Origin of the sequence: Alicyclobacillus suci (assembly GCF_017329615.1) — a bacterium.
In the GTDB taxonomy this organism is placed as follows: domain Bacteria; phylum Bacillota; class Bacilli; order Alicyclobacillales; family Alicyclobacillaceae; genus Alicyclobacillus; species Alicyclobacillus suci.
In genome coordinates, this window is the sequence record NZ_JAFMTW010000020.1 from 1 (window position 1) to 57,671 (window position 57,671).

The 57,671-nt window shown below is 48.4% G+C and carries 48 protein-coding genes, 1 pseudogene, 1 CRISPR repeat array and 2 riboswitches (1 of these 52 running past the window's edge); of the genes and pseudogenes, 12 read left to right on the forward strand and 37 right to left on the reverse strand.

The features are described from left to right. The first annotated feature begins 97 nt into the window (after positions 1-97). From tnpB to tnpC, 3 genes and pseudogenes are all read left to right on the forward strand, one after another. Entirely contained in the window at positions 98-277 is a 180-nt protein-coding gene (gene tnpB / locus J3482_RS21830; RefSeq protein WP_206922417.1) for an IS66 family insertion sequence element accessory protein TnpB, read from the forward strand. 147 nt (positions 278-424) lie between these two features. Then, positions 425-580, forward strand: a complete 156-nt coding sequence (locus tag J3482_RS22135; RefSeq protein WP_438938616.1) for a hypothetical protein — start codon at positions 425-427, stop codon at positions 578-580. A 111-nt stretch (positions 581-691) separates the two neighbouring features. Then, positions 692-1,568, forward strand: a pseudogene (gene tnpC, locus J3482_RS11240) (IS66 family transposase); the annotation flags it as partial. 243 nt (positions 1,569-1,811) lie between these two features. Here tnpC and J3482_RS11245 read toward each other — a convergent pair. Together J3482_RS11245 and J3482_RS11250 are read right to left on the reverse strand one after the other, a co-directional pair. After that, complete coding sequence (locus J3482_RS11245; protein WP_146822186.1) at positions 1,812-2,804, reverse strand: 2-keto-3-deoxygluconate permease; 993 nt, start codon at positions 2,802-2,804, stop codon at positions 1,812-1,814. Between the two features lie 117 nt (positions 2,805-2,921). Continuing rightward, positions 2,922-4,088: a mandelate racemase/muconate lactonizing enzyme family protein gene (locus J3482_RS11250; protein WP_236018159.1), complete on the reverse strand. Its 1,167-nt coding sequence runs from the start codon at positions 4,086-4,088 to the stop codon at positions 2,922-2,924. A gap of 194 nt (positions 4,089-4,282) precedes the next feature. On the opposite strand from J3482_RS11250, the gene J3482_RS11255 reads away from it, so the two are divergent. Further along, positions 4,283-5,161, forward strand: a complete 879-nt coding sequence (locus J3482_RS11255; RefSeq protein ID WP_146822188.1) for a LysR family transcriptional regulator — start codon at positions 4,283-4,285, stop codon at positions 5,159-5,161. Positions 5,162-5,327: 166 nt separating this feature from the next. Here the strand turns inward: J3482_RS11255 and J3482_RS11260 are convergent, their stop codons facing one another. From J3482_RS11260 to J3482_RS11300, 9 genes are all read right to left on the reverse strand, one after another. Beyond that, positions 5,328-6,194 (reverse strand): SDR family oxidoreductase, encoded by an 867-nt coding sequence (locus J3482_RS11260; protein ID WP_146822189.1) that lies wholly within the window; start codon positions 6,192-6,194, stop codon positions 5,328-5,330. Positions 6,195-6,262: 68 nt separating this feature from the next. Beyond that, entirely contained in the window at positions 6,263-6,694 is a 432-nt protein-coding gene (locus tag J3482_RS11265) for an RrF2 family transcriptional regulator (RefSeq protein ID WP_206916718.1), read from the reverse strand. A 207-nt stretch (positions 6,695-6,901) separates the two neighbouring features. Beyond that, positions 6,902-7,495: an XRE family transcriptional regulator gene (locus tag J3482_RS11270; RefSeq protein ID WP_206922438.1), complete on the reverse strand. Its 594-nt coding sequence runs from the start codon at positions 7,493-7,495 to the stop codon at positions 6,902-6,904. Between the two features lie 91 nt (positions 7,496-7,586). Beyond that, entirely contained in the window at positions 7,587-8,816 is a 1,230-nt protein-coding gene (locus tag J3482_RS11275; RefSeq protein WP_223204065.1) for an MFS transporter, read from the reverse strand. Positions 8,817-9,067: 251 nt separating this feature from the next. Next, entirely contained in the window at positions 9,068-10,060 is a 993-nt protein-coding gene (locus tag J3482_RS11280; RefSeq protein WP_146822192.1) for a PhnD/SsuA/transferrin family substrate-binding protein, read from the reverse strand. 46 nt (positions 10,061-10,106) lie between these two features. Next, the gene (locus tag J3482_RS11285) at positions 10,107-11,285 is read right to left on the reverse strand and encodes a Gfo/Idh/MocA family protein (RefSeq protein ID WP_206922418.1); all 1,179 of its coding nucleotides are present in this window, start codon (positions 11,283-11,285) and stop codon (positions 10,107-10,109) included. 241 nt (positions 11,286-11,526) lie between these two features. After that, positions 11,527-12,777 carry a Rieske 2Fe-2S domain-containing protein gene (locus J3482_RS11290; RefSeq protein ID WP_206922419.1) on the reverse strand — a complete coding sequence of 417 codons (1,251 nt, stop codon included), beginning with the start codon at positions 12,775-12,777 and terminating at the stop codon, positions 11,527-11,529. Beyond that, positions 12,778-13,512 carry a class II aldolase/adducin family protein gene (locus tag J3482_RS11295; RefSeq protein ID WP_188332171.1) on the reverse strand — a complete coding sequence of 245 codons (735 nt, stop codon included), beginning with the start codon at positions 13,510-13,512 and terminating at the stop codon, positions 12,778-12,780. A gap of 251 nt (positions 13,513-13,763) precedes the next feature. After that, positions 13,764-15,050 (reverse strand): MFS transporter, encoded by a 1,287-nt coding sequence (locus tag J3482_RS11300; protein WP_206922420.1) that lies wholly within the window; start codon positions 15,048-15,050, stop codon positions 13,764-13,766. A 383-nt stretch (positions 15,051-15,433) separates the two neighbouring features. Here J3482_RS11300 and J3482_RS11305 point away from each other — a divergent pair, with 383 nt between their 5' ends. Continuing rightward, a complete protein-coding gene (locus J3482_RS11305) occupies positions 15,434-16,357 on the forward strand; it encodes a LysR substrate-binding domain-containing protein (protein WP_206922421.1) in 924 nt (307 codons plus the stop codon). Positions 16,358-16,474: 117 nt separating this feature from the next. On the opposite strand, the gene J3482_RS11310 is transcribed toward J3482_RS11305, so the two are convergent. The 6 genes from J3482_RS11310 to J3482_RS11335 form a co-directional block, all read right to left on the reverse strand. Beyond that, the gene (locus J3482_RS11310; protein WP_146822198.1) at positions 16,475-17,317 is read right to left on the reverse strand and encodes an aldo/keto reductase; all 843 of its coding nucleotides are present in this window, start codon (positions 17,315-17,317) and stop codon (positions 16,475-16,477) included. 133 nt (positions 17,318-17,450) lie between these two features. Continuing rightward, a complete protein-coding gene (locus J3482_RS11315; RefSeq protein WP_146822199.1) occupies positions 17,451-18,542 on the reverse strand; it encodes an NAD(P)-dependent alcohol dehydrogenase in 1,092 nt (363 codons plus the stop codon). A 308-nt stretch (positions 18,543-18,850) separates the two neighbouring features. Further along, positions 18,851-19,288 (reverse strand): MFS transporter, encoded by a 438-nt coding sequence (locus tag J3482_RS11320; protein ID WP_328702694.1) that lies wholly within the window; start codon positions 19,286-19,288, stop codon positions 18,851-18,853. Further along, entirely contained in the window at positions 19,260-20,456 is a 1,197-nt protein-coding gene (locus J3482_RS20920) for a fumarylacetoacetate hydrolase family protein (RefSeq protein WP_236018160.1), read from the reverse strand. Before J3482_RS20920 ends, J3482_RS11320 begins: the two co-directional genes overlap by 29 nt. Positions 20,457-20,707: 251 nt before the next feature. After that, a complete protein-coding gene (locus tag J3482_RS11330; RefSeq protein ID WP_206922422.1) occupies positions 20,708-21,817 on the reverse strand; it encodes a cupin domain-containing protein in 1,110 nt (369 codons plus the stop codon). A 25-nt stretch (positions 21,818-21,842) separates the two neighbouring features. Beyond that, positions 21,843-23,036 carry an FAD-dependent monooxygenase gene (locus tag J3482_RS11335; protein WP_206922423.1) on the reverse strand — a complete coding sequence of 398 codons (1,194 nt, stop codon included), beginning with the start codon at positions 23,034-23,036 and terminating at the stop codon, positions 21,843-21,845. A gap of 384 nt (positions 23,037-23,420) precedes the next feature. On the opposite strand from J3482_RS11335, the gene J3482_RS11340 reads away from it, so the two are divergent. Further along, a complete protein-coding gene (locus J3482_RS11340) occupies positions 23,421-24,176 on the forward strand; it encodes an IclR family transcriptional regulator (RefSeq protein WP_146822204.1) in 756 nt (251 codons plus the stop codon). A 352-nt stretch (positions 24,177-24,528) separates the two neighbouring features. Here J3482_RS11340 and J3482_RS11345 read toward each other — a convergent pair whose 3' ends face one another. The 8 genes from J3482_RS11345 to J3482_RS11380 all read right to left on the reverse strand — a co-directional run bounded on the left by J3482_RS11345 (position 24,529) and on the right by J3482_RS11380 (position 32,132). After that, positions 24,529-26,319 carry a PAS domain-containing sensor histidine kinase gene (locus tag J3482_RS11345; protein ID WP_206922424.1) on the reverse strand — a complete coding sequence of 597 codons (1,791 nt, stop codon included), beginning with the start codon at positions 26,317-26,319 and terminating at the stop codon, positions 24,529-24,531. 482 nt (positions 26,320-26,801) lie between these two features. Next, positions 26,802-27,122 carry a YbjQ family protein gene (locus tag J3482_RS11350; RefSeq protein WP_146824730.1) on the reverse strand — a complete coding sequence of 107 codons (321 nt, stop codon included), beginning with the start codon at positions 27,120-27,122 and terminating at the stop codon, positions 26,802-26,804. A gap of 83 nt (positions 27,123-27,205) precedes the next feature. After that, positions 27,206-27,832: an SdpI family protein gene (locus J3482_RS11355; protein WP_146824729.1), complete on the reverse strand. Its 627-nt coding sequence runs from the start codon at positions 27,830-27,832 to the stop codon at positions 27,206-27,208. Then, positions 27,819-28,100: an autorepressor SdpR family transcription factor gene (locus J3482_RS11360; protein WP_146824728.1), complete on the reverse strand. Its 282-nt coding sequence runs from the start codon at positions 28,098-28,100 to the stop codon at positions 27,819-27,821. Before J3482_RS11360 ends, J3482_RS11355 begins: the two co-directional genes overlap by 14 nt. A gap of 160 nt (positions 28,101-28,260) precedes the next feature. Beyond that, a complete protein-coding gene (opp4C, locus tag J3482_RS11365; RefSeq protein WP_206922425.1) occupies positions 28,261-29,172 on the reverse strand; it encodes an oligopeptide ABC transporter permease in 912 nt (303 codons plus the stop codon). A gap of 15 nt (positions 29,173-29,187) precedes the next feature. Further along, positions 29,188-30,147 (reverse strand): ABC transporter permease, encoded by a 960-nt coding sequence (locus tag J3482_RS11370; RefSeq protein ID WP_206922426.1) that lies wholly within the window; start codon positions 30,145-30,147, stop codon positions 29,188-29,190. Between the two features lie 19 nt (positions 30,148-30,166). Then, positions 30,167-31,135, reverse strand: coding sequence for an ABC transporter ATP-binding protein (locus J3482_RS11375; protein ID WP_206922427.1), 969 nt, complete (start codon positions 31,133-31,135; stop codon positions 30,167-30,169). A gap of 10 nt (positions 31,136-31,145) precedes the next feature. Beyond that, complete coding sequence (locus tag J3482_RS11380) at positions 31,146-32,132, reverse strand: ABC transporter ATP-binding protein (RefSeq protein ID WP_146824724.1); 987 nt, start codon at positions 32,130-32,132, stop codon at positions 31,146-31,148. Between the two features lie 393 nt (positions 32,133-32,525). Here J3482_RS11380 and J3482_RS11385 point away from each other — a divergent pair, with 393 nt between their 5' ends. The 5 genes from J3482_RS11385 (at position 32,526) to J3482_RS11405 (ending at position 37,861) form a co-directional block, all read left to right on the forward strand. Then, positions 32,526-34,250, forward strand: a complete 1,725-nt coding sequence (locus J3482_RS11385) for an ABC transporter substrate-binding protein (protein WP_206922428.1) — start codon at positions 32,526-32,528, stop codon at positions 34,248-34,250. Between the two features lie 749 nt (positions 34,251-34,999). Beyond that, positions 35,000-35,539, forward strand: a complete 540-nt coding sequence (locus J3482_RS11390) for a GNAT family N-acetyltransferase (RefSeq protein ID WP_146824722.1) — start codon at positions 35,000-35,002, stop codon at positions 35,537-35,539. Positions 35,540-35,669: 130 nt separating this feature from the next. Beyond that, positions 35,670-36,071 carry a GNAT family N-acetyltransferase gene (locus J3482_RS11395; RefSeq protein ID WP_146824733.1) on the forward strand — a complete coding sequence of 134 codons (402 nt, stop codon included), beginning with the start codon at positions 35,670-35,672 and terminating at the stop codon, positions 36,069-36,071. A gap of 184 nt (positions 36,072-36,255) precedes the next feature. After that, entirely contained in the window at positions 36,256-37,230 is a 975-nt protein-coding gene (locus J3482_RS11400) for an ornithine cyclodeaminase family protein (protein WP_236018161.1), read from the forward strand. 154 nt (positions 37,231-37,384) lie between these two features. After that, positions 37,385-37,861: an HIT family protein gene (locus J3482_RS11405; protein WP_146824721.1), complete on the forward strand. Its 477-nt coding sequence runs from the start codon at positions 37,385-37,387 to the stop codon at positions 37,859-37,861. Positions 37,862-38,749: 888 nt separating this feature from the next. Here J3482_RS11405 and J3482_RS11410 read toward each other — a convergent pair. From J3482_RS11410 to J3482_RS22140, 5 genes are all read right to left on the reverse strand, one after another. Further along, a complete protein-coding gene (locus J3482_RS11410; protein WP_206922430.1) occupies positions 38,750-38,971 on the reverse strand; it encodes a hypothetical protein in 222 nt (73 codons plus the stop codon). A gap of 23 nt (positions 38,972-38,994) precedes the next feature. After that, the gene (locus J3482_RS11415; protein WP_146824720.1) at positions 38,995-39,429 is read right to left on the reverse strand and encodes a universal stress protein; all 435 of its coding nucleotides are present in this window, start codon (positions 39,427-39,429) and stop codon (positions 38,995-38,997) included. 102 nt (positions 39,430-39,531) lie between these two features. Further along, positions 39,532-39,661, reverse strand: a riboswitch (cyclic di-AMP (ydaO/yuaA leader). Between the two features lie 29 nt (positions 39,662-39,690). After that, entirely contained in the window at positions 39,691-39,876 is a 186-nt protein-coding gene (locus tag J3482_RS11420; RefSeq protein ID WP_146824719.1) for a hypothetical protein, read from the reverse strand. Positions 39,877-39,883: 7 nt separating this feature from the next. Continuing rightward, a riboswitch (cyclic di-AMP (ydaO/yuaA leader) is annotated at positions 39,884-40,014 on the reverse strand. A gap of 155 nt (positions 40,015-40,169) precedes the next feature. Beyond that, positions 40,170-40,757 carry a YdeI/OmpD-associated family protein gene (locus tag J3482_RS11425; protein ID WP_146824718.1) on the reverse strand — a complete coding sequence of 196 codons (588 nt, stop codon included), beginning with the start codon at positions 40,755-40,757 and terminating at the stop codon, positions 40,170-40,172. 263 nt (positions 40,758-41,020) lie between these two features. Next, on the reverse strand, positions 41,021-41,263 hold the full coding sequence (locus tag J3482_RS22140) for a TOTE conflict system archaeo-eukaryotic primase domain-containing protein (protein WP_438938617.1): 243 nt from the start codon (positions 41,261-41,263) through the stop codon (positions 41,021-41,023). Positions 41,264-41,558: 295 nt separating this feature from the next. Here J3482_RS22140 and proA point away from each other — a divergent pair, with 295 nt between their 5' ends. Continuing rightward, on the forward strand, positions 41,559-47,432 hold the full coding sequence (proA, locus tag J3482_RS11430) for an anti-phage protein ProA (protein WP_206922431.1): 5,874 nt from the start codon (positions 41,559-41,561) through the stop codon (positions 47,430-47,432). Positions 47,433-48,270: 838 nt separating this feature from the next. Here the strand turns inward: proA and J3482_RS11435 are convergent. The 7 genes from J3482_RS11435 to csb2 (J3482_RS11460) all read right to left on the reverse strand — a co-directional run. Then, on the reverse strand, positions 48,271-48,378 hold the full coding sequence (locus J3482_RS11435) for an ADP-ribosylglycohydrolase family protein (protein ID WP_146824810.1): 108 nt from the start codon (positions 48,376-48,378) through the stop codon (positions 48,271-48,273). 88 nt (positions 48,379-48,466) lie between these two features. After that, on the reverse strand, positions 48,467-49,207 hold the full coding sequence (locus J3482_RS11440; RefSeq protein ID WP_146824809.1) for an SDR family NAD(P)-dependent oxidoreductase: 741 nt from the start codon (positions 49,205-49,207) through the stop codon (positions 48,467-48,469). After that, positions 49,204-49,458, reverse strand: coding sequence for a zinc ribbon domain-containing protein (locus tag J3482_RS22145; RefSeq protein ID WP_438938618.1), 255 nt, complete (start codon positions 49,456-49,458; stop codon positions 49,204-49,206). The genes J3482_RS11440 and J3482_RS22145 overlap by 4 nt, the downstream gene beginning before the upstream one ends. Before the next feature lie 1,476 nt (positions 49,459-50,934). Next, positions 50,935-51,708: a CRISPR direct-repeat array (repeat unit 37 nt; unit sequence GCTTCAATGATGCCGCAGGCGATCCCTGCGGAGTAAC). A gap of 291 nt (positions 51,709-51,999) precedes the next feature. Further along, complete coding sequence (gene csb2, locus J3482_RS11445) at positions 52,000-52,860, reverse strand: type I-G CRISPR-associated protein Csb2 (RefSeq protein ID WP_206922432.1); 861 nt, start codon at positions 52,858-52,860, stop codon at positions 52,000-52,002. Continuing rightward, the gene (locus J3482_RS11450) at positions 52,861-53,886 is read right to left on the reverse strand and encodes a type I-G CRISPR-associated protein, Cas3-extension family (protein ID WP_206922433.1); all 1,026 of its coding nucleotides are present in this window, start codon (positions 53,884-53,886) and stop codon (positions 52,861-52,863) included. Beyond that, on the reverse strand, positions 53,883-56,972 hold the full coding sequence (gene cas3g, locus J3482_RS11455; RefSeq protein WP_206922434.1) for a type I-G CRISPR-associated helicase/endonuclease Cas3g: 3,090 nt from the start codon (positions 56,970-56,972) through the stop codon (positions 53,883-53,885). Before cas3g ends, J3482_RS11450 begins: the two co-directional genes overlap by 4 nt. Next, positions 56,969-57,671, reverse strand: the final stretch of a protein-coding gene (gene csb2 / locus J3482_RS11460) for a type I-G CRISPR-associated protein Csb2 (RefSeq protein WP_206922435.1). 824 nt of this gene lie beyond the right edge of the window; 703 of the gene's 1,527 nt are visible here — the last part of the coding sequence; its start codon lies beyond the right edge, outside the window; it ends in the stop codon at positions 56,969-56,971. Before csb2 (J3482_RS11460) ends, cas3g begins: the two co-directional genes overlap by 4 nt.

Below are 57,671 nucleotides of genomic sequence, written 5' to 3' on the forward strand. Positions count from 1 at the left end.
GAACCAATGGTCCCAAGGAGGTGATCGTAGTACCCCGACCGCTACGAGAATTTTATCTCAAAACTCTTTGGAGTACGTAACATCAATATACTAGGAGGTGTTCGCCCTGGATCCGTTCTCGCCATGCCTCTTCGTCTTTTGCAATCGTCAGCGGGACAAGCTCAAAGTCTTGCAGTGGGACCACTCTGGGTTCTGGCTCCACTATAAACGTTTGGAACGCGGGCGGTTTCAGTGGCCAGACGCGGCTCACGCGGGGCCAATTTGTGTGAGTGATTGAGAACTCGCTAGTTGCTGGACGGATTGTCCATCACGCAGCGTCAAGCACATCCAAAAGTGACCGCAAGGACGGTGGTTTAAGTACAAAAAAACGCCGAAAACTCAATAACGACAAGGGATTATGGCGCTCTTTGTCGAACATGTAAGCATGACAAAATCATCGACTTTGACGACCGAACAGGTCGAATCCATACAACAGGAAAATCGGGTACTCAAACAGGAAATCGCGGACTTGAAGCGGTTGTTCAACGAGGTGGAGGTAGAGTCTGAACCGAAAGTGGAGGAACTCGAAACCATCACGTAGCAGCGCAAGAAGCAGTCCGGTCACTGGGAAGAGTTGCTCAAGAACCTGCCTGTTGAACGCATTGAATATTGTCTTCCAGAAGAAGAACAGGACTGTCCTTGTTGCGGGGAGCGCATGCATGAAGAACTTCTGAAGTAAGTATCTGCATGCAGATGAAACGTCGGTGCAGGTTCTGCACGAGGCCGGAAGGCCAGCGGAAACGAGCTCGTACATGTGGCTATTCCGCAGTGGCCGAGACGGTCCGCCGGTCGTCATGTACGAGTATCAGCAGACGCGAAGCCAGGAACACCCTGTCAAGTTTCTGAAGGGATTCAATGGATACCTCCACGTGGATGGCTACGCCGGGTATAACCAAATCCCGAATGTAACCACGGTTTCTTGCTGGAGTCACGCGCGTCGGGGCTTCGATGAGGCGCTGAAATCACTGCCCAAGGAGAAGAAACATGCGCCAGTTGCAGCGCGTGAAGCGCTCAACTATTGCAACCAGTTATTCAAAATCGAACAAGGTTTAAAGGATGCGTCCCCGGAGGAGCGCTACGAGCAGCGACTGAAGCGAAGTCGCCCTGTTCTGGACGCTTTTTCGACGTGGCTTGGTGTGCACAAAGATCAAGTGCTGCCGAAGAGCCAGTTGGGCAAAGCCATTGCGTACTACCTGAATCGATGGTCAAAGCTAGCCACCTTCCTGGAAGATGGGTGTCTTGAGATCGACAACAATCGCGCCGAGCGATCCATCAAGCCATTCGTGATGGGACGCAAGGCGTGGTTATTCAGCAATACCCCTGGTGGCGCAACGGCGAGTGCGATCATCTACAGCATCGTCGAAACAGCCAAAGAAAACGACTTGAATCCACTGCACTATCTGACCTACCTCTTCGAGGAAATGCCAAACATGGACATCGGCGACCCCGACGTTCTGTCCACACTACTCCCCTGGTCCGAAACCATACCGGACAAAGTTCGTGCTCCTAAGCTAAATCGGAAATCTTAACCAAACGCCTCAGCCCCACCAATGTCACCGGTGAGGTAACTTTATATCAACTGACTATGGTGAGTACAGGTGCGGAGTATTTGACGCTCACCTTGATTCTACGGTATCCATATCGTGGGAACCTCTCGCATAGATGGCGAATCCGCTGTTTCAATAGGGCGTCTTTCTCGATAACCGCTTTTTTCGCCTTCTTCAGGCTCCTTTAACAAGCTAAGGCAGATCTTGCGTAACTATCTTGTCGAGCTATCTTGAGACTTCTGCGTCTTCTGCAACCGTGGGCAAATGCTCCCCATCATTTCGCCCACTTCCAAATTTGCGGGCGACAAAAGCTGTGATAAATGGGACAAATATGGCCGTCAGTACGACTGCCGAAGCGATTTCGGCCGTTGCAGTCTGAACAAACGGTTTATAGGTCGCATCAATACTTGCAATCACGGCGGGGTTGGCAATCGAGTTCCCAGACGAACTGGCCAACGCCGCCCCTGCGTATCCTGGACGTCGAAGAAGATACTTATCCGCCAGAAAAGTGAAGCCACCGCCGATCACCACGACAAACAACGCTAAGATAATGCCATTGAAGCCGGCAGTAAAAATACTGCCAAGGTCAATGCCAGCACCAATGGTAAATCCGATAAACGGAATCACAATGGGGAGTCCAGGACTAAATAGCTTTGCGAAATCCGCATCTAAATTCCCAAGGATAGCACCAACGGCGAGTGGAATGATGGCGGCGAGCAAGTTCGTGAACGGAATATGCGCAAGCCCCGTTACCCCCAAAGTCAGCATCGTGAGAAACGGGCCGTCGTGAATATTGAGAAGCGACATCGCCGCCGCGTCCTCCGTTCCTCCGTATTCGCCTACGAGCGATAGATAGAGCCCACCGTTTGCGCCAGTCACTGTTGAGAAGATAGCGAGTACAGGAATGCCGAGAATACCTGAAAGGCCGAAAAACCGTGCAATGAGAAGTCCGAAAATTGCACCTGCAGCGTATTTCGCGAGTAACAAAACAATGCCGCGCTTCAAGGCCTCTGGCGCCTGTCGCAACTTTAAGCGCGTACCGACAAAAAACAATTGAAGCCCAATCATCGCGTCCAAACCGGTACTTGAAAAAATCGCTGACGTAAACGAACCAATTTCAAGTGCCTTTGGCGCAAACGTATGAATTATCGCTGCTAACAACAATGGCACAATCATCATGCCGCCAGGAATACGTTGGATACCCTTGAGTATTCTCACACGAAATCCTCCCACAAGGAATGTTTTGTCGCTGGGGCCGTGGTATTTTCGAGAAAGCGCTTTCTAAACGAACGGAGAATCTTGCTTTTCTTGTAAGAGGGACAATATACATGTCCCTCACTCAGCGATGGTTCGAAGTAACGCGATAAGATTTGCTTTTTCCTCGAACCCGATACCAGGCGTATCCGGTAACGTCACATAACCGTCAACGACTTTGTGATGATCCGCAAATCCACCAAAAGGCTGAAAGACACCAGGATAAGATTCATTTCCACCTAATCCAAGCCCTGCTGCGATATTGAGCGACATTTGATGCCCGCCATGTGGGATACAACGCCGTGACGACCATCCATAATCCTTCAACATGTCCAGCGTTCGCATATACTCGACCAATCCATAGCTCAAGGCACAATCAAATTGTAAGTAGTCTGTCTCTGGATTCATGCCACCATAGCGAACTAAATTGCGTACATCTTGCATCGAAAACAGGTTTTCTCCAGTCGCCATCGGCTTGTGATAATGTTTGCTCAACGTTGCTTGCAATTCATAATCAAGCGGATCCCCCGCCTCTTCATACCAAAACAAGTCGTACGGCTCAAGCGCTTCTGCGTACGCCAGTGCTGTCTCTAAGTCAAACCGCCCGTTGGCATCGACAGCGAGTGAACGCCCGCTGGGAACCACCTTCAGTACAGCTTCGATGCGACGTAAATCCTCCGCAAGCGTATCCCCGCCGATTTTCATCTTCACCACGGAATAGCCGAGATCCAAATAACCCTTCATTTCGTCCTGCAGCGCCCTGAGGTCCTTGCCTGGCTGGTAGTACCCGCCGGCGGCATAGATGAAAACTTTATCGTCCGCTTGCCCGTCGCGATACCGATCTGCTAACAGTTGGTATAGAGGCTTGCCTTCGATTTTTGCAACGGCATCCCATATCGCCATATCTAACACACCGACGGCAACAGAGCGTTCGCCATGTCCACCCGGTTTCTCGCCAGTCATCAGGACATCCCATATCCGAAACGGATCAAAATTACTTCCATCCTCTGTGAGAATGCTTTGCGGATCAGCCTCCAATAAGCGAGGAATAAATCGTTCATGAAGGAGCCCACTCGGGGCATAACGGCCATTGGAATTGAATCCATACCCAACAACACGTCGGCCATCCCGAATGACATCGGTTACAATTGCAACCGCCGAAGCAGTCATCTTGCTAAAGTCGATATAGGCATTTCGAATACTCGAACGAATCGGAACGGCACGCTCCACAATGTCAAGAATCTTCAATGATTTCCACCCCTATCGTCGCCATTGGTTTCCATTTGAGTACGGCATCAAGCCGCGAACTAAACACGTCTCGATGAACTTGCATTCAGTGTAGACGAAACCAAAATTCATGTATAGTGAATATATATGAACAATTCAATCGGGGTTTTCGATTATTTTAGCGGATAACACCACGCAGGGGGAGACGAAATCAGATGGAGCTCAACTGGCTGAATACGTTTATTACGGCAGCAGAAGAAGGAAATTTTCGCCGTGCCGCCGAGCGACTACACATTGCGCAATCCACCGTGACACTTCACATTCAAAATATAGAAACATATCTGGAGACCCAACTGTTTGATCGCGTTGGCCGCACCGTCCAACTAAATAGCACTGGTTTAGGTTTTTTGCACTATGCCAGAGAAATCATGAATCACTACAACGAAAGCATTGAGTATGTGGCCAGGCGCTTGCAGGGTTATCAGGAGACGATACACATATCGGTTTCCACACTTGTCGCAACGACCCGTCTGCCGGCGTGGATTCGGAAATTTCAAGCACTCAGTCCTGAAACAGAATTCTCTATTGAAGTAACGGGTTCCAAAGAAGTCCTGGAAAGTGTGATGAATCTGTCGTGCGATATCGGCATTAGCCGCATTCCAAGCGAACATGAGCAAATCCAATGTCGCAAACTATATGACGACCCAATCGTACTTGTAGGCCCACGGGGAATCCGTCAAACGAATACGGTAGATACAACAATTTCATACATTTTTAAGAAATACCTATTGTTCACATACAACCATCCTCTATATTGGGACAACCTTTTATTTCAGTTACGACAATTCATATCCAATGTCCGGACGTTGCGCGTGAATAAAGTCCACGTATCTATCGAATGGATAAAAGAAGGGATGGGCGTATCCTTTCTGCCGCTCAGTACCGTTGAAAGCGCCATTGACCAAGGAGAAATCGATTTGCTCCCATTCCCATACTTCCCACTTCCCTGTGCGCATACTTATCTACTCACACAAAAAAATACAACCCGGGCAGTCGATGACTTGATTCATCTCGTCACCGAACACGAAAAATAAGCTGACAAGTTACGCCGACCAAACAAAGAAACGAGCATCTGATCTACCCTATGCTCGTTTCTCCATCAAGCTGAAAGCTACCGTTCAGTTGGCATCCACACCTAGATGAATCGGTGCTGCTCACATCAAAGGAAGGGTGTATTACCAACGCTTTCACTTCAACTGTTTATTTGGTCGTGTCATCTATCATTTGGCGAATGACTTGACGAATCGGCGTCGTTTCACGTCCAAGCAGCTTTTCAAAATCGTTACTTTCGACTTCCAACGCGCCTTCTCGAATTCCCTGCTGAATACTGACAAGCATAGGAATGACAAAATCCGGCACGCCAGCTTGCTTCATGATATTCGCATACGTCGCGTCATCGACTTGCTCTACAGACACTTCTTTGCCAAGTACCTCACCGACCACAGTTGCCAGTTCCTCCTGCGTGAGCAACTGACCAGAAAGTTCGTAAATCGTATTTTCATGCCCAGTCCCAGACAATACAGATGCTGCCGCTTCCGCATAGTCTCGTCTTGCGGCCCACCCTACTTTGCCAGAACCCGCAGCAGTCACCCACGGCGCACCGGCCAAGACACCTTGAATACTTGAAAGTTCATTTTCTAGATACCAGTTGTTTCTTAGAAAAGAATACGGGATACCTGTCTTCAAGATGGCCTCTTCTGTCGCGCGGTGCGGCGGAGAAAGGAACATTTTGCTCTCCTGAGCATTCACCAAACTGGTATAAGCGATGAATCCCACTTTCGCCTCCGCCGCCGCAGCGACCGCATCCGTGTGCTGGCGAATTCGGGTCTCGTTATCCCCATCAGCAGAGATGATTAATAACCTATCCACACCGGCAAAAGCAGAAATGAGGGTTTCGGGGTGATCGAAATCCCCATGCCGAACCTCCACACCCCGGGCTCGCAAATTTTCCGCCCTCGTTACATCCCGGACACTGACGGCCAATTCCGTCGCAGGTACAGTCATAAGCAACGTCTCGACAACCATGCTGCCCAGTTTGCCCGTAGCGCCTGTCACCAACATCTTCATCATCGAATCCTCCAATGTTCTCGCTTTTTAATGAAATCAACTCAGTTACAGTTTAGAACAAAAAAATGTTACTTGGAAAGAATGCCTGCAGACACAGCACCCTCTGCAACATCCGCAACCGTATAGCGGCGCAATGTTTCAAGAATGGCCTGCTCGACTTCTAGCGCAATCGCATCAAAAACGGTTGGCATCCCCGAACCCACAGGACACATGGGATTAGGTGCTGCCGGACTAGGTGCCAACGCCCTATCCATTTCTAAAGCTTTGTAAACTTCCGACAATCGAATGTCTTCAGACGGTTTTGTCAGCCGATATCCCCCATCACGCCCCTCCCGAGTTTCAATGAAACCTACTTCTACAAGGCGTTTCAAAACGCGTCGGAGGAAAACAGCATGGGTATTCACACTGGATGCAATAAAACTGCTCGAATAACCATCCCGATTTTGAGCAAGCAAGGCCAATGCATGAACCGACATGGAAAACCAACCACTCGCCGCCACTTCACTTCGCCTCCCGACACCCATACTGTAATCAATTCAGTTTCAGTTTGTCAACACACTACGGGAAATCCTTATGAAGGTATGTAGCACACTCGCACAATTTTTAGCATGTCCTAAAGGTCATGTAGCTGATGTACGTGCGTTATGCTGTGCCGATACTCGCCATGTACTGCCACAGTGAAGGCTCAAATCAACCGTTCAACCGTGTTAGAAATAACGCCATTCTGACGCTTCAATGAAATAAACATTTTGACCTCGTACAGCTGAGAGTCGATTTCTCAATCTAGGTTGCGATAGGTCAACATCAAAATGAAACACAACAGGCGTATCACTCGCATTGAGATAGGTGTGTTCACAGTCTGCGTGAAACCGAATGGAGTCAAAGAAGTTTAGCCCGTGCTCAGTCCGTTCAACCAAAATGCTAAGGCTTCCTGACATAACCATAGTAATTTCGACAGAACCCGCATGATGCCGTTCTGTGAATTGGCTGTGAGGCTCCAGAAACGCTCGGCTAAGCCCAGTCGTTCCATAGGTCGACATCGTAAACATGGGCTCAATCACCCAGTTACCGTCGCCACCGACCAATTGAAAACCTTCACCTGAACGCGAGATGCCCACCTGCTCCTCCATCACCAGCAGCGCTGTCAGCGGTACAGACAAACCTCGTGGAATCTTCCACATCATCGCAAGTGTTGGATTTGCTTCGCCACGCTCAAATTTCTCCAAGGTGAGTTTACTCACCCCCGTTTTTTCTGCCAATTCATCCAAACTCAAATTGTGCTCACGCCGAATGTGCCGCAGTCGAACTCCAACGCGTGCCGCTAACCGCTTCGCTTATCGTTGGATGTCTCATACAAAAAAAATCCTTTGAGAATGGTGACCTTACGCTCACTTACGATTGTTCGAAACGACCAGGTTCCCGAACTTTCCATCTCACCCAAAGCATATTGCAGATATACAGTGCGCCCGCCACACCGAGCATCGTACGAATGCCAAGCGCCGCTGATCCGACACCACCGAGAAGTGGCCCAGCAAAACTGCCCAAAAACGTCGCGCTAGACGTGAATCCATAAATTTGCCCGCGCTTATCACTCGGAGCCATTCGTCCAATCAACGCGTTGGCCGTTGGCAAAATGCCCCCAATGAACATACCAAGACCAAACCTTGACGCAATAAACACCCAAATGTTTGGAGACAACGCCTGAGGCAGATAAAATAACCCCGCCCCCGTCATACAAATGGTCAACACACGACGATAGCCAATTTTATCGCTTCGTTTGCCAAGGAACGGAGATGCAATCAAATCAGCGAGTCCAGTCACCGCAAATGCAAAACCCGCTATCGTATTCAAATATCCAACATTTCCTGCCAACTGTTTCATAAATACGGAAAGGACAGGCTGTACACTCATGACCGTGAACTGCGTCAAAAATAACACAATGAACATCGGGCGAACCATCTTCAACTCTTTGATTGCCCTAAACTGACCAACTAAGGAAGGTTTTTTCCTCGTCGGCGCAAGTTTACCCTTCGGTTCTCGGACAAATAACAGTGTAATCGTAAACGCGATGAATGCGAAAATCGTCGTGAGAAAGAAAACCATATGGTAGTTTTTAAAATAGTCCGCAGCCACGCCACCCAACAACGGTCCAACCAGCGTCCCCACCATGCTGGATGTCTGAATCCACCCCAGCGAAAACCCTAATCGGTCTTGGGGAATCACGCTGGCGACCAGTGCGATAGACGCCGCTGAAAATCCGCTGAAGGCTCCCTGAAAACCTCGGATAATCATCAGTTGCCATGTACTCTGAGCCAACCCGAGAATGCCTGTAAAAATCCCGATAGCGATGGTAGACCGCAACACCATCATTTTGCGGCCGCTTCTATCAGACAATGAACCCCAAAATGGTGACATGATAGCGGCCATCAAGGGCGTCATCCCTTGAATGATACCTGTCAAGATGTCGACGTATCGAGGATTGTGAACACCCAATTGCTCGACGTAAAGCGCCATAAAAGGGTTCGAACTGGAGAAGGCAATCGACATACAAAACTGAACTGCGGCCATAATCCACAGTATAGATTTCCAGGAAGTCGTCCCGGAACGACGTTCTTCACTCATAAACATTCCTCTTCGCTGTATCGTATTATGTAACTATAACAGTAACATTTCAGCGGATGGGATGGAAACGAAGCGGGTTCCTCGCCGTGTGCCCAAAGGCTTTAAACACCAGATACTGCAAAATGGAGCCCTGACGACGATGTCGTCGAGCCCCATTTACTAAAAAGAACTGCAATGCTGGATGCGCCTTAAGCAAAGCATCAAGCATCACTATGTCCAATGAAGACAAGTTTCATAAACACTGGACGGATTTATATCGTATAAGATTCCAACGTAGATGACGCAAACAACGCCTCAATATCGACTGGTTTCTGAATCATGCCCTGTTCATAAGAATAGTTCACCGCAGCCTCAAGGGTATGGCGGTTTGCCTCAACGCCATATGGCCAGAAATCCTTTCCCATAATTTTTTCGGTACGTTCCACTTCTGCGGTCAACCACGGGAGTGTGACCTTCAACGCAGCTGTTTGTCTGAATCCTTCATACACGACTTTCTTTGCCTGTAAAAAAGCCTGATATAAATTCATGGCGACCCACGGATGGCGCGCTAGAATCTCTTCCTTAATCGCAATTACGTGCATAATTGGAAAAATACCGGTTCGCTCAAAATACGCCTGTTCTTCGCGCACGTAATCCGGAAACAGACGTCTAACATTTGGTGAGCCCGCCAAAAACGAGGATGGCGCACGAGGTCCAATAAAGGCGTCAATCTCGCCCTTTTCCAGCATGTCATTCAATGTCTGGTGGGGGCCAATCGGTTGGATATCTAGTTCGTCGGGTAATTGCAATGAGACCTTTTCAATCCTTCCCGGTGACTCCTCACCCCCGATTTTCCACTGGATGTCTTTCGGATGAACGTCGTATTCATGCTGTAAAATACCGCGTATCCACAGGCACGCAGTCAATTGATATTCAGGTATGCCCACCCGCTTCCCACGCAAGTCAACAGGCTGCTCAATCCCTGCGTGTGCATTCACAAAAATGCACGAATGGCGAAACATTCTCGACACAAACACCGGAATGGCCAAGAACCTTGGCATCCCTTTATCACGAGCTATCAGATATGACGACAACGACAACTCTGCCACATCAAACTCTTGATGTCTCATCATCCGCCAAAAGGTTTCCTCCACCTCCATCGTTAGAGGATTCAATGCAATCCCTTTCGGCTGAATACTTCCATCTAACAAAGGAGCCACTCTATCATAATTCCAACAGCCAAACGAAAGATTTAATTTGTTCATCCTGAACGCCCCTCTTCGCTTAGACAAACCCTTCATCATTAATCCACTATCGACCAGACACGCCAACCTGATGCTGAAGAAAAACCTCCTTTTGCTGTTTTGAAGAATCCAGCACAGCTAAACAGACTTCCAAGGTCGCTAACGCCCATCGTCCGTCATGTATCGGACACCGTATTCCCTCTATGGCATCATGAAACTCAGAAACTACAGAGTCGTGAGCCGTTACGTTCTCTGGCAAATGGAGATATTCGATTTCTCGGTCTCCATATACAGCTAATCCTTGCGGGGTTTGGCGAATATCTCCATTCTCACAAGATACCATTGTCATTCCGAATAGCGGCAGTCGTTCGACAGCAGCATATTGAGCCGTGGAGCAATAGCCTGCGCGACTGCGCTTCATCTGCACCTCGGTCTGCGTATCTGCCAACTGTACCTGTCTTCTTTGTCGCCCATATTGAGGCATTGCCCTATAGTCGTCCACTTCCCCCCATTCCCCAAGTCCAAAAGTCAACTCGGACGAGTGAAAATGGTCATAGCCGTTATACACCGCCGTAGCGACAGTTCCATCCGTAAACTCAAGAAAGACGGTGTGTGCGCCTTCCGTTGGGCGGCTGCCATCCCAAATGCCCGTGGTGGCACGAACACTTCTTACTAAACCACCGCCAATTAAACGAATGATGTCAAACTGGTGCGCGCCTTGCCGAAAAACGACGCCACCCCCGAGTGCGGTATTTAATTCATCCGGCAACCTGGGACGATATATCCAATCGCTGTAACACCAATTGTGAATCATTCGGACGCGACCCAGACGGCCCGTCTCCACTATCCTTCGAATTTCTTGAATCGGCGGGTCAAAGCTATGTGAATGGCCGACTAGAAGAATGACCCCTTGTTGTTCAGCCATCTGGACAAGCGCGAGAGCGGTATCCACATCCAATGATAGCGGTTTCTCAACTAATACATGTTTTCCATTTCTAAGCGCACAGGCGACATGCTCCGCATGCAGTGGCGTAGGTGTCGAGATGTACAGGGCATCCACATTTGACAATTCGGCCAATTCTTCTGCATCGTGGTAAACGGGGACGTCAAAATCACGCGCAAAATTTGTCCTTTCCTCTTCCACGGGTGACGCTGCAGCGACCATCCGAATGCCAGGATGCTTGAGAAACGCCGGGAGCATTTTACAAAACGCCGTTCCCAACCCCGCAACACCGAGTCGAATCATCTATCTCACGACCCTTCATCCAATTCCGAAATTACCACCCGGGCGTTATCCACAATCTCGCCGCACCAAGCACAATGAGAACAATAGCAGTAATAAACAGTGTCCTGCGCCCTCCAATACTTTACTAGGAGGCTCCTTTCGTTCAACAACGGCTGGCTGCAGTTCGGACAAAAGAGTTTTCGCGTGTGTTTGGGGACAGAGATTTCTGGTCTCCGCTGTTGCATCGGCCTCCCCTTCAACATCACTTGATGCCTACCTTGCTAAATAGGTCAATAAGCTCTTGAACAACGGGGCAAAAACGGGTTTGAAAACGCATCGTAACGCTCTCAAAACCTTCACTAAAGTGATGCTTCTTCCGTTCCAAAGGAAGTACAATCATCTCGTTGAGTTCCGGATTGCGAATGACGCCTAACGGATCTTCGCCATTTTCCACCTTCGCGATTTGCTCCATAAACAACTTTCTTAATAGGATAATGCCTTTATCTGTCGTTCCTAAGTGCTCATCTGTCCGATCCGCGACAGCCCCCTGTGTAATCCAGGCCATAATATCCTGACCATCAATATAATCCGTGATAAATTCCCCCGATTCATCCTGCCAAGGGACGTCGTACAGACACAGTTTTTGCAGTGCTGGTGGTACCTCCACACCTTCTCCCGGAACATACGCGTTATACCAAATATGCCAAGTGTGCGTATCGTCAATCGGAATCCTCATTTGAAGCGCATAAGTACCAAGTCCACCACTTCCGACCGCAAGTGTAAACGGAAATACAACAGGGTGCCCAACCCTCCAATCATCGACATTCTCACTCTGTCCCTCCAGAAGCCGCCGTTTAATAATGCCGTATTCAAACACATCAAACGCGGTCTTTACGTGATGTCGACTAAAAGCTACCTTCACATCACGCCCCATTTCACGGCTCTTAAATTCGTGATAATGACCATGTAGCCATTCCGTGTGTACCGGATCTAACGAATTCTCCATCACCTGCATAAAGTTCACTGGGAGTACCGCTTGACCGACGATTCGAATCGTTCCTTCCGTCGCAAAAGCGTCATATCGTGGTAACAGTGGCACTGGCTGTGGACCCATGTAAGTGAACAGCATCCCCCCTAGTCGTTCAACCGGATATGCCTTCACCCGAATTTTATTTTTAAAAGTACTATCCTCCGGCTCATTCGGCTGCTCTGTACATTGTCCCTCGTGATTGATACACCAGCCGTGATAGGGGCAGCGGATGCCGTCCTGTTCTGGAATTCCGTATGCAAACGACGCCCCCCGATGCGGACACTTCTCCTCGATTAACCCAAACTTCCCTTTCAAATCGCGGTACAACACTAAATCTTCACCCAAAATACGAATTCGCTTTGTCCACTTGTCCTCCAGTTCCACTTCAGCGCCCACCGGGATCCAATAACGACGCAACAAATTTCCCATCGGGGTACCAGGCCCTACCTGCGTCAGCGTTTGATTTTGCTCATAACTAATCATCTACGCCTCTCCCTTTCCCACCGAATCAATCCCTTGGAATGAACCAGCCAGCCTAGCCTTTTCCTCGTGGTACCGCCACGCTTTACGAATAATACTCGGTGCCCAATTGGACTCACGCGTTCTCTCGAGGTTTTCGCCCTCCAACACATGAAAATCCGCATTGATTGACGCCGCATAGAACTGTTTCTTCGCATTCTCCTCAAGATAAACAGAGGCAGCAAAGACTTCCTCAATTCCGCTGCCGACTACAACATTCCCGTGATGACGAATCTGTACCACCGGACTCGTTCCCAGGATTTCTGCGAGTTCTACAGCCAATTCTCGCGTATTCACCAAGCTCGATTTCTCGAACACAGGGAAGTCAGTAGTAAACGCCCCGATGGAGAAAACTGGGCGAAGGGGGTGGCCGGCAATCCCCAACACAGTCTGCCAATGAGGATGACTATGAATGACAGCGCTCACATCTGGTCTGCGTTGATAAATCGCTGCGTGAATATGAACCTCGCTGGGCGGTTCTTGCATCCCCTCATCCACTCGACCATCCAGGTCACATGACACAATATCCTCTACCGTCAGCGAGGCGCGGCTCGCTGCTCGAGCGTTAATGAGAAATCTGTCCTGCTTCGGCAACCGAAAACTAAAGTGGCCGTTCATATCCAGAATTCCAATCCGCTCCAACATCCGTACTGCTTTCACGAGCTGTCGTCGGATTGCCACTTCGTCGTTTATTTCCATGAACATCCCGTCCTCTCAAGTTACTCATCGCCATCGCCAATTCCATCATTCAGTGTGCCTGAATCAAAGATAAGCTGATGTCACGGTATTTTCAAATAATTATTTAGATGTAATTGATATAACGTTTTTCTTATATATCATGTACAGTCTGAAATACAAACATGCCACGGAGGTCATTGACGACTTCAACGGTCGAACTCCGTATTCCATCCATTTCTATTTTTTATTAAGGGGCGTATTGAGAATGCAGTTCAATATTTTTGCGGAGTTAATACAGCCATCGCCGCTGCGGACAAAATCGCTACAGCCGCAAGAAATCCGAAGGAAGCGGAATAGTTGTTATTGGGCCCCAACAACAGACCCATGATATACGAAGCGAAGGCACCAATAAAATTGCTGACACCGGACAATACACCACCGGCCTTCCCCATCTGCGTCTCTCTACTGAAACTGTGAATTAGGGAATGAATGACGACCGTAGTACCTTGCAGTACCCAGATAGCAATTCCAATCATAATTAACACCAGAATTGTGTTTTGAACTTCAGTGGAGAAAAAAATTAACACCGCGTAAATAAGAAAGAAAACAATCCCAAACGGCGCTCGACGTACCAAACGGTCAGACCATCGACTTAACCAAAGCAACATTCCGATACCCAAAAACCAAGCCGCGGCCGTAAAATCCCCCATACCAGACAGGCTCATGTGGCGCACATCTGTTAAATAGGATGGAAGCCATGTGTTAATCCCAAAGATACCCATACCTGTCGCCGTGTTTGCGAGTGCAAGAAACCAAAACCGATAGTTCTTAAACACGTTTGTTCTCGCAAAGTTCTGGGCCCTTGGAACCTCATTTGTCTCCTGCAAGATACCAGACTGAATCCGCTCAATTTCCAGTAACGACGCGCGTGAACTCTGTGGTTCATCCCTGACCAATGTAATCAATAACACAATCGGTATCAAGCCAGCCGCAGCCAGAACAAAGAAAACGGAACGCCACCCCAAAGTGCTAAGCAGTGCAGGAACAAGCAAACCCGCAGCCGCAACGCCTAGGTTAATCCCGGAAACCCAAACTGCACTGGCACGACTACGTTCTTTCACCGGAAACCATCGGGCGGTTAAATTGTTGCACACAGGCCAAATAGCCGCCTCCGCGAGTCCCAGCCCAATACGCGAAACGTACAGCACTCCAAGATTTGTGGATATTCCGCCCAAAAATAACATCACAACCCATACGATACAGGCGTAAATCGCAATCCTCCTCGGCCCAAACCGGTCACTCAAAAATCCCCAAACAGGCATCCCAACGCCATAAGCCACCGCAAACAGCGTCGTCAGCAGCCCGGCCAATCCATGCTTCCCAACAATATTCATCGCCACCTGAAAAGGTTGGTCATGCATTACAATGCCTACGTTCACTTTGTCGATCATCCCAATGGTCTGTAATACAACCAGCGCGGGAACGATGTGTAGCCAACGAATATTTGTCAACGGACGCCCGTGCTCACGTTCTACCTGCGTGCTCAATATTCCACTCATCTCAGCCTATCCCTCACTAAATAAGGATAAAATAAAGTTTGATTACATTTTCCCGAGAAACCGGAACTTCTGCTCGCTTGTCGCCTCACCAAATTGTATGCGCTTACATTTCGTTGGAGATTGTATAGACCACTCGATGACAATGCCTCTTCATTCACACCCTCTTTCTTCATTAGATTACATATAAACCCAATACAAAAGTAACTAAATCTTACAGCACCTCTGAGCAGATAAACCATATCACCGACGAAATCAAACCAACCAAGCAACTTCTAAGCTGTTGCATTGAACTTAACTTAAGTCTGCTGTATTTTCAAATAACTATTCTGATGTTATTTTATAAGCGATTACGAATATCCCTTTAACATAAAGGAGGGGGCTCATTGGACGATCCGCTCAAACTTAGCCAACTTCAACTGTTCTGTTCCGTCGTAGAAAATGGGGGATATACTCGAGCCGCTGAACACCTCAACATGACGCAGCCAGCAGTAAGTCAACAAGTCCGTATCCTGGAGCGACAATTAGACGCAAGGCTGTTTGTCCGACGGGGGAATCAAGTGTTGCTCAGCGAGGTTGGAAAAGTGGTCTATGAATACGCGCAAAACATGTTGCGTCTCGACAGTCGTCTAAGGGCTGCCGTCCAATCCCTATCTTCCAAGGAAAATGAAACAGTAGTACTCGGAAGTAATCGTCCATTCGGGCGATACTTGCTGCCGAATATCTTGGCGGAGTATTGCAAAAAATTTCCTAACGCAAAGGTCGACGTTCATTATGCGAACTCTGAAGAAATTTGTGAACAAGTCCTCAATAACATGGTCGACATTGGTCTTGTCACTTGGGATCCCTCGATTGAACTCCCTCCTCGACTCACGTCCCGCGTGATGCGGAACGACCCATGGTGCCTCGTTGCTGCGAGCCACTCAAGCTGGGCGAGGGAGCATACAACCATCAGCCGTGCCCTATTTGAAACCGCCCCGCTCATCACCGCTGTGGAGGGGTCGACCAATTGGAAAATCGTGCAGCGTATGTTGAGTGAACTAGATATTGGGATGGAGGACTATCACGTCCGCCTGAGACTAGACGACATCGAATCAATGAAGCACATCGTACTACAAGGACTCGGAATTGCCTTCCTACAGTTAAGCGCTATTCAACAGGAACTCCAAGATGGCCACTTATTTAGCTTTCAATTTCCTGCGGGATACCAGCCCGTACAAAGCTACATTATCGTCACAAAAACCAAAGGTCATATTACCCCCAGCGCAGCACAGTTAATGAATTACCTCCGTGGGGACAACCTCAATTGATGTCGTACAACGTGCGGTTGATTTCGCCCTTTATGAAAATCAACATAGGCACCGTCAAAGAAACGGTGCCCTTTCTAGCGCCCCCTTTGGCATTGTGACGCGGTTCTACCTGTTTATCTAGAATTCCTCATAGACAGCCGGATCTTGATTTCTCAACCTGCCATCAGGTCTCGCTAACCCCGAAATCACGTTCATGTCCGCATCGTCCAACGAAAAATCGAAGATTGAAATGTTTTCAAGCTGCCGCCTAGGGTTAGAGGACCTCGGAATGGAGATGGCTCCAAGTTGATAATGCCAACGCAAAATCACTTGGGAAACCGTTTTATTGTGCTTGCGGGCAATTTTTTGTAACGTTTCGTTTTCAAACACGTCATTTGCCCTAGCCAATGGGCTCCACGATTGTGTCTTGATATCGTGTGCTTCATGCCACTTTCGTTGAGCCTCCTGATTGAAGAATGGATGCAATTCTATCTGGTTTACCGTCGGCCTGACCCCAGTTTCCTTCTCCAGACGCTCTATATGGTCAGGCAAAAAATTTGAGACGCCAATGGAGCGAATAAATCCCCATTTTTTCGCATCAATCAGCGCTTGCCACGCCTCGACATATTGATTCTGCTTTGGATTTGGCCAATGGATCAGATACAAATCGTAATAATCTAAATTCGCACGATATAACGATTCTTGAATTGCAACCACAGCTTGGTCATACGTGTGATAACGTCCAGGCAACTTCGATGTAATTCTCAATTCTTCTCGCGGAACCGAACTGCGCCTAACCGCTTCCCCTATGGTCCCTTCATTTTCATAATTATACGCGGAATCGAGCAGTCGGTATCCTGCATCAATTGCACTGACTATCGCGTTGACACCCGCATTGCCCCGCAACTTACCGGTACCTAAGCCGACGACCGGTAACGTAACCCCATCATGAAGCGTAAGTTCTGGAATGGAGGTTTCCAAGGTTAACCACTCCTTCAATAAGATTTAAGATTACTATCGTATAAACGAAGAGCAATTGCAAAGGGCAAAGCACAACAAACAAGCGCGCCAGAATCATTCCCTATCCGGCGCGCTTGATGACTAAACGAATAAATTAGCTAATCCGCAAAATCGGTTTGACCACCAAACCATTTTTTGAGTCCTCAAACGCCTGATTAATTTGTTCGAAATCGTAAAATCCCACGAGCCGATCAAATGGGAATTTGCCTTCCTTGTAGTAGCGAATGAGCTTCGGAATAAATAACTGTGGAACAGCGTCGCCTTCAACGACCCCTACGACAGATTTACCTTCGCCCATGATATCCAACTGAACGTTGAACGTAACCTCACCAGTCGCGCCAACGATAGCCACCGTACCCAAAGCACGTAAAGCCCTTACAGACTGTAAAACAACAGGCGTAACACCCGTGGTCTCAACGGCATAGTGTGTTCCACCATTGGTGATTTTTTTAATCTCTGAAATAACATCAACCGTCTTCCCATTCAGCACGTGAGTAGCCCCTAGCTCTTTTGCTAATTCAAGACGGCTGTCATGGACATCAACGGCAACAATGGTCGAGCACCCCGCAATTTTTGCAGCCATCACTGCGCTCAACCCCACAGCTCCACACCCATAAATCGCGATGGAATCTCCTGGGCGCGGCATCAATTTATTAAGAACAGTACCACTACCAGTCTGAATTCCACATCCCAGTGGCCCCAATAAAGCCAAGTCTACGTCTTTATCTACTTTAACTACGTTGCGCTCGTGCGTAACAGCATATGTGGCAAAAGAGGATTGTCCAAAGAACGTAGAAACCTCTTTTCCACCTTGATGAAGTCGATGACTATTGTCGCTGGCGAAACCACCAAAATTCAACTCGTTCATATGAACACATGTAGATGGATGGCCACTCAAGCAATTTTCACACTGGCCACATGAAGAAAACGATAATACCACATGGTCCCCCGGCTCAATATTCGTTACGCCAGGGCCCACTTTCTCTACAATGCCTGAGCCTTCATGACCCAACACTGCCGGAAGTGGAACCGGTATCATTTGCTCCCGAACAACGGCGTCCGTATGGCAAACCCCTGCGCCCACAATTCGAACCAATACTTCATTGGTTTTCGGAGCATCGAGATTCAATGTCTCAATTTGAAAGTCCTCATCCTTAGAATGGATCACTGCTGCTTTAATTTCCATCAAAAACCCTTCCCTCTCTTACTTGATAATTTTCAATAACTATCTTATTACAAACAGATACTAAATCCTAATTGTTAAGGTCCTAGGTTTGGCCGCAATGTCTAAGCGCCGCACAATTACGACCCGCCAAGGCTTCGTGTATGATTCTATTGCTTCACCCAAAAGGTGCTCCTTCCTAGCGAAGATGTGGTTCTTGACAAACTCATCTTAGCCATACGGGGAGCACCTTTTGGGTGATTCACACCAGTTTATGAGGACACAATCGTCGAAATCAGGGATACACCTAATCTAGCACTACAAGTGTCAACTCAGTTTAGACTGACTTTCTTGTGTGGCTCACTGCGCAGACGTGGCAAATTAAATCCGTACTGTTGTTGGACAAACAGCAGTGCAATCGCGGCGATCACGCTTGGAATTGCAAACGCCAGAAAGTTGACCGCCAACGGTAAATGCGCCGTCAACAGCACCCCACCCATGGTAGGTCCTAAAATGCCGCCAATACGACCAATTCCGAGCGACCATCCGATACCTGTCGAACGCATATCTTCTGGATAGTATTGAGAGACATAGGCGTTGGCCACAATCTGTGTACCCGTGGTCGTCGCGCCGGCAATAAACAACAAAATATAGAGGAATACCATGTCCGGTCGAGTACCAATCAGAATCATTGAAATGGCGGCCACACGACGATTCCATGATGCCGCATATGCACTCGTATTAATGCTGAGGCTGTGCCTGGTACGCACGATGGGTCCGTTCCACCTGGCCGATATGCTTTTCCAAATGCTCGGTGATAAAATGGCCAATGATCCATGCTATCGTTTTCGTTCCAAACTTGGGGTTTACAGCTTCAATCGACAAATCGTCATCCGTCAAGCGGGAGAGCATGTGCAACACTTCCTGTTTGCCTCGATTCAAACCTTCCATCAGTGTCACCAACGTCTCTGTCCCTGACAGATTGACCGCCTCCAGGCGAGCCTCATGCGTTACCGTCCGACCAAAATTCGTACCCGGATTCCCTTTCACATGCAGTACGTCCTGGCTGAAGAAATGTTCAAATTCAGCGACGTGTGCCAATATTTGAGCCACTGACCACGCATCCCCGGATGGCTTAAAATGAAGTGCCGGAGCCGCCACCTTGACAGCTGCCCGCTCCAAATCAGCGTGCAACTCGCGAATACCCGTCGCAATTTTCCGTACATTTTCCGTGTTCACAATGCGGTTTTCGAGCGAGCCAATCCCTTCAATTTCTACACGGACGACATCGCCGACCTTCATGAATCCTTTGGGATTCATCGCGACGCCAACACCACCAGGTGTCCCTGTGGCAATAATGTCTCCCGGCTCCAGCGTCATAAATTGAGATATAAACGAGATGAGAAACGGAATGTTGAAAATTAAACGACCCGTGTTGTCGTGTTGGCGCAACTCATCATTTAGCCACAGCTTGATGTCTAACCGATGTGGATCCGGCAGCTCATCCGCTGTCACCATGACGGGTCCAATCGGCCCACTGAGATCGAACGACTTCCCTTGCAACCATTGTGGTGTGCGGTGTTGCCAATCTCGCACGGTGATATCATTCAATACCGTGTAACCAGCCACATAATCCATCGCATCTTCCTCTGAAATGTATCGCCCTTGCTTGCCAATGACAACACCGAGCTCCGCTTCATAATCCAATTGGTCGGAAACCTGCGGGAAAGGTACGCCATCGCCATCGGCACATACCGTGTTCGATAGTTTTGCGAACACGACAGGGATAGTCGGAACGTCGCGTTTCATTTCTGAAACGTGATCATGATAGTTTCTGCCTACACATACAATTTTCCCAGGATGAGGAATTGGCGACAGCCGTTGAACTGAATCCGGGTCGTAGATGTACGCTTGACGCTCCGAGGCTGACTGTTCCAAAACAAAGTTCACCACTTGGCGAGCGTGATCGAACGTCCTGTGACTCCCCCTGAGAAACGCAACGGCATCTGTCGGGACAAGCAAGTTTGCGAGTCTATCTGATTCGTGCTCTCCCCGTGCAGCAAGCGCCGCGACATGCAAGATTCAAGTCGAGAAATCCTTCTTCGATTTCAATACCAATTCGTTCTTCGTGGTTCACCAAAAATGATACAATGCGCATCTCTAAATCCCCTCATCAAAATAGATTGTGATTATGCCAAAACATCGCTATCACTTAGAACTTTAAATTCGTCTGTAATCACCTGACGCTTCTCTGGATGCGCCTCCGTTTTGTCGAGATGCAACGCTTCCATCACGGGCAAGTCGTTGGTCGAGAACAGGTAGGCACCCTGACTTCCAGTGTTAACGTGCTCATGCCAAGCCCAGTTTGGAATAACAAACGTGTCCCCTTTTTTCCAGCTAAACTTCACACCGTTGATCACGGTGTAGCCCTCTCCGTCAAACACGTGATAAATTGCGCTGTGCACGTGGCGATGTGCCCATGTTGCGTGTCCTTCCGGCAAGAACTGCATCATCGCGCCAATTGTATTCGCAGCGGCTTTCCCCGTCGCCGGATTGATGAACTCGACCGCGTACGCATCAAACGGATCTGCCTCGAGTTTTGCCAAATTTTCCAACGCCTGTTTAGTTTGGTTCCATTTAAATACCGCTTGCGGTGCGTAATGGTTCTGATGATCTTGAACAGGGCGTAAGCCAGACGCGGAGTAGCGAAGCGCCGAATAATTGTCAGGCTTCGTCACAGGCTGGTTAAAGTCGGGATAGTGTTCGAAGAACATGGCGCCTAATTGGTACAACATCGGAATGTCCAAGCAGTCTAGCCAAAGCATCGGTTCACCGCCGCTATGGACGTGATCGTGCCAGAGACCTGCAGGGGTGATGAGGAAGTCACCCTCCTCCATGTACACGCGTTCGCCTTCGACGATGGTATATGCGCCGGAACCCTGTACGATAAAGCGAATCGCACTTTGATTGTGCCGATGGGATGGTGCCTTTTCACCCGGGAGCAGCAATTGAATACCTGCATACAACGTTTGCGTAAGTGACCCCCAACCCCATGGTTCGAGATCTCTAGCACCTGGATTACTAAAGAAAACAACTCGCCGTTCTCCTCCGCGGTCCGGCGTCACAAGTTCCCCTGACTCCATCACGAAATTTTTTACTTCATCCCATTTCCATAGATAGGGGATGACTCTTGGTTTCGGCTCTTTGGTCATGATGCTTCCAATAGAATTCCAGAGGGGACCTAATTTCCGGCTTTTCAAGCGATCATAATACTCGTTTAGCCGTTCTTCATATGTCATCACAACAACCTCCTTGTAATCGCTATCATATCGATTTCTTGCTGGCTAATTTGATGTTGTGTCCGCCATATATCCACTCAACAAAACTGAGATCACTTGAAGCACGCCGTTCGAGAATGGTATTTCGCAACAACACCGTAGTTGGGTCTGACGCATGAATGATGTGACCCCAAGTACGAACACTGCGCTGTACGCGTGCTGTACGCGGGATTCTCTCGTTTTGATATTCAGCGAATACGTGTTGAATATCGTCTCCATACTTCTCGAACATCCGACCTAAACACTCCGCATCTTCAATCGCCTGACATGCGCCTTGAGCCATGTACTGGTACATCGGATGTGCCGCATCCCCCAGCAACGAGATTCGTCCCATCGTCCAATTGTCAATGGGCTCTCTGTCAAACATCTTCCAATGTTTGTCTCGATGAATGTATTCCATTGCTTTCTGAATGGTCGGACAACAGATTTGATAATGTGCATCGAGTTCATCTGGCCCTCCCCAATCTTCCACCCCCTCGTGATAGCGCTTACTTTTAAAGACCGCGACTTGATTATATAGCTCGTTTCCACGAACGGAATACTGCACAAAGTGCATGTCTGGTCCAATCCACATAACAACGTCTTCCAAACGCGCATGTGCGTTCATCCCAGATAGCGGTACAGCTCCTCGATATGCGATAAATCCATCTGGAATTGGTTCATCCTCGACCAAGCGCTTCCGCGTGGTCGACCACAGCCCATCAGCTCCAATCACGGCGTTGGCCATATACGTTGATCCATCTTGGCACTGAACTTCAACCTCTGACCCGAGATCATGCATATTGACGACCTTTTTGTCAGTGATGAGGAGCATATTCTCTTCCTGTCGACAAGCGTTTGCAAGTACCGCGTGCAAGTCAGACCGATGCATCACCGCATAGGGATATCCGTAGCGATGCAAGAATTCTTTTGTCAGGTCAAGTGCGGACAACTCACGCTCACGAATTGCGTCCATGAGGACAAGTCTTTCCGGAAATACAGCGTATTTTTTAATTTCATCGTAGAGTCCCAAATTGTCCAATACTGCAATCGCATTAGGGCCCAACTGTAACCCTGCACCAATCTCCGAAAATTCCGGAGCTTGTTCTAGGACACAAACGGATTGCCCAGTCCTCGCGATGGATAAAGCCGCAGCGAGCCCGCCAATGCCGCCACCAATCACCAAAATCGAACTGCCCACTTTGTTTCACCTCATTCCCGATATGTTTACATATAGTAAACAATATTCACTACTGTTTAATAAAATGATATCACGCCAACACCGTTTTTGTAAACGGTTACTTTTGTGCTCTCAAGCACCAAAGAACGAGCGGGCATAAGAAGCTCCTACATCAAACCGCCTGCCGGGAGTTTCTTATTGGTACCGAAAGCCATATCGTTTGTCTCGCGTACTAAACCATTGGAAGTTGTGGTATACTTTTTCGGAAACGTTTTCAATCATAAACGGTATAGTTACCCAATTCGCGACCATGACGGACATATTCCAAGGTTGCGAGGTATGTTCGTAAGGTTTGTGTGGTATATCCTTGACGTACGTCAATCAATTCAACTTGGGGGATACTCCGTGGAAAGCAGAAATGATATGACTGGTCTCGGGATACAATCCTTAGAAACGGGCCTATCGATTTTAAAAGAAATCAGCGCAGCCCCTGAACCACTTTCCATCACTGAGATTTCTGAACGATGCAACATGCCGAAAAGTAAATTGCATCGTTATCTGACAAGTTTATATCGTACAGGATTTCTGCGACGAGACGCGAACTTGAGATACTCTATTGGCGAAGAATTTTTCTCTATCGGACTGAAGGCTCTGGGGAATCTTGATATTCGACATCAAGCTCGCCCCACGTTAATTCGGCTGCGGGAGCGCCTGAATGAAACGGTCGCGCTATCCATTTGGACCGAAAGGGGTCCTCACTTTATTCATTGGGAAGAAAGTCGTCGGGCAGTCAACGTCGGCATTCGAGTGGGAAGTGAAGTCAGCGCTGTAAAAACGGCCGGAGGAAAAGTATTTTTAGCATTTCTGCCAGCAAGTCAAACCAACCATGTCATCGAAAAAGAATTAGCTGAATATGGCATACTGCGCGCAGACTTTGAAAAAGAAATGGAACACATCCGAACGAAAAAATTTGCGACCACCGAAGGGAGTTTACTGCAGGGTATCGCTTCCGTAGGCTGTCCTGTTTTCGGAAGAGACCATTCCATTATCGCGGCAATCACAGTTGTCGGGATATTGGGCTACCTCGACATCAGTGAGAACTCACCCGTGGTCTCCGTTCTAAAAGAGGAATGCGCATCACTATCCAACATCCTAATTTAACGGAAGCAGTCCTTCCTCATCACTGCTTATTGACAGTGAGAGAATTTTGTTCAGGCGGCCACTCCATATCAAATAATGTGTGAGTCCGTAGCGACTTTGCAGACGGCTGGCTTTGAGTCAGTCGTCGAGGCACCCCATATATGGTACGCCGTACTCCGACTGACATCACACCAAAAATAGCTTGGCCCTCGGGAAGCGCCTGAGTCGACAACACGCCATCCCTCGCTGAGCCGCCTTCTGCATCCACTTTGTTTCCCTTGGCACGAAACGGTACCAAGACCGCGCGACGGGGAACCCTGTCGTAAATGTAGGTGGAGATGCCTGACGGCTCCGTCGTTAAACGAATAGTTACCTATTCTACAGGCAGCCTAATCCGAACGGTTGTACCTTTTCCAGGTGTACTATGTATCTCCATGTTCCCCTCGTGGGCAGAAATAATCTTGTAACACACCATTAGCCCGAGTCCTGTGCCCTTCTCTTTTGTTGTATAAAACGGTTCACCCAGTTTTGGAATATGTTCTTCTTCAATTCCGACGCCTTCATCAATAAACTCGATACATACGTTTTTATCCCTCGACTTTAATCGAACCAGCAAGTTCCCGCCTGAAGGCATCGCCTCGATGCCATTTTTAATGACATTCACAAACACTTGCTTTAGCTGACTAGACTCACACAATACAGTTGGAACGCCTTGTTCAAAGTCGGTTTGAATCATGACATTCTTCATCACGGCCTGCGCAGACAACAACGTAATCACTTCACGCAGTATCGTCTCAACCTGATGCTGCTCAAAGTGTGTCGCTTGCGGCTTGGCAAGTACCAACATCTCACTGAGAATCATTTCGATTCGTTCAAGTTCAGCCTTCATGATTTCGAAATACCGTCTGTTCGCTTCCGTCGACGTTTGATGAAACATCTGCGTAAAGCCTTTTAGGGCAGTCAGCGGATTTCGTATCTCATGAGCGACACCCGCCGCAAGTTGCCCAACGGCAGTGAGCTTCTCCGCATTCATCATATTGGTTTCAGCCCGTTTTCGGTCCGTAATGTCGCGAATAATCACCTGAATCGAGGTCGCCCCAAATAAAGCCGCATGCGATTCTGCGTCAAAGACCATACCGTTGAGCTTGATCCACTTTACTTCCGCTACATCAATCTCTTGACCTGAGAGTGCAATCTCAACAATTTTTCTAGATGCTTCATGGTGGTCAGGGTGAAGGAAGTCATAATAATCCCGACCAATGATCTCGCTCTCGTTAGCCGCCCCAAACAGTTGCACCCCGGCTTTGTTCATAAAAACCCATTTTCCATTTTCCATAATCCCGATAGCATCACGAGAGTTATCGACCAATCGTTGATACATTTGCTGGGTCTCTACAAGCTCTTGACGCGTCCTTTTTTGTTCCGTAATATCCTCCAAAATGATGTAACATCCAATTTGCTCACCTTCAATAATAATCGGTACACTCGTTACGCTGACATCAACTGAATAACCATCCTTATGCGTCACTTGCAGCTCAATATTTTTTACAGATGTTTGTGTACAGAGCGTGCGCGCCTCTGGAAATTCGTCCAAATCTACGATCATCTGAATAACATCTCTTCCGAGAAGCTCATGTAGAGCGTATCCTGTAATGCGTTCAAACGCAGGATTTGCCCCCATGACGGCCCCGGTTATGTCAATTGAGCAAATTCCATTCGGGTTGTATTTCTTTAAAGACTCATACCGCTCAGAACGCTCCCTTAACGCCCTTTCGGTACGCTTTTGTTCCGTAATGTCTTTTGATATGCCAAATATTCCAACGATACGCCCATTGATCACGATAGGCGTATCGGTAACATGCAATTCCACTCGATGCCCATATTTATTCAAAATGGTTGTCTCAAACGAAAGAGATTTACCCTCACGCAATTCTTTCAAGACCCGATATGACTCTGGAAGCCTTTCTGGGATGACCAAGTTCTTAAATGACATACTCAAGAATTCATCGTGCGAGTATCCGAATATTTTAACGCAAGCTGGATTGGCATCCAGGTAATTACCATCTAAATCCGAAATATAGACAGCGTCCGGGTGGTTTTTAAAGAACGATTTATAAATACCACTTTCAGAAATGTGTCGTAAATAGTTCTCACTGACTGACAATGCTCGTGCCCCCGTCCTTTGCGTATGCATTCTGTCTGTAAAGAAACTTCTCTACACAATGAATACATTTTTAAAATCGGATTACAAGAAAAAACATGGATCAGTCGAACAGAGTGGTCATTATGTGAGGGTAATGATAAATTTCCACAATTCTTATCCCATTCCTGCTACAGCGTCAAGGCCAAACGCGAGGTATTCCAATCCCCACAAAAAAGCGACCGCATCATCGCGGCCGCCTCACTGACATTTCTAATCGTCTATGGTATCGTAAAATCTTTGGCCAGTCCTCGGGTTAAACCAGACTTGCTGTTTAATTCCTGTCGTCGGATCGATAAATATTTCATCAGTCTTCATATAACCCTTAGGTGGTTTTTTCACATTTGTCCTCAAACGCCTCTTCCTTGTTCGCCAAGTGAACACTATAGCGCCCAAAACTAATAATGCACCCACAACGTAATACATCACGATAAGCGCTCGCACGATTATTGCGCCCGCACGATGACAGCTGTGCCGTACGCAATAATTTCAGACATGGTTTGCCCCACTTCACTGGAATCAAAGCGCATCATCACAATCGCGTTTGCGCCCATTTCATGCGCATTTTGAACCATCCGATCAATTGCGTGTTTCCGAGCGTCCTCCAACATCTCCGTATATTCCTTGATTTCTCCACCAACCAAACTACGAAGACCTGCCGTAATATTACCTGCTAGGCCACGGCTTCGAACGACCACACCAAACACTTGACCCAAGACCTTTTCAATTTGATACCCGTGGATGTTTTCAGTTGTTACAATCAACATTTCTTGCGCCCCCTACGTTATGGAAATCTGAAATCCCCCTTACTTCCAACCAGCCAACTGAATCATTCGCACTATTATTTACATTATTCACCAGTCCTTTTTGCATAAAAATATGACGCCACAACCGTAATGAGCAACCATAAAATAATCGGCATAATCACCGCGAGCTGCAGAACGTGCGTTGGCAAAACCCACGCGAGAATGATGATGAGAATCCCTGTCGGAATGCCTAATTGCCCACCTAAGCGATGTGTGCGATTCCAGCTTTCCTCATTCGAAAGCGTCCATGGCGTTCGAAATCCAATCCACCAATTCGGGCGAAGACGCGGTAGGACATTGGCTATCAACATAAACATGATGCCGAATGCGGTCGGGATGAATCGTATCGATGCAATGTTCAACTCGTGACCAAGGACCACAAGATACACTAATCCGATACATATCACAACGACACCACCAATGTAGCGATAAGTGGACCAGAAAGATTCATAATTCCTCTTCTTCGGGTCAAACCGCCAAAGTACGTGCCACAAAAGAATAAGCCCGAGAATCACAGCTGGTTCGTACGCAACCACGAGCAGACGCGGGGTTATTCGCCCGGCTTTACCAACAACCTGTGCCGGAAGATATGCATACGCAACCACCCCAAACACAAGTGTCAAAATCCATGAGGCCCACCCCCACCATGGCATTGCGTTACCTTTTTTCATGTTTCTGGTCACCTCCAAAGTGTTCGAGAAGCCACGCCAACCACTCCTGAAGAATTGTCGTGTTGAGGCGGTAGACAATGAAGGTGCCTTCTCGCTGGTCGACGACCAAACCCGCATTCTTGAGTACGCTTAAATGACGACTAACCGTTGGTTGAGCATGTGTAAAATGATCAGCGATTTCTCCAGCAGTTTTCGGCCCTTGCTTAAGTAATTCAACAATTTTCCGACGTGTCGGATCCGCCATTGCCTTAAATACACTTTCATTCATGCGACTACCCACCGTTTCATTTATCGCTTTTTATTATATAGCTATATGGCTAAAAACAAAACAAATTCTGTTCCACTTCGTCTCATATGCCTGTGAAGAAGGACTCCCCTTCATGGAAGTGTATTCCACAACCAAGGGAGGTTATCCTGATGAATTTTTATTACTTTTGAAAAGTGGGATCGAACGCGTCTCGCAAACCATCGCCGATAAAGTTAATGCACAAAATCGTCAAAGTAATGAGTAACGCGGGTGGAATCCACGCCCACGGTTCAGTCGATAACGTAAAATAGTCCATCGACGAATTCAATACATTTCCCCAACTGGGGGTCGTCGATTTCACTCCAAACCCAATGACTGCGAGCGCCGCTTCGGCGCCAATTAATCCAGCCATTTGCAGTGTGGCATTCACGACAATCGGCCCCAACGAGGCAGGCAACATATGGCGGACAATGATTCGCCAAGTGCCGGTGCCCGCAATTCTCGTGGCAAGGATAAACTCGGCGTCGCGCAGTGATAAAAACAGGGATCGAATAATGCGAGTCGGTCCCGGCCAACCGGTTATGCCGATTACGCCTACAAGCAACCATACTGACGTCGTGTTGATAATCGATTCCAGGACGATGATGAGCAAGATGAAAGGGAAATTAAACATAAAATCACAAACCCGCATAATTACTGCATCAACCCATCCACCATAATACCCGGCAAGCCCACCAAGAAGGAGAGAGATGCCCATGACGATAATCATATCGACGAATCCGATGAGTAAATCTATCCGCCCGCCGTATAAATCTCGGGATAGGAGATCCGCGCCATTGTTATCGGTCCCCAGTAAATGTTTCGCAGATGGTGGTTGCGACACATTCATGAGATCTTGAGTTGTCGGATTCCAATGCGTTAAGAGTGGGGCGCAGAGACTCAACAACACGATGATCAGCAGCACGATGACGCTTCCTATCGCCATCCGATTGTGCAAAAAGCGATTGACGGCCATCCTTAAAGGACTTTTTGCTTCGCTTCCCCTGCTCATTTCTTCTTGCGGAGAGAGCAATTGATTCGTGTTCAGTGACATATTCGACTCTCCCTCCTAGTTATAACGGACGCGGGGATCAACCACCGCAGTTAAAATGTCAGCCACTAAATTCCCTAGCAGCACACAAACCGCAAAGATGAGTGTTGTGGCCATGATTACTGGATAATCGCGCTGGGACACAGCGGTGATCGTCAGATAGCCCATACCTTGGTAACTAAAAAGTCCCTCAATAATGACGGCTCCGCCCAGCAATCCGCCTAAATCGAAACCTAACTGCGTGACAATAGGAATTCTCGCATTGCGAAAGACGTGTTTGCTATACACAACGCGTTCCGGAATCCCTTTGGCACGCGCGGTCCGAACGTAGTCCTGTCGTGCCACGTCCAACATGGAACCCCGGGTGTACCGGCTGTACACCGTATTGTTCGTAAGTGCAATTGAAATAGCCGGGAGCATGGCATGCCAGATGTGATCGACAAACGTACCCGCAAGCGGCCCTGTCCCAACTGAATTCTGCGCCGGGAAAACATGCCAGTGGATTGCGAAAAGGTAAATTAAAAAGATGGCAAACACATAATACGGAACAGAGAATAATACAAACGATGCAGTTGAAACGGTATAATCAAACTTCCCATATGGGCTGCGCGCCTGCAAAATTCCGACCGGTATACCAATCAATAAGATGAGAATTTCGGACAGCACCGCCAAAATGAGGGTGTTGTACATCGCCGGCCCCAACAATTGAGTAACTTCTTCGTGCTGACCGAAACTCCAGCCAAAATTCCCATGTAGTACGTTAATCAACCAGTGCCAATACTGAAGCGGTAACGGCAAATTCAATCCGTTTTGAATTTCTAATTGTTGCTTTAGCGCTGCGATATCTTTAATTCGTGGATTAATCATCGCCTCGATGGCATTTCCAGGCGCTAAATGCATCATCAAAAAAACAAAGACGGTAATGGCAAACAGCATTGGAATCATGCCTAGCAACCGGCGAATAATATAGGCAATCATATGCACTCTCCTATGACAATCACGCGTGTAGATGACAAGCTATCGAGTGACCAGCCCGAATGTCTCGAAGGACGGGCCTAGTTACACGACATTCTTGCATCACTTTTGGGCAACGTGTGTGAAATGGGCATCCCCTTGGCGGATTCGCCGGATTTGGAACGTCCCCTGTGAGAATAATTCGCTCGCGTCTCACCTTGCGTGAAGGTGTCAGTACGGAAGATAGTAGTGCCTCACTGTACGGGTGTAACGGGTGATTGTAAAACTCGTCCTTCGTGGCAAGCTCAACAATATGACCTAGATACATCACTGCGATTCTGTCACTGATGTGTTTTACAACCGCCAGATTATGCGAGATAAAGATATATGACAGATTGAACTCCGATTTCAGAGACACCATTAAGTTTAAGATTTGTGCCTGAATCGAAACGTCGAGCGCGGATACGGCCTCATCCGCCACAATGAGCTTTGGATGGAGCGAGAGAGCACGAGCAATCCCAATGCGTTGACGTTGCCCGCCGGAAAATTCATGTGGATACCGAAACCTATCTCTCGCCCGCAAGCCAACAGTCTCCAAAAGTTGTACGACTATCGGTTCTGACTGCTTTGCGGTTACAATGCCGTTCACAACCAAAGGTTCAGAGATAATATCTTGAATCGACATCCGTGGATTTAATGACGCATACGGATCTTGAAACACCATTTGGAAGTTGCGCCGGACGGCCTTCAGCTGCTTCCCACGAAGCTTCGTCAAATCCTGTCCGTCAAAAACAATTCTTCCCGCCGTAGGTTCCATGACGCGCATGAGCATTCGTCCTGTCGTGGATTTCCCACACCCGGATTCGCCTACAATCCCCAGCGTTTCGCCATAATTTAATTGAAAGGACACGTCATCCACCGCTTTGACATGTCCCACTGTTCTGCGCAAGAGGCCACTTTGAATAGGAAAGTATTTTTTCAATCCCTCAACTTCAAGTAATACTTCTGCCACAACAATCCCCCTAATCTACCAAATGACAGCGAACCAAGTGCCCAGGTCGGACTTCGCGCACCTCTGGCGCTGTTTCGAAGCAAGACGCCATGGCCAGTGGGCACCTGTCTGCAAACCGACATCCAGTCGGAAATTCAGTTGCATCCGGGACGCTACCGGGAATGTAATATAAAACTTCTGTCTCTTGGTCTATCGTTGGGACCGATTTGAGAAGCGCAATCGTATAGGGATGCAGCGGCTCTTCGAATAGTGCATCCGCGTTCGCAGATTCGACGACTTGCCCTGCGTACATCACGATGACTTGATCCGCCATATCCGCAACAACACCCAAATCATGCGTGATCAGGATGATAGAAGTTCCAAAATCGTCCCTCATCTTTCGCATCAGTTGGAGTACCTGAGTCTGAATCGTGACATCAAGGGCGGTCGTCGGTTCATCGGCAATGAGGACTTTTGGCTCACAAATCATCGCCATAGCAATCATCACGCGTTGACGCATCCCTCCAGAAAGCTGGTGGGGATATTCACGAAGTACTTGCTCCGCGCGAGGGACACCTACAAATTGAAGCATTTCTACCGCTTTGGCCGTGGTCTCCCGTTTCCCAACACGTCGATGGTGCACTAACACCTCGGCAATCTGATCTCCAATTGTCAAAACCGGGTTCAGTGCCGTCATGGGCTCTTGAAATATCATAGAGATTTCATTGCCGCGCAACTTGGTCATCTCTGCCTCTGAAAGTTGCATGATATCGACACCATGAAACATGATTTTACCGGATACAATCTTTCCACGAGGCTTCGGCACGAGACGCATGAGCGATAAGGCCGTCATGCTTTTCCCAGACCCTGACTCTCCTACAATGCAAACAATTTGACCTCTATAAACATCGAGATCAATGCCATCAACCGCCCGGACTTCTTCCGCTTTATGGATAAAATACGTTCGTAAATCTCGAACAGAAACAACCGGTTCAACCTTATCCACCACATCTGCCATGAGCCCACCCACCCATATGAAACAACCAGAATGATCCGTAACGTTTTAAAATCCAACAAGATATATCCCTAATAACAAATAGGAATTAAAGGAATATACAGTACGCAGAAATAGTATAGATGCGATGCAAACTTGTAAAGGTAACTTCAACAAAAGCAATCAAAATCGCCCAGACATGTTATAACGATATACAATCTGGAAGAAATAGTTTAAAAAATTACGCATTCTGCTTGAAAGTATCTCTTATGGAGTCTACAATCTTATAAATCCGATTGGTATTATCTTCAATATACGTTCATGCATCGTAAGAGGGCAGAGATGTGGGACAACACACGTTTTCAAAAAACGGACCCACGGTGTCGGAATCGACATTCTACAGGGGGATTGATGTACATGTCAAAGGTTAAAGGAGTATTGGCAAGCTTTGCGGTCGTCGCTTCGTCTTCATTGTTGCTTGCTGGATGCTCTGACAACAGTGGGGCCGCTTCCAACAAGAGCCCATCGGCAAACAACGCAAGTACACCAACAGACGGTGGTACACTAACCGTTGCACAGGGTACCAAGTGGAATGATGAATTTCTTCCAAACCTAGACTCTAGCGGCTATACTGCGGCAATGACACAACTGTCGTTCGATCCGCTATTAAACGTAAATAACAAACTTCAAGTCATTCCTTGGTTAATGGCGAAGTATAAGTACTCTAGCGATCATAAGACGATTACATGCTGGCTTCAGCCAAACGCAAAATGGTCAGACGGTCAACCTATCGTTTCAAGAGATGTCTTATTAGACATGGACTTTTTGGCTTCACCGGCATACAACGGCCCACACATGCAGGGTCAATCCGAATATCTAGTGGACAACGTAGTCGGCGCATCAAAAATTGTGAAGGGCCAAGCAAAATCGTTTGCCGATACAGGCGGCTTTACGATCATCAACGACAAAGAGTTCCAAGTTCACGTGCAGCAAGCGGATGCAGCGTTTCTCACTGCCGATTTAGCCAATATTACGCCACTGCCCTACCATGTCTTAAAAGACATACCTTTCTCGGATTGGATGGATATGTCATACGACAAGTTGCCAACCGTCGTATCTGGTGCGTACATCCCAGTATCCGCGAATTCGCAGTCTATCGACACGTTTAAAGCGAACCCGAATTACTGGCGAGGCAAACCTCACATCGCCAAGGTAGTCTTGGAACAGACCAGTCCCGATGTCGAGCCTGGATTAATGGCCAATGGGCAGATTGACTTCGCGATTAACGGGATTTCTGCCAATGACAAAATTAAAATGAAGCGTGATCCCAATATCGTCGAGACGACCATGCCTAGCACCGAATATGCGTTTCTTGGTTTGGATGATAAAAAAACCTACTTCTCGGACGTCCGTGTCCGTCAGGCATTCGCTTACGCGATTAACCGGAATCAGATTATCAACGGCATTTTCCAAGGCATGGCCGTCCCAACCAACTCGCCTACACCTGACGCCTATAGTTGGGCCAGTACACCGGAAAGCCAGTTAAACCAGTATCCATACAATCCAAAGAAGGCAGAGCAGCTTCTCGATGAAGCTGGATTTGTGAAGAAGGGGCAATGGCGGATAGACCCCAAGACCGGTAAGACGCTTGTCCTACACTTAGCGGTTACCGCCGGCAGTGCGACGAGTGAATCGGAGGCTACAGCCATCCAAAAGAATCTGCAAGCCGTTGGTATTGATGTTGAAGAAAACAGCCCAATTGACTTCAATACCCTAATCAACGACTTGCAAAACAATGCCCCCAACATCGACATGTGGTTGATGGGGAATGAATTGGGACCTGATCCGGATCCACGTGGTACATGGGGAACACAAGACGCGGGGAACTATTGGCATTACTCGAATACGGAAATCGATAAGCTCATCAAAAACACATGGGCACTGCCTTCAGACTTCACACAAGCTGGCCGAGGGCAGCAATTCCAAGCATTCAACAAGTTCGTCAACCAACAGCTGCCAATCATCTTCTTGTTCAACTATCAAGACGTGCAGGTGTACAACAAGAAAGTTCATATCCCGAGTAAGTATTTTGGTCCAATGGGCGCTTGGCCTGTCGGTCCAGATTGGTGGATTTCCAACTAACCTAAATTGCTCAATCATGGTGGGGATCCAGGATATGGTGGTTCAGATCGGCTTCCCCGCCACTAAGATGCTCAACGTGATGCAAACCATTCAACCATAAATTTAATACACATCACCGCAAAGTACTCTCTGAACTCGGTATCAAATCCATCGCACTGACATCGTCAAGAGCGCGCTTCTTGGCTTTCAGACCAAATAGTGCAACGACAATAGCTCCGACATTCATGTAACACCAATAAAGAAGAACACACTTCTATACTGTAGCCCCTCACGCTGTTTGTCGGTGGTTGGTTCACCGCCGTTGGCGGAGCGCCTACAACGTCGAGCCAATTGTTGATCTTGACACAGTTGCAGCGGATTTCGCAAGACTTATCCGGCGATTTTGGCCGCCAAATCTGGAACTGGGATGGGTTTGCCCTTTTTCAACCAACCAATTTCTAGGGAAAACTGCATAGGTCATGTATTCACTTGAAGGAATCTCACCACAGTTCCATGGCCTATTATCTCCGGTGATTCCTGCTGCACTCCTCGGAAGAGTGAGTGTCCAAGATCCTAACTTTCAGTTAGTACTTCAGCGCGTTCAAGTAAGCGACAAGCGATATACAGGTGTTTTCCGCGGTTCTAATTTGCAGAAAAACGCGGCGGTCGTTTATGCATTGATATTGGATATTCATACGCTTTTGTGTGCTACACTTATTGAACTAAGGGGCAGGAATACGACAGAAGACGAACCATCGGAGGTGTTGTAATTGGGTAGCATTTATACGATACGAGAAGCAGTTCCCGACGATGCGGCAGGTGTTGCGAAAGTTCACGTTGACAGTTGGAGAACCACATACAGAGAAATCGTAAACGACGAGTTTCTAGCCAGTCTATCCTATGAGAAAAGTGAAGAACGATGGCGTAACCGCTTAGCGAACAATCCGGTAGAATACGCCATGTTCGTTGCCGTCAATGATGAAGGTCAGATTGTTGGTTTTGCAGATGGAGGCAGAGAACGTTCGGGAGACCCCTCATACGATGGAGAATTGTATGCAATTTATTTGCTAAAGGAGCACCAACGCAAGGGGATTGGCAAATTACTTTTCCATCATGTTGTGTCGCACCTTGCCTCGAACCACTTTCATGCAATGCTGATATGGGTATTAAACGATAACCCATCTCGTTATTTTTATGAATCTGTGGGGGGGCAGTTAGTCCGGGGAAAAAGTATTCAAATTGGAGAACAACAACTACACGAGTCTGCTTACGGATGGAGCAATCTCACATCGCTTAAAGATGAGTTGTAACGAAATTTCGTTCTGTCGCTAACAGGGGAATAGACCGAAGAAAATTGTATGATTATACTCTCCCCAACCGACATGTCTTATGTCATTAGTGGACAGAAGAATTCAAGAATGGGACGGTGAAACCATGGATATGTCTTCTATTGAATATCGCTTTAACGCTCCAGTGACTGGACAGGAAGTCGCGGATGTTTTCAAACGCTCTGGGATCAACAGACCGTCTGATGATGTGGACCGTATTCAGCAAATGATCGACCACGGAAATCTCATTATCACAGCATGGGACGAAGAAAAATTAGTTGGGATTGCTCGTTCACTTACTGATTTCTGTTATTGCTGTTACCTATCGGATTTAGCGGTTGATAAGGAATACCAACATAGTGGAGTTGGAAAAGAATTGATTCATCAAACACAGATGCATTTATCCGACCAAGTGTCGCTATTGTTGTTATCCGCTCCGACTGCGATGTCCTATTATCCGAAGATAGGCTTTGATAAAGCAGAAAATGCCTGGATAATTCGACGGAAAAGATAAGTCATGTATTTGAACTAATGAAACAAGTATTCCAGACGCCTGTTCGTTTACGAATTGCATGAATATCCATTACTATAGACCAAACCTAATGGGACTCTCGGGCAGAAGTATGCAATAGCAAGTGTATTAAATGATTCGGTAGGATTTGATAATACGGATTTTGCCGTTGGGAGAAGTGACATCAATGCTATGGCTCAATGCAAAGGACATATCGAAATGCGTGAATGAGAAGAGTTTAATTGACTCCATAAAACATGGTTTTCAATCACTGGATACTGATTCTACAGAACCCAAGCGTATTAAGGCAGACTTATCATCGGTACATCATGCTCCAAAAGATGCCCACGCAATGATTTTGGTTCCAGGGGCAGTGCCAGGAATTCCTGCTTATACAGTTAAAGTACATGCTAAATATCCAAACAACCCATCCGTTGGTGTTCCCGCAATCCAAGGCGTAATTCAGCTTTTTGATTCAAAAACGGGTAAATTATTAGCCGTCCTCGACTCGCCGTTGGTTACGGGTCACAGAACAGCGGCGGCTGGGGCTGTTGCTGTGGATGCTTTAGCAAAGGAAAACGCTACGACTGTTGCAATTATTGGGGCGGGATTTCAAGGCGAAATGCAATTTAGATATTTACAACATGTACGGAACATCAATATGGTTAACGTGTACGACACAACGGAATCCGTAGCAATCGAATATGTTCGACGAAGAAAACAAGAGGGAATCACATGCAATGCATTTTCGTCCGTGGAAGAAGCAGTCAGAGGCGCTGACATCATCATTTGTGCTACGTGGTCGAAAGAACCAATCATATTTTCACACATGGTTAAACTAGGGGTACATATTACTACATTAGGTCCAGATACGGCCGGAAAAGTTGAAGTAGCAGAAGATGTAATTCTGAACAGTACGTTTGTATGTGACCATCGACAAATGGCATTTACGATGGGAGCACTTAACACCTTTAATTGGGATGAACACCATCAATCAGTGTCTACTTTGACGGATGTGTTAAATGGTAGGGTGAATGGACGAGTGTCCAGCGATGAGATTACTGTTTATGGAGCAGTCGGATTACCTTTTCAGGATTTGGCCGCCGCTTGGGACATCTATAATACTGCAACGTCACTCGGAATCGGTCAGTGGTTAGCTTGATTTAGAACATGGAGTTCTGTCGCTAACGGGGGCGAATGTCCGAGAAGGACTCGGACTCGTTGATACATATATATACATTATTGGTTCAGAACTGTTACTGCGTTAGCGGGCAGAAATGTGTAATTACAATCTTCTCAGAAAAGAGGGAATTTTGATGAGTGAAGATTGGAAGAAAGATAGGTTTGGTGCAATTGAACGTAATGAAAACCCGATGGTCCTTACCAGGATGAAGAGTGGCTATGCAGTAATTGGGGATACTCAGTTTCTTCCTGGATATTGTGTTCTATTGGCGTATCCAAAAGTTAATTCTCTTGAGGATTTGAGTTTGGAAGCCAAGACGGATTTTTTGCGAGATATGAGCTTGTTGGGAGAAGCGGTTCAGTCTGTGTGTAATCCAAGGAGAATGAATTATTCCATTTACGGAAACTCAGATGAATTTCTACATGCTCACGTTTTTCCAAGATATGATTGGGAACCAGAAGAGAGAAAACCTTATCCAGTTTGGAAGTACCCAAGAAAAATGTGGGTCATGCCAGCAGTACAATATTGTGATGAAAAGCATTTATCTTTACGACAACAAATTACTGAGAAACTCATCGCTTTGATTGCGAAGGATTACAATTTTGACTAATGAATTTGAAACATCCCGTTTCTGCTATCCCATAATGACGAAAAGCTGACGGTGGATTTTGTCCAAAGACTGACGGAACGGGTGTCCACAATGGTGAACCAGTCAAGGCCGCGTAGCGTTTCTATAGCCTTGACTGGTGACTCTTGCCTCCCACGCTCTTGCAATGTCCAGCAAGGCATTGCTGGACCTGCCTAGCGGCGAGCGATGGGGTGCAGGGGACACGCCCCCTGCGTTTCCCCGTATGGGGACGGAAGGGGATAATGCCCTAGAATTTTACACTGAAAGTCGAAAATCCATGTCCAATGAATGTAGTGAAAAGGCTTCATTCGGCCAAAATAGTTCGACACAGGGGTTTTAGGCTTCCCATTGTGATAAAAACGGACATTATAGCCCATCAAGAGAATCGTCCGCAATCGCATCACAACAGCGTTCGGACATATATGTCGTCAGATTGAGGACAACCTACACCGTCAGCCTTTGGACAAAATAGCTTAGCAGTAACAACATCCTTCTTGAACTATAGGGGGCGTTAACGACATAAGGAAACGCTGACCAGATTGCATAAATATAATTAACGCGGTATATCGGAGCGCCGCGTTTTTCTGCATTTTTAAGTTGCGGAAAACAACAGGTGCGGTGTGGTACATCTTACACTAAACGAAGCAGCACCCCAACATGTCGCGTGGGGTGCTGCTTGGATACTCCGGTTCATATTGTCTCTTGTAGTGACCAACTACTTACAACACGTCGTCGATTTTTGTTTCGTTCCTGAGGTTTCTGATCAGTGTTACATTTTTCTTAATCGCAACAGCCGCACCAACAATTGCAGCACTAGCGGCAACGAATCTCACGAATTTCCCCATTCAGCAACATCCTCTCTCGTAGCCGTCATTCATCACTTATCTTGTGACTGAAGTGCATTTTTACACTTTCAATGGTATCGCCATCGAGGACAATTTTTGCTTCTGGTGTGGTAAACTGGAGCACACGATTTGCTTGATCAAATTCGGTATCGCCGAGATGAATCTCATAGGAATCCCCGGCATCCGTCGTAATGATCAATTCGCCCCATTTCTTCAATTGCTCATGTACTTCCTCCATTTTGATCATTCGCTTCACCTCATTCACAGTATTTACTTCACCACGAGCACGTCCGCCGGTGCTTTCTCTATAACCTGTTGTCTCACACTACCACTGAGTAATTTATCAAGCAGACTTTTATCTTTATTGCCTACGACAATTAAGTCGACGTCCTGTCTTTTTGCATATCGACTGATCTCGTGGGCGGGTTCCCCCCATTCCAAGACCTGCTCGGATGCGACACCGACATGCGATAATTTCTCACGGGCCCGCTTCAAAATTTGATATCCATCTTGTTCCATTCGCGTTTGAACGTCACCTGTATCTACTACGTATCCTGCCCCGACAGTAAGGGGATGTACAGGCCTCAGGACGTGGAAAAGGATGATGGTACGATCTCGATGTTCCGCATACATTCGTGACACTTCGCGCAACATGGCGTCATCTGTATCCGAATCATCAATTGGTACGAGAATTCGCTGATACATGTTTAGTCCCCCCAATATTTCTTCGGTTGAATGCTAAAACAACAAACGCCCCCGCAGGAGTTCCTACGGGGGGCAGACATAATCAGCATCAACGTACCAACCTACACCTCTCTTAACGCTGACGAAGTTAGCTGTCGGATTCGGGATAAGAGATTCCCTACCAGTCGGAGACTGGATTCACCCCAATTGAATGGTTCCTCCGCTTCCTTTCGGAACTAAGCGATTGCCTGTGAAGTTTTCAGCACCTCATATCAGTCGTCATTACACTTCATGATGGTCATTACGTGGAGGCGTGTAATACTTCGATCGTTTCTTACCATTTGACGGGAAATATTGTGTGGCACGATTGGCGTGACGTAGTTTAGTCATTGCGTCAGCGTCATACAGAAGTTCGGAACCTACCAACTCGCTTACACGACCTAAATCGATCCACTCTTGCATTTGCATACTATCCGTCTCCTTTCAAATTCGCCTACGAGGTTAGCTGACGGGTTCGGGCTGAAAGGTTCCCTACGCGCTATCCCGCGATTCACCCCAAAGATGGTGGTTTCCCCGTTTCCTTTCGGAATTTGGCGTTTATGTCATAAGGATTCGACCTGCGAAATATATTTATGGGGGTATTCATGAGAATTTTTAATTGGGTATCTATTTGCGGGCGAATGTCACCTTCGTGAGAAATAATCACGTGAGCGATTGGTTTAGATCCATACAGCTTCTGGTCTCGTTCTCTGGCACCACAGTTAATCGTTCAGTCCCTTTCCATCGAGAATCCGCCCCACACATTTTTTAATCCTGGACACTCGAGTTTTTGACTGTTTAGGTTGGGAAAAATATAAAATGTATCCTCTTTGCCGTCCGGGTGTCAATGATTGGAAGGCCGTTTTCAAAGCTGGGTTTTCATTTAGTACGCATTGGAATTCCTCCGGAATAGTAAAATCCTTTTTTAACTCTACCTTCAAGCCGGCCTTTTCAACGTCAATGGCTTGGCGAATATAGGATTTTAAAATGGGTTCGATTTCAATAATCTCCCGAACATTTGTGAACCGAACTTGCCGCCCAGCTTGCACATTCTCCGTCTGTCTGATTAAAATCCCATGTGTATCCTGCAACAGCGCACCTTTGTGAAACAATAGCGCACAATATTCCTTGAAGCCATGGATTAAAACGATATTCTTGTTCTCAAACGTGTAACAAGGATGCATCCACTTAAATTCTTCGGTTAAATCACAGTCAAGCGCGATATCTCTTAACTTCTCGTACTCCTCTCTCCATTTTTTAGCCTTGCTTAAAAATTCATCAACCTTCGGATTCAATTTATGAGTTGTCATCAAGAAGTTCCTCCGTTAATTGTCGAGATCACGCTCGGCGCAGCATGCCCCTTCTTAATTATCCAATACAGAGTGTGCAGTTCATCGGGATCGTAACGTCCACGGCCAGGATATTGGTAGCCCAAGAAACAACGCGTCCAAACGTTCATCATCAAACCCCTCGCCAATAAAGCGCCCCGTTGCAAGTATGACCCGTTCTTCTTCCGGTGGACTCTCTTCAAAATACTGTAGATGTGACCTTCTATCCATGAATAAAATTGGCATCAATAATAGGAAACATTCGATGATACGAATCCAAGCCCATTTGATGGCGCTTTTCCAAAGTACGGGTCAACAAAAGGGACATTCAATTGGTAACAGGTATCTAAAAACGCAGTCGCGTCATCTTTCCAACTGCGTTTATCGAAGTCCACGGCCAGGAACCAGCAAGTTTCATCAAACAGTAGTGGATACAGCCCCACCACCACCACCGGCTGTCTTTCATCCTGCAAATGGGCTCGTATCACATCGTCCGTTAACGGCTGATAGTCACTCCCTGCCCCTAAAATAACTGCGAAACAGCTCTAACTCCTTCGGAATCTAAACCTTTCCAAACCATAAATCCTCCGTATTCAAATCCGTACTTATTTTGCTTACAGTAAAATCAGTTGCCCCTGCAACGTCACGCAGTGATACAACTTTGTCATCGTTCATCTGACCTATGAGATTTGCCAAAAAAATTTGTCTTTATTTGTCGGATAAAGGAATATATCTGATATCATAAATTTTACAGAGATCTCCTGACAAGGATGTGTTGTGGTGGTGGATAAGGCTTCAATCCAAGTGGAACTTTCATACAATCGGATAGTCAATTATGCCATGCAGCAAAACCACTTTCCGATTGTCCGCGAACTCCTAATTCGCAATACCACAGAGCAAGATATTCATGATGTAATCGTCAGCATTGTGGACTCCATGGAACTGGGAATCAATTGGAGCAAACACCTAGATCTTTTACCGGCCAACACAGCAGTAAACCTGAGCGTTATCGATGTAAAGATCCCAGCTAAACTTCTTGGTGAATTAACGGAACGACTCAACGGGGATATATCCATTACCGTCGCACAGGAAGACAATGCCATTCTCGAGCAAGTGTTTCCACTCGATATTCTCGCATTTGATGAGTGGGGCGGCCTAGCCGTTGCCCCAGAAATGATAACTGCATTCGTAACCCCGAATCACCCGGAAATCATCAGACTTACTCGCGTGGCAGGAGACATCCTGTCGGGATGGCTGAAAGACGCCGCTTTCGATGGTTATCAATCCCACAATGCATCTAGAACTCGTCAACAAGTTGCTGCCATATACCAAGCAATTCTGCAAGAAAACATCATGTACTCCGTCCTTCCCCCAAGCTATGAACAACATGGACAACGAATTCGCCTCGCAGACACGTTGGTTTCAAATCGCTTGGGAAATTGTCTTGATCTCACTGTACTCATCGCTGGATGCCTAGAAGCAGTGGGCCTTAATCCCCTAATCGTATTCAAACAAGGCCATGCGTTTGTTGGAGCTTGGCTCATTGACGAAACATTCCCGGAAGTGATTCAAGATGACCTGTCCCTCCTCTCCAAACGTACAGCAGATGGTCTTCATGAAATCTGCCTCGTAGAGTCGACATCGTTGACTTCAGGGATTCATGCGTCATTTGAAGATGCTGAACGAGCAGGCAGAGCACACCTCATGGACGAAGATAAGTTCATTCTCTTTGTCGATGTTAAGCGTGCAAGATCTGCATCTATCCGGCCACTGCCGCTCCGTATAAAAACAGACGTAGGCTGGGAGTATAAACATCCCGTTCCGGAAAAAGTGTCCAGTTCACAAGTCCCATCCCCGCTGTTCATCGTGGATACTGACACACCGGATGGTTCGTCGACGCATCCAAAGGTAAAAGAGTGGGAACGCCGACTTCTGGACCTTTCCCTGCGCAACACACTACTCAATTTCCGTTCTACCCGAACCAGTATACCTATTCTCAGCTACGGGCTCCCACAACTAGAAGATGGTCTGGCCAGCGCGACCGAGTATCAACTACTTCCTGCGCCAAGTGACTGGGGGAAGTCTACACACAACTCCGAACTGTTTGCCCACTTTGACAATGGCCATCCCTTGGAAGGCGTGCTGACAGACGAACTTAAACACAACAGACTGCGCGCCGCGCTGGAGGAAGTTGACTTGAAAACGCGCAGCACGAATTTGTGGCGAGCTGCAAAAACATCCCTAGAAGAAAGTGGGGCGAATACACTTTATCTTGCCCTAGGCTTTCTTAAGTGGTACGAGTCGGAGTCAAGCCAAAAAGCCCGTTATGCCCCACTTATCTTGATTCCAGTCGAGCTCGTAAGAAAAAATTCCCGGGTGGGATTTGGCGTTCGTCGCCGCGAAGACGACGCTCAATTTAACATCACGCTCGTAGAGATGTTAAAGCAAAACTTTTCCATCGAAATGAATGGCGTAGATCCTCTGCCTACGGATGATTTCGGTATTGATCTGCGTAAGGTATATACGCTCATCCGAAAGTTAATCAAGGACAAACCACGATGGGATGTTGTGGAGCAAGCTTACCTCGGTCTGTTCTCATTTGGCCAGTTCGTTATGTGGAACGACCTTCACAGACGCAAGGAGGACCTGAAGAAGAACAAAGTGGTCTCCAGCCTAATGGCTGCAAAACTAGAATGGCAGCCAATCGGCACCTTGTTTGACACGACGAACCTGGATGACAAGTATGAACCTCACGAACTCCTGTCCCCGTTAAGCTCGGACTCGTCACAGCTGAGAGCTATTTCGGCTGCACTGGAGGGTGAAAGTTTCGTACTGCATGGACCGCCCGGCACAGGAAAATCCCAAACCATTACAAACATCATTGCCAACATGCTTAGAAAAGGTAAAACAGTTTTGTTTGTGGCGGAAAAAATGGCTGCGTTGAGCGTCGTCCAACGGCGTCTCGCGGATATTGGACTGGATGCATTTGCACTTGAGATACATTCAAACAAAGGCAATAAACGAGAAGTGCTCGACCAGTTGAACCGGGCCTTAGAGGCATCCAAAGGTAACACCCCAGACAACTGGAAAAGCACGGGGGCGCAGTTGTCCGAAACAAGGACAAAACTGAATCGCTTTGTTGCTGCCTTACACACCAAGCACCACAATGGGCTGTCAGTGCATAATGCTATCGCGTTATTTGATAGCGTTCGAAATGCACCAGATATCGTGTTCATGGAACCCTCCAAGCTAGCGCAACTGTCGTACGACGATATCGAACAATTGATTCAAATCGTATCAGAGTTAAGAATCGGGGGACAAGTGTGTGGCGGTCCACACCTTCATCCGCTTGCAGATATCCATTGTGAGGAGTTTTCAGCCACACTGCGGTCTCAAGCAGACACTTCACTAAGAGGATTGATCCAAGAACTTAAAAAAACCCGCCACGCAGTGCGAAATCTCGTTGAAATGTTATCTCTCAGTGAAACGCCCAGTTTCACCCGACGGCAACTCTCGGCTTTACCTCACCTATGCAAGCTTCTGCTTGAGTTACCGGATGTCACATCTTCCTTTTTTGAGACCGATCTCGCTGAAATGAGTGCCGTCATTCACCAAACTGTCGCTCATGGGACATCACGAGACACCTTGAGAACAACGCTCTTTGCTGATTATTCGGCTGAGTTACTCACATTCGATGCGAAACATTGCTTGACACAATGGATACAGGCAGGCCAAGAATGGTTTATCCCTCGCCAGCTACACCGAGCTAGAATCTTAAAACAAATCAAACCCCTCTGGCTGCCTGGCCATAAAGTAACGACTGACCGTGTTGAGACAGATCTGAGTAAAATATTGGAACTCCAACGTGAGGAAGCTGCGATCCAAGCCGTAGCATCCACAGTGTCTTCGTGGGTATCACCCACTTTATGGAATCAAGGTAATCCTAGTTGGCGTGAACTGACCTCCATCGTCGAGTGGCGTCAACACTTTGATCAAACGATGAGCCAGATTTTCGACAACCCTCAGCAACATCATGAATTCGTACATGCTCTCGCACGGGCACTCGCGACAGGCGCTGAACCATTTCGCACCCGCTTTAACTCGTCATTGACAGCAGTAGCAGACGCCTGCCAGTCTTTACAAGCATCTGAATCAAGTGTCGGAAACGTGCTTCATATCAACTTCGAAGAAAATTCGACAGTGGATGGATCACGTCCCAATTGGCTCGAGGAAATCAACCAAATGGCAGAACAATGGCTTGGAAACCTCTCTTTGTTAAGAGATTGGTGCACCTGGCGCTCTGTTCGCGCAAAAGCACTAAAACACAACCTTGAATCGATTGTGTTGGCGTGGGAAAACGGACAATTAAATGAGGAAACCGTCCTACCGACATTCCAGAAGTCACTGTATAAAGGCCTTGCAGAGCAAATGATGATGGCGGATGATGACCTAAATAAATTCTCTAGTCCGCTATTTGAGGATTCCATACGACGGTTCCGAAACCTCACAGATGAATATGAAGGGCTGTCGCAACAGGAAATTGCAGCACAGGTGGCTTCTCGGGTACCAACAGTTGCAAACATTTCGCCCAATACCCATTCTGAGATGGGGATTTTACTGCGGGCCATACGCAGCGGAGCTCGAGGAATGTCACTTCGCAATCTCTTCAGTCAAATTCCAAACCTGCTTACCAAAGTTTGTCCTTGTTTCTTGATGTCTCCGTTGTCAGTGGCCCAGTATCTAGATTTGGCCATGCCAATGTTTGATCTGGTTATTTTTGACGAAGCATCCCAATTACCGACGGCGGAAGCCATAGGCGCTATGGCGAGGGGCAAAAACGTGATTGTCGTCGGTGATCCGAAACAATTGCCACCCACCCAATTTTTCGCATCGGGGTCACGAGATTCTGACGAGACTGAAGCCACCGAGGACTTGGAAAGTGTCCTCGAAGACTGCCTTGCCCTAGGTATGCCTCAAGGTCACCTGTTATGGCACTACCGTAGCCGTAGTGAAGCATTAATTGCGTTCAGTAACCACCACTATTATGAAAACAAACTTCTCACATTTCCGTCGGCAGATGAACTGAAGAGGCGTGTCCATTTTCATAAAGTTGATGGTATCTATGACCGCGGGCGGACAAAGCAAAACCACATCGAAGCCCAAGCGGTAGTCAATGAGATTAAACGGCGTCTGTCCAATCCGGAACTTCGGAAGCAAAGCATTGGTGTGGTTACATTCAATCTGCAACAAAAAAACCTTATCGAAGACCTGCTGGACGAGGCGTTTCAAACGGATCACGAACTGGAATCCGCTTCTTCTCAGATGTATGAGTCGCTGTTCATAAAAAACCTCGAGAATGTACAAGGAGACGAGCGTGATGTCATTCTATTCTCCATTGGTTATGGTCCCAATGCGAAAGGCAAAGTGAACCTCAACTTCGGTCCCCTCAATCGCAATGGCGGCTGGAGAAGACTGAACGTTGCAGTATCGCGGGCGCGCCAAGAGATGGTGGTGTTTTCAACATTGCGCGCCGACCAAATCGATACTTCAAAAACCACCGCGGAAGGCGTCGCTGGGCTCAAAGCTTTCCTTGCATATGCTGAAAAGGGCGTGGCAGCATTGTCCATTCAACCCCCATCCATCGAATCTGGCACTGCCCCACGTTTTGAGCATGAAATCGCAAGGCGTCTTCGCGACCTCGGATATACAGTGGCCGAACGCGTAGGATCTTCAGAATTTCGAGTTGACTTAGGCATTGTTGATAACAGAGACAACGGACGTTTCCTTCTCGGAATCATCACAGATGGAGACGCGTATCGTAAGGCGGCGACCGCACGAGATCGGGATGTATTAAGAGCGCGTGTATTAGAACAGTTGGGATGGAACTTGCATTCTGTGTGGGCAATGGATTGGTGGGAAAACCCTGATCGGGAAATCGAACGTATTATCCAGGCCATTCACAAGGCAGAACAACACGCTTCGGCGGAACCGCCAATGCAAGACTCCGTTTGCGAGGAGAAAGTAGCAAACCTAGTCAAGAATGACGTACACCCAAGCTCCGACGGCACTCCGTCAAACACCGTGACGCCGGTTGAATACGAGTCAGCTGTGCTATCGGCAGTTGCACTCCCTTCAGAGGCCTTCTATGATTATGCAAATAATCGTCTGATTATGGAACAGCTTCTCCAGGTAATCAAAACAGAAGGCCCCATAAGTCGTTCACTTGCCTACCGAAGGGTGCTTGAGGCATGGGGAATCAAGCGCATGGGGAACCGCATTGAGGAGCGCTTCGATCACTTGGTCGATCAGTTGGACGTAACAAAAACAACTCAGTCGGGTCAAGTGTTCTTCTGGCCCAATGACTCAGACCCAAGATTCTATCGTACGTTTCGCACAGAAGCGGGATCAGCTGAAAAACGAAACGCTCATGATCTGCCCATTGAAGAGGTTACCGCTGCAGTGAAATACGTCCTCGCATCTCAAATCAGCTTGCCTAAACCAGAGCTCATCCGGGAAGTGTCTCGCGTAATGGGATATCAGCGTACTGGAACAACTCTGGAACGTATCATATCACGAGCCATCGATGTAGCGATTGCGCACGGATTTGCTGCGTTTGACCATCAGCGACAACGCGTAATCACGGCGTGCGAGGTGTGAGTCAGTTGAACAATACCACATCTCGAGAGACGCACTTAAAAAGGAAACAGAGAAATTGCCCCATCAATGTCAAAAACCCAGCCGCCACAAGGCTGGCTGGGTCTCCACGAAAGTTCATCCCACAGCGCAGCGCACAGTCTCTAGACTATCTTGCGCTGTCCTTGGCAATCATTGATTACAAAATTATCCATTACACTTCTTTTTCTTGTTGTGAATCCTGCCTCCTGCCTGTTTCCGTATTTTTCCTCGTGAACCAACATAGACAGCTGCTAAATCCGTAAAACTGTTGATGTCATTTAAATCCAAGTCCATTTCTTCGGGTGTAATTGGCATCGCAAGATTTATGCGAACAATACATATGGAAATCGGAACTTGGGACGACCTTTGAACCTCAATCCATCCACAATCTTGCTCGCATTTGGAACAACACTCGTGCAAGGCAACGTTGCCACCACGTAGCCACTTCCGTCCGTAATGGGTGCCTCGCTCGCACGGACGACCGTCTCAAAGTCGCGCCAATGTTCCGACGTTTCACCGTAGTGCTCTCGTAAAGTCGTAAAATCGTAAGGGCGAACGCATACGCGGCGTCAATGTCGTATCCTTCTATCAGCCTCAGCACCCATAAGCAATATAGGGCACAGCAGACTTGGTTAGTAACGTGACCGTGTGTAACAATCGTTTACGAGTATGCATCTTCAATCAATTCGGCATCATTCCCTCGATGCCACATTGCAAGTGGTAGCACTCTCATAAGTGCCTCGTCATCAGACCATGTCCCGGGCTTGATATGTGGGTACTCCCGGTCATATCCGATAGGTGGCTCCATCTCAATGTTGTGCTACGCCGGAATTTGGCGTGGAGAGCGGAACTCATGTGGTACGCCAAGTGCATCACCGACCAGTAATCCCCAAAATCCACCGCGAATTCGACCCACCTCTTGTAACAAAACAACCACCTCCCTATGTAATGGTGTAACCCTTGAGACGCTTAGTAATGAAAGTTCCTAGCCGAAGTTATATCACTGACAGGTGTTTCTATCCTCTCAGCTGAGTCTCATAATCTGTGACAATCTTCCCGTCATACTGGATAATTTGCCCATTTTGATTCTTGTCAGACAGGATAATGTCGGTACACATTTGGCCAGCAGCTTCGGCAGATTTAACGAAGCCGCCGTGTGCACCAGCTTCCATGCCGTTCAATTCGGTCGCGACCGCGCCAGGCATAATGCCGAAAATCTGGCGATGGCTGCCCATCTTTTCAAACTCGTAGGCGTAAGTCAGCGTCATCACGTTGAGTGCTGCTTTGCTCGTAATGTAAGCGAGTGGGTGCCAAAATTCAGTCGGCGAAATCGGAATGGTGATGTTAACGATTTTCGCGTTGTCTGTCAGAACTGACAACAGATTTTTCATGAGTTCGTGTGTGCCAAGAAAATTCGTTTCCATCGTCGCGCGCAAATCATCGGTTGTATAGTCAAATGTGTGCTTTGTAAGGTCAAGCGCCGCGCGCCCAGGCTTTGAACTATCGGGAATCCCCGCATTATTGACCAAAATATCGAGCGAATCAATCACTTTACCCGCTGTGTGCAAACTATCAAAATCATTCAAATCAATCTTGATGAACATCGCTGATATGGCTTCTGCAGCAAGGTTTTCAACTGCTGCCTGCCCACGGGCCTCATCACGCGCCCCGACGAGAATTTCATAGCCGCGCTTTCCAAGATATCGAGCGATTTCAAAACCGATTCCTTTATTTGCGCCTGTGACAAGTGCTTTCATAGTAGGCTCCTTTTCGCTTCTTTTTTGATACACATATTGTGATCACTCCCCATGCCGGCAGGCAATGATGGGTGCGTTGTCCAACTTTTTCCGAACGATTTCGCCGCGGTTGAGCACTGTTGACTTATGTTCTTTGGATCAACCAACACCACACGACGACCAACTTCTTCCGCGCTATACATGGTGCACGATACAAGTTGATTCCAAGAAGCATCAACGATGCTCTTTGTAAAATGGTGATTCTTAACCATGCGCTGCTGCGTGTTCAAGTCCTCAAATGCGATGAGACCGTACCGATTGATTTACAACTTTGTGAATCCCGTTTTGCGGATGACACTTGATGAGAAGATTTCGCAGTAAAAAGTCACATTCTGATTTGATTCAACGACTCTACCCATTCCCTATCAACATGGATATTTTACCACAAACATGACCTATGCAGTTGGCTCCTGAATTAGGGGAATTCATATTTTCATTGAAATCTCCAAAAACACCGAAATCAATTGATTTTTTGTACTCGCTTTCGCCTACGTTGTTAGACTCATCAATCGTTCGCCGTCGGTCAGTGCATTGTCTTCGTTTTATAATCAAGACGGTCTGTTACAACAAATGTTGAGCATCCAAAAGATATCGCAATCCCACTGAGTCGCTTCCTGACCGGATTGTCTGGCTGGAATGTGTTCAACCAAAAACGCACCGAAAGGCTTCAGAATGACCTGGACACTGAACTCACAGATGAAGACGTCCTTGCTTTGGACGACACACATGCACCACATCCCTTTGCGAAGGGCACTCATTTTTATACTGGCTCTATGACAGAGCTAGCAAGACCTATACATGGGCTATGAACATTGTCGCATTGCACGCTGTTCGTCGGAAACGGCGTGGAGTATCCGTGATCATATTCTATTTGGAAGAATCCTGAAGTCGAAACAGATAAAGCACCCTCCAAGCTCGACTAGGCCTGGCAGATGCTTCAGGATGTGCGCAAGCAGGTATCTTGCCGTCTCTGGGTGGTCATGGTATTCTAGCAAACCCTTTCTACGCCAGTATGAGTGTGCAAATTTCGATTTGGATTACCCAGGCAAAGCGCAATACGAAGTTGTTCCGACGCCTCATTGAGCCCGGCACAGGACGTGAACGATTCGTTCCGAATACAAACCCAAGGATTTGATTCGTGGTGTGTATCCGCATTTAATGAGCAATTGAGGAAGTCCGAGGCCGGAAACCAGTAAAAGTTGAAGAACGTGCAATCGGACGTGAACAAGGTCACTAAACAAATCGCCTACATAGTAACCTTCGTATCAAACGGAAACGCGTTCCAGCCCCTGCTCAATCAGATGGGTGGACTAGATGACTTGGACAGCGTTGCCTGAGCTTTTCACTTTTTTCCTCGAAGGAAGAGCTACAGGATGAACGATCAACAACAGCAATGAGTATTTCACGAAATCTCAGTCTCAAACAAACCGGCTGACCGATGTACAATGGGATGCGCCGTCGCCCTTCGACGGCGTGACGCTGATCCTGTGGCCGAACGAAAGCGGCTGGCTGCTGACCGAAGCGCTAGTCCAGCCCGCAAGACCGCTGCTGCTGTTTTCCGGGCTTTGATACCCTTGGAACTCAGGCCGGACATACTCCCGCTGTACTTTGCGCGCAGAACGATTTGTAGACGATGTCCGCGAGGTTACACTGCCCTTACCAGTAACGGCTGGCGTTCCATATAGGATGCTTCAATGGAGTCGTAGGCGATCCCTGCGGAGTAACCCATGACAAAGTTTCAGAGGTTGTCGCGTCGAAATTTGCTTCAATGATGCCGCAGGCGATCCCTGCGGAGTAACGTGAGCGTGTATGTCCCAGCGGCAGCAGGCGCCCAAGCTTCAATGATGCCGCAGGCGATCCCTGCGGAGTAACGTGGTCAACCTATCGGCTACATCACGTCTTTGCAGGCTTCAATGATGCCGCAGGCGATCCCTGCGGAGTAACTCACATCCATTCGCCCATTGTATAGATAGCCGTCGGCGCTTCAATGATGCCGCAGGCGATCCCTGCGGAGTAACCTGTTAAACAACTCTTTCGTGCCGTCCGCAAAAACGCGCTTCAATGATGCCGCAGGCGATCCCTGCGGAGTAACCATTTTGGCAGTTTTTCTAAGGCTGCGCAATCTGTTGCTTCAATGATGCCGCAGGCGATCCCTGCGGAGTAACCCTTGCAAGCTAAGGCCAATGAGGTCAACGAACTGGCGGCTTCAATGATGCCGCAGGCGATCCCTGCGGAGTAACTTGCGAACACGGCTGAGCGTATTGACGACGACACGCTAGCTGCTTCAATGATGCCGCAGGCGATCCCTGCGGAGTAACTGAAGCTAAAGCGGAACACGAGCGATTGGTAAGGTTGCTTCAATGATGCCGCAGGCGATCCCTGCGGAGTAACCTGGATGGGTGGATCATACCGAACAAGATATTAAGCTTCAATGATGCCGCAGGCGATCCCTGCGGAGTAACTGCAGCGCTCTCGTCCTAATTGCAGTGCTACATTTCGAGTTATCTGCGCGAACCCGGCGGAGCTTCATCTTCCCAATCCCCCTCTCGTAAACAAAAGACTGTCACAAATGGCGCCCCAACCTGACGTTCTGTAGAGCGAGAACCCCCGCCATATTGTGCATCACTTCAGGTTCGCGCGGTATCCAGATAATAGCTGATCTCATACATGTAGCGGGTTAACTCACAAGTATAAACTGTCATAATACAGCAAGTTCCATTTGCACGATATACCTACTTGTAACAAACATGGTGTCAAAGCGCCGGCCGAAACAAACCAAGTCCATAATGCGACCCATATCCAAAAACGACAGGCCCAGTGATAGGTTCTGCGAACGTAATTCTCATGTATTGCCCAAATCGATCGGGAATCCGTTCCTTGGATGAACGTCCGGATCTCACAAGTTCGAAACCAAATGGATATGGCTGTTCGCTCGCCTTAGCCCCTATTCCTGAATGGTTAAGAGTATGCCAGCCATCAGCCAGAACCTCAGCGCTGACGATTTCCGGTAATCCCCTCAATCGTGCTTCATGACGAAGCTGGTCTATCGGCCCAAACTTCCCATGCTTTTTCCGGAACCAAGGATGATAGTATGGCGTACAGGACACCCAGGCGTGACTAGTCTGTAACAACGCAGTCTCATTCCCTATGTCACGCCGCGTTCCGATCCGCTCCAGTGTAACGGGCCACCGTCTTACATCGTACGCGCCGGAGACATCTCCACGCATTCGCGCCTTTCTTGGATTAAAGCTTCCAGATGTACACAACCCTCGGAGTCCACACAGCGACTGGAGAACCTCTTTAGACACAGGGAGAGGTGAATAGAACAATAAATGGTCAATATGGTTGTCTCCATCCGCATCTTCCGGAAGAAACAGCGAGTGCTGATGCCCCTCTTGAAGTGGACACCCCCGCTCATCTTTCCCGGATAGGACCTGAGGAACCCTGTCTGGCCCGAGAGACATCAGCGCCAATCGAAACAAGTTCCCGATTCGAATGGTATCTTCAAGTCTAGGTAGAGTTTTGCAAGTCAGACGATATCGCGCAACCTGCACCTCTTGTTCTGAGCACAGTATGGGCTTTTCTCCTTGCTCCATTTGATGTTGGACTGTCATCTATCGCCTCTCTCCTTTAGCTGTCTTCCACTCTGACAACGGTACGCCTCTAGTGAAATTCATCAGCCTCGCCACCTGAATCCGGCGAGCGACAAACACGTTGACGACATCGAGATGAATCAGCCCATTCTCCTCCCACAGCCCGGGATGACCGAGCAAACCGCGCACAGCCGCCAGCGAGATCGCTGGCCGCCAAATCGGCCAAGCGAACGCAAATTCGCCACCATCCATATAACCGCCGAGGATAAAAGCACGTACACGGTCTCCCTGAGTTCGCGGTGCAACGGTCAATGTAGAGATGCCGATCGCGGCCAAGCGATTGGCGCCATGCTGCGTATAAACCTTGTAATCAGCATCGGTTGGATCGCCTGCCATCAAGGCGTAACGCACGGCCTCCTCAGGATCCCAGCGAAACGAGAATGTAGGATCCTTCCGATGCCATGGAGAATACAACGCCTCTGCCAAACATTCCGCTGAAGAGAGCGTCACCGCGGACTTTCCACGACCGCGCCGCGGTGGAGCAACTTGATTTGGCACCTTCGCAAGTCGGTCGAGGAAGTGCTGATGCCCGCCGCCAAACAAGAGACAGATGGGCGTCGGGTCGACCGCGGCGGATTTAGCTTTTTTGTCATCCTTGACAGCACCATCACTCATCAGCGCTGCCAATAAATCCGCTCGATAACGACGCTTACAATCCGCAGCTCGCGCCGCCTCACAAAGCAGTTCGCGCGCGTCCTTCTGCACATAATCCAAGTCCAGGTGATCCCCGAATTGATGATCGCCAGCAAGCAGCGCAATCCCGTCTGCTGCTCGTTCCGCCACTTCCTCCCGCGACAGATTTTGCGACAGGTGAAGTAGCGGGTAGACCGGCGCATCGCTCCAGGAGACACGCGGGTATAGTCGTTTCTCCTGCTCCGTTTTTTGATCGAAAGCCTCCAAGGCACGCAACAATCCGAGCAACGCGAAAAATGCGAGTAGATTATCCGCCTCAAACCCGTCTAATCGGTAACATACGGTTGCCTTCATGCAGCACCTCCGTCTGTCGACGATGCTTCTTCTTCGGACACTCGATGATCTGCGAGACGAAGAATGGCCTCCATGCGCGCAAGTTCCCAAACCCCATAGCGATCTTTCAACGACTCATAGAGCGAGGGCCAGTCACGCCCATTCCACGCGTAGGCGAGCGATTGAGGACCATCCCCCGGTGCAAGTGTGCATACTTCACCGTCCGTGGTATACACCGGATCGACCGAATCGGCGTTACGCGCCTCCTTGTCCAGAGGATCGGCATGTGGAAAAAATACGCGGCCATAACCATGATGCGTGCCAATGAGCCACAGGACCAGTTCAGGATCTTGCGCTTGCGAAAACATCGGGTTCAGCGGAGCCAACCGCACGGATAGGCCCTCGTGTCGCCAACGGTGCGGCAGTCCGACTTTCTCACGTACTGTTGGCGGAATCACTTGCTTCGATTTAGCCAACAGATGCTTTGGATCTGGAGCAAGCAAGTCACCATACGCAAGCCACCGCTGGAACCGGCTATCCCCCTTCCCAATGTCATGCAGCCAACCCGCCACCCGGATATCGCGAACGCGCTCCTCCGACATGCCAGCCATTCTCGCAAACATTTCTGCCTTCTCACCGACACCGCGGCAGTGATCCCGTAACACAATCTCTTTGTTCGGCACTGGGGCGACTGCGTCGTCCTCGGTCGATGCGACAAGCACTTCGTCTTCAATTTGGACCCCGTGCTCCGCCAGCAAAACAACCCCAAGCGGTCTCCCTTGGTCATCCGTACCGTACAAATCCGTGATGACTGTAACCTTCCCACTTCTTTGCTTCACTTTGGTGACATTTGCACCCCTCGTGTCGTTCCCGGCACCCAACATGGTTAACCCATTTTGAATCGATTTTTGCGCCTGAATCATCCACCGTTCGCGACGGTCGGACTCGTCAACTCGGTTGTTGAATTCAAGCAGGTCGTCGAGCAAGTCCCTCCACGGACGTGAATGAGCTTCCGCCAGTAACGTGGCAAGTGCAACCTCACGACTTTCTGCAATTAACCCTGGAGCGATACGCACCGCAAATCTCCGTCTGGCAAACGCGTAATTCGCCTCGGTGCCGAGATCTACCACCACATCCTTGCTTTCCGGATTCCAACCGTCATGGTCCACGCCGCCGTATGATGCTGGGACGACAATCGTGTCGCCGGGTCTGATTTGTCCGGGAAACACCCAAAGAGAGCGGTCGTCGTCCCCGAGCCATCGAAATACCTTGTGCTCCGAAGGTGAGCGAGCTTGCGTCTCGTCGGGTGCCATTCCGGCAGCATCTGACAGCATTGCATCCACGTTTGGCACATGTCGAAGCCAGCGTTTGACTGCCCATACCGGGAGCTCGATCGCTTCGGCAACACGCGGTGGAACCAGTCCCAGCAATCGGCGAACCGTTGCAGAATCTTGTTCTGGGTGAAGATCGCCTCGCCAGATGACGGTAACAGCGTCTGGTTCTCGTCGATTCCCGTGCAAAAACAGCCCGACTTCTGGATCGGCGCTGGGAATGGGCCAAGTCTGACTGAGCAAATCCAAATGAGCCGGCAGGAGAACTGGCGCATCGGGCTTTGGCGAGAGCGCATCCGCCGGGATGGCATCTGCCTTCATGACCGAGTCGAAAGCCGCTAACCCGAAATCAAAGGTCAACGTCCCTTCATTCTCGGCCGACCGCTGCGCGTTCCGTGTCAGATAGTCCCACGCGCGTTGAATGGACGCTCCGTAGACAGAATCCCTGCTCTTCTCCTGGATGGCCGAATGTGCAGCGACAACTGAAGCGAACGTTGAAACGTCGCGGCCTGCACGGTTCAGGCGCCCAAATCGCTGGCGCAGCGAATCAATGGATGCTGCTTCCGTGACAAGACCGTCCAAATCGAGATCGACACCGACCTCAATACATTGTGTAGCGACCACAATCATGGGCTGCGAAAGAGATCTAACCTGACCAGCCAACGCCGACTCGGTTCGAATCTCCCTCAATATCTCCGCGATCTGATCCCGCTCGAGTGAACGCGACGGGCCAATGAGAAACATCGGTTTGATGTCCTGACCTGGAAACGCATCTCTCAGAACGGATTTCATCCCGTTAAACACAGCTCGAGCCCGCCCCACGCGGTTCACCACGACGCCAAATGCCGGCGCCTTTACTCCTGACGAATTGAGTTCAGCAAGACCACGCTTCACCTCATTGAGCACTTCCCGCACCAGTTGTTGCTGTTCCTCATCCGAACTTTCGGCGCGCGCTGGCGAAACTTTCGGCAACTGGTACAATCTCGTCGGCTTTGATGCTGTCCATCGCGCCCGAAAAATTGGATGCTCGTAATCTTCGGACCCTAGTTCAAATCGCTCTGCATCGTCCGATTGGGGTGTCGCTGTGAGGAGTGTATACCCCCACGAACTTTCAGACTCCGAATTCTCTCGCCATACATCTCCCCGATAATGCCTCACCCATTCCAGCGTCTGCCGAAAGGGTTCTGCGAGATGTGCCTCGTCGAGAAAAAATCGGCAATCCGCGCCAAGAAGCCCGGCATGAATGGACTTCATTCGATCCGATACGCCGTATCCCCGAAACAGCAACCGGGATCCGACTTGATCGACCGTTGAACATAGAATGGTTGGCTGCATCGGCGATCTCGCCCAATCTCCTTCATGCGGTACGCCGCCGCGGAGCCGCTGCACCATCAACGGAACACCGGAATCATCAGATAATGTCGCGAGTCGTTCCGCCACTGCTTTCGCAGTTTCCGCTTGTGATTGAGTCAACGCGTCCTTGATTTGATTGGCGTGACGATAGACATCGTCGACCACCAATCTCCTGTCGACGACGAACACAATCCGTACGGGAGCGTGCCGTTCGCGCAACCGATCCGCCTCCATCGCCAAATGGAACACGGCAATGTCCAGAACTGATGTTTTTCCCGCACCAGTGGGTAGGTCCAGAATGTCCGGCCACTTTCCTTCCTCCAGCACCTGTGCTGCGAGACGCTTCTGCCACGGAAACGGTTCAACGCCATGCACTGCATGAAAAAATGATGCAAAATCTTCTGACTCAAGCGGCCTGCTCACACAAAGTCCCCTCCATCCGCAACAGGTCGACAAAGGCCAAGACCAAGGTACCGTCCTGCCCCCAAAATCACCGGCCCGGCAACTGGTTCTGGAAACCGAATGACGACATGCGTCAACATCCTCCCGGACAGGTAATCTGGCAGCCTCCAACGCATCCAATGCGGTTGTTTTCCACCCATCGTCACAGATGGCGCACCTTCAAACGACGAATGCTTGTCCACAATGACAGCCGGCCTCACGCCGTCGCGCGTCGATACCATTTCAGGCTCTGGGAGTCCGATGTGTCGACAGGCTTGGACAATTTGACGCACGATTGCCTCCACTTGCGCTGTGCCCCGTTCGTTTACATAGCGATCGAGGACCATGGGCGTAACGGTTGCAAATGTCCTCGCAGGCTTACCCTTATCGTACACGTACAGTGCCGAATCGAGCGATTTCTTCTTAGGCTCCAGTGTAAGCGCCAATTTCATCGTTAGCGTGTTCGTTTCTCCGGAACCGAGCGGAACAACCATCACATGGCGCTGACTCCGTTCATCCCACTCGGTAATGCTGCGAAGCGCGCCCCGCCAGTCAGCCTCGTTAAACAGATGACTACCGCGTGGTGGCACAAGACCAAAACCAAGCAAATGGCCATCGGCGTAAGGAAAGCCCACGAAAGCAAGGGGCACAATGGACAAATGCGGCGCCACAGCTGGACGA

Bases quoted from the DNA above. Each gene is read 5' to 3' on its own strand.
- J3482_RS22135 (WP_438938616.1), top strand. From the start codon at position 425: ATGACAAAATCATCGACTTTGACGACCGAACAGGTCGAATCCATACAA.
- J3482_RS11285 (WP_206922418.1), bottom strand. From the start codon at position 11,285: ATGATTCGACTCGGTGTTGCGGGGTTGGGAACGGCGTTTTGTAAAATG.
- J3482_RS11260 (WP_146822189.1), bottom strand. From the start codon at position 6,194: ATGAAGATGTTGGTGACAGGCGCTACGGGCAAACTGGGCAGCATGGTT.
- J3482_RS11280 (WP_146822192.1), bottom strand. From the start codon at position 10,060: ATGAACAAATTAAATCTTTCGTTTGGCTGTTGGAATTATGATAGAGTG.
- J3482_RS11380 (WP_146824724.1), bottom strand. From the start codon at position 32,132: ATGGCAGATGTGGTGGATAAGGTTGAACCGGTTGTTTCTGTTCGAGAT.
- J3482_RS11405 (WP_146824721.1), top strand. From the start codon at position 37,385: ATGAGTGAAGATTGGAAGAAAGATAGGTTTGGTGCAATTGAACGTAAT.
- J3482_RS22145 (WP_438938618.1), bottom strand. From the start codon at position 49,458: ATGGTTAAGAATCACCATTTTACAAAGAGCATCGTTGATGCTTCTTGG.
- J3482_RS11415 (WP_146824720.1), bottom strand. From the start codon at position 39,429: ATGTATCAGCGAATTCTCGTACCAATTGATGATTCGGATACAGATGAC.
- J3482_RS11255 (WP_146822188.1), top strand. From the start codon at position 4,283: ATGGAGCTCAACTGGCTGAATACGTTTATTACGGCAGCAGAAGAAGGA.
- J3482_RS11300 (WP_206922420.1), bottom strand. From the start codon at position 15,050: ATGAGTGGAATATTGAGCACGCAGGTAGAACGTGAGCACGGGCGTCCG.
- J3482_RS11360 (WP_146824728.1), bottom strand. From the start codon at position 28,100: ATGAATGAAAGTGTATTTAAGGCAATGGCGGATCCGACACGTCGGAAA.
- J3482_RS11385 (WP_206922428.1), top strand. From the start codon at position 32,526: ATGTCAAAGGTTAAAGGAGTATTGGCAAGCTTTGCGGTCGTCGCTTCG.
- J3482_RS11440 (WP_146824809.1), bottom strand. From the start codon at position 49,207: ATGAAAGCACTTGTCACAGGCGCAAATAAAGGAATCGGTTTTGAAATC.
- J3482_RS11400 (WP_236018161.1), top strand. From the start codon at position 36,256: ATGCTATGGCTCAATGCAAAGGACATATCGAAATGCGTGAATGAGAAG.
- J3482_RS11295 (WP_188332171.1), bottom strand. From the start codon at position 13,512: ATGGAAATAAACGACGAAGTGGCAATCCGACGACAGCTCGTGAAAGCA.
- J3482_RS11395 (WP_146824733.1), top strand. From the start codon at position 35,670: ATGTCTTCTATTGAATATCGCTTTAACGCTCCAGTGACTGGACAGGAA.
- J3482_RS11450 (WP_206922433.1), bottom strand. From the start codon at position 53,886: ATGAAGGCAACCGTATGTTACCGATTAGACGGGTTTGAGGCGGATAAT.
- J3482_RS11420 (WP_146824719.1), bottom strand. From the start codon at position 39,876: ATGCAAATGCAAGAGTGGATCGATTTAGGTCGTGTAAGCGAGTTGGTA.
- J3482_RS11425 (WP_146824718.1), bottom strand. From the start codon at position 40,757: ATGACAACTCATAAATTGAATCCGAAGGTTGATGAATTTTTAAGCAAG.
- J3482_RS11315 (WP_146822199.1), bottom strand. From the start codon at position 18,542: ATGGAAATTAAAGCAGCAGTGATCCATTCTAAGGATGAGGACTTTCAA.
- J3482_RS11290 (WP_206922419.1), bottom strand. From the start codon at position 12,777: ATGATTAGTTATGAGCAAAATCAAACGCTGACGCAGGTAGGGCCTGGT.
- csb2 (WP_206922432.1), bottom strand. From the start codon at position 52,860: ATGACAGTCCAACATCAAATGGAGCAAGGAGAAAAGCCCATACTGTGC.
- J3482_RS11370 (WP_206922426.1), bottom strand. From the start codon at position 30,147: ATGATTGCCTATATTATTCGCCGGTTGCTAGGCATGATTCCAATGCTG.
- J3482_RS11355 (WP_146824729.1), bottom strand. From the start codon at position 27,832: ATGAAAAAAGGTAACGCAATGCCATGGTGGGGGTGGGCCTCATGGATT.
- J3482_RS11350 (WP_146824730.1), bottom strand. From the start codon at position 27,122: ATGTTGATTGTAACAACTGAAAACATCCACGGGTATCAAATTGAAAAG.
- opp4C (WP_206922425.1), bottom strand. From the start codon at position 29,172: ATGTCACTGAACACGAATCAATTGCTCTCTCCGCAAGAAGAAATGAGC.
- J3482_RS11275 (WP_223204065.1), bottom strand. From the start codon at position 8,816: ATGAGTGAAGAACGTCGTTCCGGGACGACTTCCTGGAAATCTATACTG.
- J3482_RS11330 (WP_206922422.1), bottom strand. From the start codon at position 21,817: ATGACATATGAAGAACGGCTAAACGAGTATTATGATCGCTTGAAAAGC.
- J3482_RS11410 (WP_206922430.1), bottom strand. From the start codon at position 38,971: ATGATCAAAATGGAGGAAGTACATGAGCAATTGAAGAAATGGGGCGAA.